Genomic DNA, 57,671 nt, shown 5'->3' on the forward strand with positions numbered 1-57,671 from the left:
GAGCTGCGGGATGCGCGCGACCATGCGCATCGAGGTGGTCAGCTCTTCCATCTGCAGCCACGGGCGGAGGTAGGCGACGGCATTGTAGGAGCCGGGCTTGCCGGCGATTTCCGCCACCTTCACCGTCGCTTCGCGCAAGGGGAAGCGGGCCTTCGCCTCCGGCGTCGCACCTTCCGACGAGTTGGTGTACTGGTTGATCCAGCGGTTCAGCCAGGACTCGACGTCGCTCGCTTCCATGAAGGAACCGATCTTGTCGCGCGCCATCACCTTCAGGAAGTGGGCGAAGCGGCAGGTCGCCATCGTGTAGGGCAGGCGGGCCATGATCGCCGCATTGGCGGTGCCGTCCGGCTTGTCGTATTTCTTCGGGCGCTGGGTCGACTGGGCGCCGAAGAACACGGCGTAGTCCGTGCCCTTGTAATGGCTGAGGGGCAGGAAGCCGCACTTCGACAGTTCCGCTTCGCGGCGGTCGTGGATGGCGATTTCGGTCGGGCACTTGGTGTCCGGATCGCCGTCGTCCGAGATGACGTTGTGGGTCGGCAGGCCTTCGACCTTGCCGCCGCCTTCGGCACCGCGGATCATGGTGCAGAAGCCGTATTGCGCGAAGGCATTGGTCATGCGCGCGGCCATGGTATAGGCCGCGTTCATCCAGCAGTATTTCTCGTGGTCCATCGCCTTGGCGTTGCCGCGGGCGTCGAACGGCGCTTCCTCATACGAGAATTCGTCGATCGTCTTGGTGGTCGCGCCGTAAGGCAGGCGGGCGAGCACGCGGGGCAGCACGAGCGAGACGAAGCGGCTGTCCTCGGAGTCGCGGAAGGAACGCCACTTGGCGTATTCCGTGGTATCGAAGATCTTCTCGAGGTCGCGGGGCTTCGACAGTTCCTGGTAGCTTTCGAAGCCGAACATCTTCGGGCTGGCCGCGGAGACGAAGGGCGCGAAGGCGGCCGCCGAGACGTTGGAGACGAGCGACAGCAGCTCGATATCCTCGGGGTGGCTGCTGAATTCGTAGTCGCCCATAAGGAGGCCGTAGGGCTCGCCGCCGGGGGTGCCGAATTCGTTCTCGTAGATCTTCTTGAAGAGACCGGACTGGTCGAATTCGACCGCCTTGGTCAGGTCCTTGTAGAGTTCCCGCTTGGTCGCATTGAGCATGCGGATCTTCAGCGAGGTCCCGGTCTCGGAATTGTTGATCAGGTAGTGCAGCCCGCGCCACGAGCCTTCCAGCTTCAGGAAGTCCGGGTTGTGCATGATCTCGGCCAATTGGGCCGAAAGCTGCTCGTCGAGGCGGCGGATGGCCTCGTTGAAGGTGATCGTCAGGTTCTTCGAGAAGGTGACGGTGCCCTTCAGCGCCTGTTCGGTCAGGTTCCGGATCAGTTCCTGGGCCTCGGAGCGCTCGGTCTGCTTGGTGGCGTTGATCGCCTGATCGAGGATGTTGAATTCCTCGGTCGTCGCGCCCTGGGCGGCACCTTGTGTCTGAACGTCAGCCATCGCTCATTCCCCTTTTTCGGTGCCGAGCTGCTGCGACAGGGCGCCCAGTTCGGCTTCGTTCTGGAGCACGCGTTCGAGCAGGCCTTCCAGCTCTTCCGAACGGTCGACCTTGGCCATCAGGTCGCGCAGCTTGTTGCGGGTCTCGAGCAGGGCCTTGAGGGCCGGAACCTGATCGACGATCGAGCCGGGCTCGAAGCTCTCCATCGAGTTGAACTTCAGCTGGACCGACATCTGGCTGCCGTCGTCGGCCAGCTTGTTGTCGACCTTCAGGGTCAGGGCGGGCGCGACGCGCGACATCACCTGGCTGAAGTTGTCGCGGTCGATCGTGACGAACTTCCGCTCCGACAGGGGGGCGAGGGGCTTTTCCGGGTTGCCGGAGAAATCGCCCATGACGCCGACCACGAAGGGCAGCTCGCGCTCCACCTGGGCGCCGCCGGTTTCGACTTCGTACTTAATGTGGACGCGCGGCTTGCGCACCCTTTCGAGCTTGTCATTGATGCTTGCCATCGTGGCCTCCCAATCTCCTGCATGATACCGAAACGTGGAACATGACGAACGTGTAACATGATGAACATGTAACATGGCGAACATGTAACATAACGCGCCCGGCCGCCCGCCCGGTGCCTCCACCCCGGGGCGGGCCGTCCTTTCGTGCACAGGACCTTAATGGGCTCCCGATCCCGTGCAGTGACGGCCGTCACTCAAATGCGCCGCCGCCGGGGGCGGCGCCGACCTTCAGTAGCCGCTGCTGTCCGCCGCCGGCGGCAGCTTGTAACCGGCATTGGCGAAGAACTGCTGGCGCACCGCGTCGTCGCCGATCAGTTCGGCCATCAGTTCGGGCAGGCTCATGCGCGCCCGGCGCACCGCATCCTCGAGCGTATAGGACAGCAGCGAATGCGGCTCGGTCCGGCGGAAGAAATCGGCGATCTGCTGGAGGGCGCGGAGCGCCGCCTCGCGGTTCTCGGCCGCATTGCCCGACGACAGCGAGAAGCTGCCGCCGCCCCCGCCGGCCGCCGGGCCGCCGCCGCCGCCCTCGACCAGGCCGAGATCGACGGCGCCTTCGCCGGCCGCGCCGCCCTCGACCGTTTCGGCCGGCATCACTCTGCGGCCGAGACGCTTCACCGTCGACAGGAATTCATCGAGGAATTCGCGGATGCGGCCGACCGACGGCGCGTAGGAGCCGCATTTCTCTGTCGCGATCCGGTCGAGATCGGCAAGGGCCGCGAGGCATTCCGTCAGCTGGTCGCGCAATTGCACATAGAACCAGCCGGGCGAGGCGTTGGCGCTTTCCTCGATCGTCTCGACGGTCAGCGCGCCTTCGGCGATGCGGCGCTCGCGCTGCTCGGCGGGGCGCTGCGCCAGGGCGAACGCATTTTCATATTGCCACAGCGCATAGCTCTCGCCCGCGCCCGAACGGGTCACCATCAGGCGGCGCAGGGGCGCGAACAGGGTGCCTTCGGCCGATTCACCGCTCAGTTGCGCGATGGCGCGGACCTTTTCGTATTCGTCGCCGTCCTCGGGCGGCGGGAAGGTCTCCGGCCAGAAATTCTCGATCAGCCCCGCCATCAGGCGGAAGCCGAAGGCGAGGCCGGCCAGCGGCGCCTCCTTGTGGGCGCGGAGCAGGGCCTCGGTCAGCCAGGCGGCGAGTTCGAGGTCCTTGGAGCGGGAGGCGATCAGGTCCGGGGCCTGATTCGCGATCAGCGCCCATTGCGCATCGGCGCTTTCCTCGCTAGACGGGTCCTCGGACGAGTCGCGTCGTCGTTCCGTCTGCGTGGCGGTCTTGCGCGCATCGCGCAGGTTGCGAATGGCAGCGGTCGGCGACTCGTCGAGTCGCAGATCGACACCGGACGGCAAATCCCCCTCGATTGCCGCAAGCAGGGCTGCCAGATCGGGCAAGCCTTCCATGACTGACGTCCCCCATCGTCATACGAACGCGGAACGAACCTACCATAGCAGAAAATTTGGGAGTAGCGTGTTTCCGGCGGCGCGCTTAGTCTTCGCGGCGGCGGTTTCAGCAGGCTCGCCGTCGAATGGGACTTCCCGTCGAACGCCAGGCCGTCGTCGTCGATCAGGTGATCGGCGGCGTGCCGGCAGGGCTTGGCGTTTGGGGGCCGGGCCCAGGCTGGCCTGCGTATCAGCTTGCCGATGCAGTCATGTCGCGCCGCAGCATGTGGCGCGGCCGGAATGCAACGCAACATGTTTTGCCACGCCGGCAGTTCGGGGGGACAGAATGGCGGGGATAGATCTTCGCGCATTGATCGCGAAATTGAATGAAACCACGCGGCGCGCCCTCGAGGCGGCAGCCGGCCTCGCGATGTCGCGCAGTCATTACGACGTCGAGATCGAGCATTGGCTGATCAAGCTGCTGGAAGTGCCGGACAGTGACCTCAGCCTTCTCGTCGCCCGCTTCGAGATCGATCCGGCGCGCCTGACCCAGGCGCTGAACCGGGTGCTGGACAAGCTGAAGACGGGCAACAGCCGGGCCCCGGCCCTGTCCGCCCATGTCGCGACCCTGGCCCGGGAAGCCTGGACCACCGCCTCGCTGAACCTCGGCGCGCATCAGGTCCGTTCGGGCCATCTGCTGATCGCCCTGCTGTCGAACGAGTCGCTGATCGGCTTCGCCCGCGACGTTTCGGAAGCGCTGGCCAAGATCCCGGTCGAAGTGCTGCGCAAGGAACTCGACGTGCTGACCGCGGGCGGCGCGGAAAGCAAGGCGAGCGCCGCTGCGGGCGGCGGTGGCGGCGGCAGCGGCGCGGCCGAGGGCGGCGCCCCGGTCGGCAGCGGCAAGACCCCGGCCCTCGACCAGTTCACCATCAACCTGACCGAGCGGGCGAAGGCCGGCAAGATCGACCCGGTGCTGGGCCGTGACGCCGAGATTCGCCAGGTCGTCGACATTCTCACCCGCCGGCGCCAGAACAACCCGATCCTGACCGGCGAGGCCGGCGTCGGCAAGACCGCGGTGGTCGAGGGCTTCGCCCTGAAGATCGCCGCCGGCGACGTGCCGCCCGCCATCCAGGGCGTCGAGGTCCGCACCCTCGACCTCGGCCTGCTGCAGGCCGGCGCCGGGGTGAAGGGCGAGTTCGAGAACCGCCTGAAGCAGGTGATCGAGGAAGTGAAATCCTCGGCCACCCCGATCATCATCTTCATCGACGAGGCGCATACGCTGATCGGCGCCGGCGGCCAGGCGGGCCAGGGCGATGCCGCCAACCTGCTGAAGCCGGCGCTCGCCCGCGGCGAATTGCGCACGATCGCGGCGACGACCTGGGCCGAATACAAGAAGTATTTCGAGAAGGACGCGGCGCTCGCCCGCCGCTTCCAGGTGGTGAAGGTGGAGGAACCGTCGGAGCCGGTGGCGAACGCCATGATCCGCGGCCTCGTCGGCACCCTCGAGAAGCATCACAAGGTCCGCATCCTGGACGAGGCGGTGGTCGATGCCGTGCGCCTGTCCAGCCGCTACATCAGCGGGCGGCAGCTGCCGGACAAGGCGGTCAGCCTGATCGACACCGCCTGCGCCCGCGTTGCCATGAGCCAGAACGCGATCCCGCCGGCGATCGAGGACCGCCGCCGGCTGATCGAGCTTTCCAACACGGAAATCGCGATCCTGGAACGCGAGGCGCTGTCGGGCGGCGATCACGCCGACAAGATCGCGAGCCTGAAGACGAAGCGCGACCAGGCGGCCGAGGAACTGAAGACCCTGGAAGCCCAGTGGGACGAGGAGCGCAAGCTGGTCCCCGAGATCCGCCGCCTGCGCGAGGAGATCGAGAAGCTGGGCGCCGCCGGCGCCGAGACCGCCGCCGGCCTCCGCGACGAATTGAAGGCCGCCGAGGACAAGCTGACGGCGCTTCAGGGCGAGCGTCCCCTGCTGAAGCCGGTGGTCGATGGCGCGGCCATCGCCGAGGTGGTGGCGGCCTGGACCGGCATTCCGGTGGGCCGCATGGTCGCGAATGAAATCCAGGCGGTGATGAAGCTCGAAGACCGCCTGCGCGAGCGCGTGATCGGCCAGGACCATGCCCTGAAGGCGATCGCCCAGGCGATCCAGACCAGCCGGGCCAAGCTGACCGACCCGCGGAAGCCCATCGGCGTCTTCCTGATGGCGGGCACTTCCGGCGTCGGCAAGACCGAAACCGCCCTGACCCTGGCGGAAGTCCTCTATGGCGGCGAACAGAATGTCACCGTCATCAACATGTCCGAGTTCAAGGAGGAGCATAAGGTCTCGCTCCTCATGGGCTCCCCGCCCGGCTATGTCGGCTATGGCGAGGGCGGCGTGCTGACCGAGGCGGTGCGGCGCAAGCCCTATTCGGTGGTGCTGCTCGACGAGATGGAAAAGGCCCACCCGGGCGTGCAGGACGTCTTCTACCAGGTCTTCGACAAGGGCCAGCTGAAGGACGGCGAGGGCCGCGACATCGACTTCAAGAACACGGTCGTGATCATGACGTCGAACGCGGGCACCGAAACCATCACCAAGCTCTGCGCCGACCCGGACACCATGCCGGACCCGGAAGGGCTGGCGGACGCGGTGAAGCCCGAACTGCTGAAATCGTTCAAGCCCGCCTTCCTCGGGCGCTGCAATGTCGTCACTTATTATCCGCTGGCGGACGACATCCTGCGCCAGATCATCCAGCTCCAGATCGGCCGCATCAAGCGCCGGGTGGTGGACAATTACGGTGCCGACTTCAGCTACGCGCCCGAACTCGTCGAGTTCATCGCCGAACGCTGCAAGGATCCGGCATCGGGCGCCCGCAACATCGAGAATATTCTTTCTCGCGGGCTGCTGCCGGATCTGTCGGCCCGCCTGCTGGCGCGCATGGCGGATGGTGCGCCGGTCGAGTCGGTTCACGTCGGGCTCGACGGCAAGGGGGGCTTCGATTTCCGGATCGGGTGATCCCGTGACTGGCGTCACAGCCGCCGGAGGCGAGCCGTACTAAATAAGAATGGCGAGACGGGGAGCGGTAGCGGGCACAGGGCCCGGCCCTCCCCAAGGTTCGCGGCGGCGCCGTCCTGGTTCCGCCGGTTTACCAAGAGGCAATCGGCCAAGTTACAGGGACGACGGAGGATATCATGGCTCTCTATATGAAATTCGGTGCGGTGAAGGGCGACGTTACGGAGAAGGGTCACGAGCAGTGGCTGCTGATCGAGTCGATCTCGCTCGGCTTCAGCCGCTACCTGACCTCGGCGGTCGGCGCCGGCCAGAACCGTGAAGGTTCGACCCCCGACTTCCAGGACATCCACATCACCCGCATGACCGACCGTTCGACGCCGGAACTGATGAAGGAAGCCCTTCACGGCGGCAAGGGCGTTGAAGTCACCTTCGACTTCACGACCTCGGACAAGGACCCGTTCGTGTACTACCAGGTGAAGCTGTTCGACGTGCTGATCGGTTCTTACCAGCAGTCGGGTTCGGGCGGCGGCGCGGGCAACCGTCCGGTCGACTCGATCTCGCTGAACTTCCGCAAGTTCGAAGCGAAGTATGTCCAGAAGAAGGTCGACGGCACCCCGGGCGAATCCAAGCTCGCCGGCTACGACCTCTCGAAGGCGGTCGCGCACCTCTGATCCAAGGCGCAGAAGTCCGGCCGCCCGTGCTGCGGGCGGTCGGCGATGGTTGCGGGGGCGGCCTGGCCGCCCCTGTCTTCTCCGGGGGCAGCGCGCGGCCCTTTGGCCGCCGCCCCGCCTCCGGTGGGTTTTCCGGAGGCGATCATGTTGAACCCGAAGCATATCCTTAAAACCGGCGCGGCGCTGGTGCCGCTCTGCCTGATGGTTTCCGGGGGCCTGGTCGCCCAGACGTCCACCGACCTCAGGGGGGTCGAGAATCCCTCCCAATGCGAGATTTACGAGGCGATCGGCCGGGCCCTGCCGCCCGAATGCGCGACGGCGCCGCTGACCCGCGGCCTCGGCCTTGAAGACGAGGAACCGGGCGGCAGCCCGACCCCTTCGACCACCCCGGCGCCGAGCGGCGGCCCCGGCGTCGCCGTCGGCGAGCCCAGCCCGCAGCGCCCGCGTCCCCGCCCGCCCGCCGAAGGTCCAGCGCCGCAGGTGAAGGAAGGCGTCTTCACCCTCCAGTTCAAGTTGAATTCGGCGGAACTGACCGCCCAGGCGCGCGATGTCCTCGACAAGGTCGCGGTGGTCATGAACGACCCGGCCAGCCGCGGCGCCAAATTCATCATCAAGGGCTTCACCGATGCCTCGGGCGCGGCCGAGACCAACCTGGCGCTGTCCCGCGCCCGGGCCGAGGCCGCGCGCAGCTACCTGATCACGGTGCGCGGCGTGCCGGCCCCGATGGTCTTCGCCGAAGGCCATGGCGAGACCGGCCTGCTGCGCGGCCTGCCGCCGAATTCGCCCTGGCACCGCCGGGTCGAGATCCTGGCCGATTTCCGCGGCTGATCCGGACGCAAGGGAGGGCTTGAGAGATGTCGACCGCCCGCGATGCCGCCAAGGAGGCGGAGCGCCCGTTCCGCCTGACCACGCCGCTCGGCAAGGACACGCTGATCGCGACCGGCATTTCGGGGACCGAATGGATCTCGCGGCCCTACCAGCTGCGGATCGAGGTGGTCTCGAAAAACCTCGACGTGAAGCCGGCGGACCTGCTCGGCAAGCCCGTCGGTTTCGAATCGGTGATGAATGCCGGCCGTCATTTCCACGGCCGGGTGAAGAGCGTCGCCCCCGGCACCATGGCCGACCGCCAGTTCCGCCGCTACACGATCGAGATCGTGCCGTGGTTCTGGTTCCTGCGCCTGACCTCGGACTGCCGCATCTTCCAGAAGAAGAGCGTGAAGGACATCGTCCAGACCGTGCTGTCGGAATCCGGCTTTTCCGATTATGACCTCGGCGGTCTCAAGGGCCAGCTGGCGACCAAGCCGCGCGAATATTGCGTGCAGTACCGCGAAAGCGACTTCGCCTTCGTCTCCCGCCTGCTCGAGGAGGTGGGCGCGCATTACCACTTCGAGCACAAGGCGGGCAGCCACAAGATGGTGGTGGGCGACAGCAACGATTGTTTCGCCGACGTCGCCGACCCCAACAAGACCCTGACCGGCTCGGCCCGGGAATTCCTGGGGTTGCAGAGCTTTTCTTCCGTCGGCGCCTATGCCCCGACCAAATGGGTGCATACGGATTACAACTACGAGACGCCGTCGCAATCGCTGGAGGCGAATGCGGCGACGGTCGCCGACCTGCCGGCCTCGCCGGTCTATGAAATCTTCGACTATCCCGGCCTCTATCCCCAGAAGGGCGACGGCACGGCCTATGCCAAGCTGCGCATCGAGCAGGAGGAAGCGGCGCAGGGCTCGGCCTACGGCAGCGGTTCGGCTCCCGATCTCTATGCCGGCGGCGCCTTCTCGATCGACGGCGACATGGCGGGGGCCAAGGGCCGCAAATGGGTGGTCAACTCGATCGAGCACATGGGCCAGGACCTGAGCCTGTTCGCCAAGTCGGGCGGGGGCTCGAGCACGACCTATTCCAACAATTTTACGGCGGTCTCGAAGGCCGTGCCTTTCCGCCCGCCGCGGGTGACGCCGCGCCCCGTGATCTCGGGCGTGCAGACCGCGGTCGTGGTCGGCCCCGCGGGCGAGGAAATCCATACCGACAAGATGGGCCGGGTCTACGTCCAGTTCCATTGGGACCGCTATGGCGACCGCAAGGGCTCGACCTCGTGCTGGGTGCGGGTGGCGCAGCCCTGGGCGGGCAAGAACTGGGGCACGGTCTATATTCCGCGCATCGGCGACGAGGTGGTGGTCAGCTTCATCGAGGGCAACCCCGACCGCCCGATCGTCACCGGCAGCGTCTATAATGCCGAACGCATGCCGCCCTATAATCTGCCGGGCGAAAAGACCAAGACCGGCATCCGCAGCCGCTCCAGCCTGGGCGGCGGCGGTTCGGACTTCAACGAGCTGACTTTCGACGACAAGAAGGGCAGCGAGCAGGTCTATTTCCATGCCCAGAAGGACATGGAGCGCAAGGTCGAGAACAACGAGAAGATCGACGTCGACAACGACCAGACGATCACCATCGGCAACAACCAGTCGCTGGAAGTCGAGAAGGGCAACCGCAAGATCAAGGTCTCGAAGGGCAACCAGTCGACCGAGATCTCGATGGGCAACCACGATACCGAGATCAAGATGGGCAATATGTCCATCAAGCTCGGCATGGGCAACATGACGACCAAGCTCGATCTCGGCAAGCAGGAGACCGAGGCGATGCAGTCGATCGAAATGAAGGTCGGCGCCAACAGCATCAAGATCGACCAGACCGGCGTGACCATCAAGGGCATCATGATCAAGATCGAAGGCACCGCCATGGTCCAGACCAAGGGCCCGATGGTGGAGAGCAAGGCGGATGCCCTGCACATCGTCAAGGGCGGCATCGTGATGATCAACTGATGGGGCGGCGGGCTTGGCGACGGAATGAAGGTTTGGTGATGGAATACGGGGCAGAGACATGACCGCGACACCGGCAGCCGGCGCCGCCTTGGCGGGCGCCAACCTGGCGAAGCTCGCGGGCGTGCGCAGCGGCGACCTCGCCCGGCGCTACCAGCCGGGGCCGGCGGTGATCAATGCCCTGCGCCATGCGCCGACGGCGGATGCGGCCCTGCGCCTGCTGGTCGAGGGCGGCGCCGTCGAGGCGGCGATCGAACTTCTGTCCCAGGCCCTGCCCCGGCGTGAGGCCGTGTGGTGGGCCGCGACCTGCGTCCGCGACACGCTGCCCGAACCGCCGCCGGCCGGCGAGGCCCGGCTGCTGGATGTGTCCGAAGCCTGGGTCCGCCGCCCGGGCGACGAGGCGCGCCGCGCCGCCTATGCGCTGGCCAATGCCGAGGGCGTGGATTCGCCGGGCGGCCTCGTCGCCATGGCGACTTTCTTTTCCGGCGACAGCTTGGCGCCGGCGGGCCAGCAGGCGGTGCCGCCGCCCGCCCATGTCGCGGGCGCCATGGTCGGCAATGCGATCCGCCTGGCCGCCGTCCGCGTCGCGCCGGAAAAGGCGGCGGAACGGTTCGCCCGCTATCTGGAGATCGGCATCGATATCGCGTCCGGCGGCTCCGGCCGCAAACGCCAGAGCGAGGAGGAGACGGCCCCATGACCATGCCCGCATCCCGCGTCGGCGATATGCATGTCTGCCCGATGGTGACCCCCGGCACGCCGCCGATCCCCCATGTCGGCGGGCCGATCCTGCCGCCCTGCGCCGTCACCGTGATCACGGTGGCCATGCCCCAGGCCCGGGTGACCGACATGTGCCTCTGCGTCGGCCCGCCCGACGTGATCGTGAAGGGCAGCATGACCGTGCTGGTGAACAATCTGCCGGCGGCACGCATTGGCGACATGACCGTTCATGGTGGTACGATCGTCGTCGGCGCGCCGACGGTGCTGATCGGCGGCTGACGGGAAGGGAAGAATGCCGCTCGTCCTGACCTTCTCCGGGCCGCCGCCGGACGGATTGCCCGCCCGCTTCGTCCTTCCGCCCGCCGGCGCCGTGCTCGGCCGCGGGCAGGCGAATGACCTCGTCCTGCCCGATCCCGGCCAGAAACTGTCGCGCCGCCATTGCGAAATCCGGCCGGAGAGCGGCGGCTGGCTGCTGTTCGATCTCTCGACCAACGGCACTTTCCTGAACGATCACCCGGAACGGCTGGACCCCCGGGTGCCGGTGCAATTGCAGAACGGCGATTCGATCCTGCTCGGCGACTATGCGCTGGTGGTGGTGATCGAGGCCGAGATGCCGGCCCTGCCGGAAATCGACTACGAGCCGATCCCGACCCCGCCGCCGACCGATATCCACGACGGCCGCTTCGACGATTTCAACCGCGAGCGGAACGAGGCCGGCCTCGGCCGCGCAGCGGATTTCGCCTTCGGCCAGGTGCCCGGCGGCCGGCCCCAGGCCGGCGGCCTGCCCGAGGATTGGGACGATGAGCCGATCGGCGGCAATCAATCGGTCCACCGCGACCGGCTCTATGAGGTCGGCCGGGTCGAGCCGGCGGCCGGCTTCGACCAGAGCGGCGACGACGATCCCTTCAAGGGTTTCGATCTCGAAGCGCCGCCGGCAGGCATGGGGGCGCAGCACGATCACGCCGGGCATGGCGCCATCGCCTTCGAGGCGCCGACCCCGCGCCGCGACGTCCTGCCCGAAAACTGGATGGACGACGAGCCGCGGGTCCCGCCGCCCCCGCCCCCGCCGCTCCCACCCCCACCGCCGGAGCGGCCGCAGCCCGGCGCCGGCATGGCGCCGGTGTCCGTGCCCGGGGCGGGGCGCGACGACGACGGCTTCGATGCGACCGAGCCGCCGCCCATGGCGCCGGTCTCGCCGCCCCCGCCGCCCTTCATCCCCGCGCCCGCGCTGGCGCCGGGGGAGGGGGGCGAGGCCCTGGCCGCCTTCCTGGCCGGGGCCGGGATCGACCTGCGGCCGGGCGGCGATCCGGCGGCGGTGCTGCATCTCGCCGGGCGGATCTTCCGGGTGATGGTCGAGGGGGCGCGCAGCCTGGTCCAGGCCCGGGCCCGGCTGAAGAACGAATTCCGCATCGAGCAGACGATGATCGGCTCGGCCAACAACAACCCGATGAAATTCGCGGTGACGGCGGAGGAGGCGCTGGCCGCCCTGCTGCAACCGCCGCGCGCCGGCTACCTGCCGCCGCAGGAGGCCGCCCGGGAAGTCTTCGCCGATCTCGAAGCCCATGAGCTCGCGGTCATGGTCGCGGTCCAGGCGGCGATGAAATCGGTGCTGAAGCGCCTGGACCCGGCGACCATCCGGGCCAAGGTGGATGCGGAGGGCGGCGGCTTTTCCCTGGCCGGCAAGAAGCCGCGCTACTGGGAACTCTATGAGATCATCTTCGGCGAGGTGCTTGGCGGCCTCGACGAGGATTTCGACAAATTGTTCGGGCGGGTCTTCGCATCCGCCTATGAGGATCAGGTGCGGCGCTTCTGACCATCGGTCACGGCGTCACTGGCGGAGTTGGGCACATGGGGTGGAGCGACAAGGTCATCTGGTCCGAAGGCATGTTCCTTCGCACGCAGCACTTCCAGCAGTTCGACCGCTATGTCGAACGGCTGGTGCGCGGCCGCGTCGGCGGGCTCCGGCCCCATGCCTGGGGCCTGACCGAATATGCCCTGAACCGCGAGATGCTGAAGACCGGGCGCTTCGCGCTCTCCGATGCGGCGGGGGTGTTCGAGGACGGCACGCCCTTCGCCCTGCCGGGGGACGCGGATCATCCGACCCCGCTCGAAGTCTCGGAAACGGTGCGCAACCAGATCGTCTATCTGGCGGTGCCGCTGCACCAGCACGGCGCCCCCGAATTCACCCTGGAGGCGCAGGCGGACTCGCCCGCCCGCTACGGCGCCCAGGAATTCGAGGCGACGGATGCGATCCAGGGCGCCCCTGGTCTCGCCCGGCTGACCGTCGGGCGCCTGCGGCTGCGCTACCTGCTCGAATCCGACGACCGGGCGGGCTATGCCTGCATCGGCCTCGCCCGCATCGTCGAGGTCGCGGCGGACAAGCGCATCCTGCTGGACGAGCGCTTCATTCCGCCCGTCCTCGCCTGTTCCGCCTCGTCGCAATTGGTCGGCTTCGTGACCGAGATCATCGGCATGCTGCACACCAGGGGCGAGACCCTGGCCGCCCGCGCCGCCGCCTCGGGCACCAGGGCCGGGGTCGGGCAATTGTCGGATTTCCTGCTGCTGCAGGTCGTCAACCGTTACGAGCCGCTGTTCGCCCACCTGAACGCCGGTAACCTGATGCATCCCGAAACCTTCTACATGCAGGGGCTGGAGCTGGCCGGCGAACTGGCGACCTTCACCGCCGCCAGCAAGCGCCCGCCCAGCTTCCCGCCCTATCGCCACGACGACCTGCAACGCACCTTCGGCGCCCTGATGGCGGAACTGCGCCAGTCGCTGTCGGCGGTCCTCGAACAGACCGCGATCAACATTCCGCTGCAGGAACGGAAATACGGCATGCGCGCCGGCATCATCGCCGACAAGAGCCTGCTGAAGACCGCGGCCTTCTACCTCAGCGTGAAGGCGGACATGCCGCCCGAAGTGCTGCGGCGGAATTTCCCGGCCCAGGTGAAGATCGGCCCGGTCGAACAGATCCGCGAACTGGTCAATGTCGCGCTGTCGGGGATCGCGGTGCGGCCCCTGCCGGTCGCCCCGCGCGAGGTGCCGTTCTACCCCGGCGCCAGCTATTTCGAACTCGATCGTTCCAGTCCCTATTTCACCCAGCTCGCCACGTCGGGCGGCATCGCGCTTCATCTCGCCGGCGATTTCCCGGCGGTGACGATGGAGTTGTGGGCCGTGAAGTCCTGACGGCGTAACCGGGGGGAGGCAAGCTCATGGCCGACAAGGACAATCCCTTCGCCGAACCGGGCGACGACGAACGGACGATGATCCAGCCGATGCCCGGCGGGCGCCGGCCGGAACCGCCGCGCCCGGCCGCGCCCCCCTATCCCCGGCAGCAGCCGCCGGCCCAGGGCGGCGCGGGCTATCCGGCCCAGGGCGTGCCCGGTTACGCCCCGCGCCCCGCCGCCCCGGTCGGGCCGGGCGGGGTGGCACCGCTGGCCGCCTTCGCCGCCGCGGCCCCGCCGCCGGCCGATCCGGATGCGCCGCGCCAGGTGATCGCCACCGGCATCAATCCCCTGGTCGCGGCGGCGGCGCCGGTGATCGCGCTCTGCACCCGGGTGCGGGGGACGCCGCGCCAGACCGATGTCGATGGCCTGCACGCCCGCACCATCGACGCCATCCGCCAGTTCGAGGCCGGCGCCCGCCAGACCGGCCTGCCGCCGGACGTGCTGTCCGCCGCCCATTACGCGCTTTGCGCCACGGTCGACGACATCGTGCTGTCGACACCCTGGGGCGGGCACGGCGCCTGGTCGCGCCGCTCGATGATCTCGATCTTCCACAACGAGGTGACGGGCGGCGAGCGTTTCTACGGCATCCTGCGCCGCTGCGAGGGCGATCCGGGGCGTTTCATCGACGCGCTCGAACTGATGTATGTCTGCCTCTCGCTCGGCTTCGAGGGCGAGATGCGGGTGCTGCCGCGCGGCGCCTCGGAACATGCCAAGATCCGCGAAGGCCTCTATGCCCTGATCCGCCGCCACCGGGGCGAGGTGGAGAAGGAAATCTCCCCCCATTGGCGCGGGCTGGAGGCGGCGGATCCCTCGATCCGCTCGGCCATCCCGCCCTGGGTGGTGGCGACGGCGGCCCTGATCCTGCTGGGCGCCGGCTTCTTCGGCCTGAACATCCTGCTCTCGACCGAGACGGACAAGGCCCTGGCGGCCATGGCCGAATTGCAGCCGGTGACCGCGACCCGGATCGTCCGCCCGGAACCGGTGCGTCCACCCCCGCCGCCGCCGCCGCCGCCGCCGGTGGCGGAGGAAAGCCGGGCCGAGATCATCGCCCGCTTCCTCGAAGCCGAGATCAAGGAAGGGCTGGTCGAAGTGTCGGAATCGGCCCAGGCCATCCGCATCACCCTGAAATCCCAATCGGCCAATGCGCGGGGCATGTTCGCCTCGGCCAAGGCCGACCTGCTGCCGGCCTATCTGCCCATCGTCGAGCGGGTGGCCAAGGCGCTGGCGGCGGAACCGGGCGACATCATCGTCGAAGGCCATACCGACAGCGACCGCCTGAACCGGCCGCCCTTCAACAACAATTACAACCTGGCCCGCGCCCGGGCCGAGGATGTCCGCGAAATCCTGCTGGAACAGGGCGTCGCGGCCGAGCGCATCACCGTCATCGGCAAGGGGCCCGACGTGCCCGTCGCCCCGAACGACACGCCGGCCAACAAGGAACGCAACCGGCGCATCGAAATCATCCTGAAGAAAGTCGGGCAGGAGTGAGCCTCCCATGCTGAAGCGCATCCTTCTCTCGACCTGGCTGTGGTCCCTGATCGGGATCCTCCTGCTGTCGCTCTTCGCCTGGTTCCTCGGGCCCTATATCGATATCGGCGGGGTCCGGCCGCTGGGCGACGAGGTGACCATCCTCATTACCTCCTTCGCCCTGACCATGATCTGGGGCGCCTATTACGGCGCCCAGTATTTCGCCTATCGCCAGGCGCAGAAGCGCCTGGAAGGCGGCCTGACCGAGGGCGAGGCCGCCGATCCCAAGGCCAAGGGCAAGGCCGGGGACAAGGCGGCCGGCGCCGAGGTCCAGATGCTGAAGGGCCGCTTCGAGGAAGCCCTCGGCCTCCTCAAGAAATCCGCCGGGGCGGAGGGGCGGGGCCGGCACTATCTCTACGACCTGCCCTGGTATGTCATCATCGGCCCGCCGGGCGCGGGCAAGACCACCGCCCTGGTCAATTCGGGCCTGCGTTTTCCCCTGGCCGACAAGCTGACCGACGGCAAGCCCGGCGCGGTCGCCGGCATCGGCGGCACCAGGGCCTGCGACTGGTGGTTCACCGACGACGCGGTGCTGATCGATACCGCCGGGCGCTATACCACCCAGGACAGCGACGCCAAGGCCGACGCCAAGGCCTGGACCGGTTTCCTGGACCTGCTGAAGAAGAACCGGCCGCGCCAGCCGCTGAACGGCATCATGGTGGCGATCGGCATTCCCGACCTCCTGTCGGCCTCGCGGGACGAGCGGGCGGGCCATGCCGCCGCCATCCGCGCCCGCCTGGCCGAGCTTTACGACTGCCTGGGCGTGCGCCTGCCGGTCTATGTCCTCTTCACCAAGACCGATCTCCTGGCCGGCTTCGTCGAATATTTCGACGATCTCGGCAAGACCGAGCGCGAACAGGTCCTCGGCTTCACCCTGCCCCTCGACGACGGGCGGGGCGAGGCGGCGGTGACCGGCTTCGAGCGCGAACTCGACATTCTGGTGGCCCGCCTGAACGAGCGTCTGGTCGACCGCCTGCAAGGCGAGCGCGACATCGAGCGCCGCACCCTGGTCTACGGCTTCCCGACCCAATTGGCATCCCTGCGCGAAACCTGCCGGGAATTCCTGGACGGCATCTTCCTGCCCACCCGCTTCGAGGAGCGGCCGCAGCTGCGCGGGGTCTATTTCACCTCGGGCACCCAGTCGGGCACGCCCTTCGACCGGCTGGCCGCGGCCATGGCCAGCCAGTTCGGCGTCGATCGCCAGCGCCTGCCGGCCTTCAACGGGCCCGGGCGGTCCTATTTCCTCAGCCGCATGCTGCGCGCCGTCATGTTCAACGAGGCGGGCATGGTCGGCCAGGACGAGAAGGCGGAGCGGCGGCGCAAATGGTCGGCCCGCATCGTCTATGCCCTGACCGGCCTTGTCACCGTGGGCGCGGTCGGGCTCTGGGGCCTCGCCTATATGAATAACCGGAAACTGGTGACGGAATATAATGCCGCCATCGCCGCCTATAACGAGGCGGTGAAGGCGGTCGATCTGGCGCTGGTCGACGAGAAGACGGCCGAACAGAACATGAGCCGTCTCCTCGACCTCCTGAACCGGCTGCGGGCACTGGCCGGCATCGACCGGGCGAATGATCCGGTGCCGCTCACCTATCGTCTCGGCCTCTATCAGGGCGACGACCTGCGCGCCCAGGCCAACGAAGCCTATCACCGCGCCCTCGAAGCCGCCTTCCGGCCCCGCCTGCTGCTGATCCTGGAACGGCGGATCAAGGACAGCATCAACGATCCGGAAGCGCTCTACCTCAACCTCAAGACCTATCGGGTGCTGGCGGGCGCCGGCCCTTCCGACGCCAAGCTGGTGCGCGAGACCTTCGACGCCTATTGGAAGCAGGTCTACAACAAGCCGGAATTCCAGGATTCGGTCACGCGCCTCGTCGCCCATGCCGGGGCCCTGATGGAACGGCCGCTGGCGGAATTGCCGCAGAACACGGATGTCACCCAGCAGGCGTCCGACATCCTGACCCGCGAGCCGCTGGCGAAGCGCGTCTATTTCCGCATCAAGCAGGTCAATGCCATCACCCAGCTGCCGTTCTGGCGCCTGGGCGACAAGGGCGGCCGCCTGCTGGACGACGTCTACGATACGTTCGCCGGCAACCCGCCGTCGAAGGTGACCATGCCCGGCCTCTTCACCCATGAAGGCTTCTACAAGGGTTTCCTGCCCCAGGTGCAGCGCGCGGTGCGCGAGGCGACGGCGGATTCCTGGGTCATCGGCCTGCCGGTCGAACAATCCCAGTCGCCGGATGCGCTCGCGCGCCTCGAAGGCGAGGTGGTCGCCCAATATGAGGATGAATTCATCCAGCGCTGGGACGAAGTGCTGCGCAGCCTGCGCCTGAAGCCGCTGGACGGCGGCACCGAGGCGGTGCTGCCCGTGCTGGCCAAAATGTCGGCGCCGGACAGCCCGATGAAGCTGGTCACCGCGGCGCTTGCCCGGGAAACCGATCTCGGCACGCCGCCCCCGCCGCCGGCGGCCCCGGCGGGCGGGCTGGCGGTGCCGGACCCCGCGGCGGCGCTGCCGGCGGGCGGCATCGCCGATGCGGCGGCGGGCGCCCTCGGGCTTGGCCCCATCGGTCCCGCGGGCGGGCCGAAGCCGGGCGAGCGGGTCTCGGATCACTACGCCTTCCTGCGCCGCCAGGTGACGGCGGTCGAGGGCGGCAAGGCCCCGGTCGACGAGGCAGTGGCGGGCCTGAAGACCCTGTTCGACGAATTGAACCAGTTGCGTGCCGGCGGCGGCTCCGCCTCGGGCGGGGCGGCGGCGGCGCAGCAGGTGCAGATCCTGGCGGAACGGCTGGGTCCGCCCCTGTCCAACTGGCTGGCGGCGGCGGCGGCGGGCGGGCAGGCGGCCCAGGTCTCGACCACCCGGGCGCAGATCAACGAAGCCTGGACCGGCACGGTCGCGGCCCGCTGCGCCACGGCGGTCAAGAACCGCTACCCCTTCACCGCCGGCGCCAAGGACGATGTGCCGGTCAGCGACTTCCAGGCCCTGTTCGCGCCGAACGGTCTGGTCGACGGCTTCTTCAAGCAGAACCTGGCGCCCTTCGTCGATACTTCCGGCAACAGTTGGTCGCTGAAACCCGGGGCGGCGCAGAACCTCGGCATCGAGGCCTCCACCCTCGCGCAGTTGCGCACCGCCTCGCGCTTCCGCGATGCCTTCGCGCCTTCGGGCCAGGGCTTCGGCTTCCAGTATACGATCGAGCCGGTGGCGCTGGACCCGAGCGTGGCCGAGGCGAAGCTGGAGATCGACGGCGTCTCGATGACGTTCAACGGCGGCCCCGGCCGGCCCACCATCCTGTCCTGGCCGGCGCAGATGGGTGGCGGCTTCGCCCAATTGACCCTGACCCCCGGCGACCCGGCGGCGACCGCGGCCACCACCGAGGCCCAGGGCGCCTGGGCGGCCTTCCGCCTGTTCGACAAGGCCGCCATGAGCAACGGCACCAGCGAGGCCGAAAAGGTCCTGCGCTTCACCGTCGACGGGCGCTTCGTCACCTATCGGATCAAGGCGAGCGGCAGTCTCTACCCCTTCAAGATGCCCGAGTTCAGGAGCTTCAAGTGCCCGGCGACTCTCTGATCGGCACCACGGCGGCCCTGGCGGCCGTGCCGGTGCCGGGCATGGCGGCGGAGGCCGCCCCGCCCGGCGAGCGAAACCTGCCGCCGCCGCGGCTGGCCGGGTTCTACGGCAAGCTGCCGGCGCGCGGCGATTTCGTCGGGCGGCGCCTGTCCGAGGCGTTCGTCGAAACCTGGGACCGCTTCCTGACCGAGGGGCTGACCGCCGCCGCCGGCCGCCTGGGCGGCGGTTTCGCCGACCGCTATCTGGTCAGTCCGTTCTGGCGCTTCGCCCTGGGCCCGGGCATCGCCGGGCCGGAGACCGTGGTCGGCGTCTTCGCCCCCAGCGTCGACCGGGTGGGGCGCTATTTTCCCCTGACCGCCGCCCTGGAACTGCCGGGCGAGAGCGCGCCGGCGGCGCTGGCGGCGGCCGAAGCCTGGCTGCCCCTGGCCGAACAGGCGATCTACGACGCCCTGATGCCGGACGGCAGCCTGGAAACCCTGGACGATACGATCGCCGCCCTGCCTGTCGCACCGCCCCCGGCGGCCGCCCCCGCCCCCGAGGGCGGCCGCATGGTGCAGACATCCCTGCTGGCCCAGGGTCTTTTGGCCCTGGCGGCATTTCCGGCCCCGCCGGTTCTGTTCTGGACCCTCGGGTCCGTCGAGCTTCCCCCCCGACTGCTCAGCTTTGGCGCCTTGCCGTCGCCGACGGTATTCGCAGCCTTTCTCGATGGTGCCTGGGAGGGCGACAGACCATGACCCGCCTCGTTTCCTTGTCGATGGGGGCAACCCATGCCGGCAAAAAGCGCAGCTTGAACGAGGATGCGCTGCTGGTCCGGCCCGAGGCCGGCATCTGGGCCGTGTGCGACGGCGTCGGCGGCCATGATGCCGGCGAGGTCGCAAGCCAGGCCATCGTCGACGCCCTGGCCGCGATCGAGCCGCGGGAGAATGCCGGCACCCTGCTGGCCGAGGTCCGCGCCGCCATCGCCCGGGTGAACATGGACCTGCGCACCCAGGCCGGCCAGGGCCGCACCATCGCCTCGACCACCACCGTGCTGCTGGCCTTCGGCGAGCATTTCGCCTGCCTCTGGGCCGGCGATTCCCGCTGCTACCGCAAGCGCGATGGCGTGGTCAGCCAGATCAGCCGCGACCACAGCCTGGTCCAGGACATGCTGGAAAAGGGCATGATCCGCCCGGAAGAGGCGGAAAACCACCCACGCGGCAATGTCGTCACCCGGGCGGTCGGCGCCGACGAGCAATTGCAGCTCGACAAGGTGAACGACCGCATCCGGGCGGACGACATGTTCCTGCTCTGCTCCGACGGCCTGTCCAAGGTGGTGCCGCTGTCGGAAATCTCCTACATCCTCAATTCCTATGCGATCGACGTCGCGGTCGACCGGCTGATCGCCGCGGCGCTGGCCGCCGGCGCGCCGGACAATGTCACGGTCGTCCTCGTCGCCTTCCGCGACGCCGACACGCTGGACGGCTGAACGCACGAAGGGCCTTATCCGGGGGCGCCGCCTGCGTTACTGTCCGCGCCCCATGGACCGCCTGCCGATCGACGATAGTCTGCCCGACCTCATGCGCGCCCTCGACGGCGCGCCCGCGGTCGTGCTCGAAGCGCCGACCGGGGCGGGGAAGACCACGCGGGTGCCGCTTGCCCTGCTGGGCCGGCCGTGGGCGGCGGGTGGGCGGATCGTCATGCTGGAGCCCCGGCGCCTTGCCGCCCGCGCCGCCGCGCGCCGCATGGCCGAGCAATCGGGCGAGACGGTGGGCGAAACCGTCGGCTATCGCGTGCGCTTCGATACCAAGGTCGGCCCGAAGACCAGGATCGAAGTGGTCACCGACGGTCTCTTCACCCGCATGATCGCGGACGATCCGTCGCTCGACGGCATCGCCGCCGTCGTCTTCGACGAATTCCACGAGCGCAGCCTCGATGCCGACCTCGGCCTCGCCCTGGCCCTCGAAGCGCAGGAAGCCTTGCGCCCGGACCTCAAGCTGGTGGTGATGTCGGCGACCCTGGACGGCGCCCGGGTGGCCGAACTGCTGGGCGGGGCGCCGGTGGTGCGGTCCGAGGGGCGGGCCTTCCCGGTCGCGCTGCGCTGGGCGGAGCGGCGCGACGAAGCCCCGCTGGAGGTCCGCACCGCCCGCACCGTCCGCCAGGCGCTGGCGGACCTTGGCGGCGATATCCTCGTCTTCCTGCCCGGCAAGACCGAGATCGAGCGCACGGCCGCCCTTTTGGCCGATCTGCCGGCCGCCGTCGTCCTGCACCGGCTGCACGGCGATCTCGACCTCGCCCGCCAGGACCAGGCGATCGCGCCGGCGCCGGCGGGCACGCGCAAGATCGTGCTCGCCACCAATATCGCCGAAACCAGCCTGACCATCGAGGGGGTGGCGGTCGTGATCGACAGCGGCCTCGCCCGGGCCAGCGCCTTCGATCCCGGCACCGGCATGGGCCGGCTGGTCACCGGGCCGGTCTCGCAGGCCGCGGCCGAACAGCGCCGGGGCCGCGCCGGCCGCCTGGGGCCCGGGACCTGCATCCGCCTCTGGACCGAGGCGGAGCACCGCGCCCTGCTGCCCCATGCCCCGCCCGAGATGCTGCGCGCCGACATGGCGCCGGTCGCCCTCGATCTGGCCCTGTGGGGCGTGGCCGATCCGGCGCAATTGCGCCTGCTGGACCCGCCCAATGCCGGCGCCTTCGCACAAGGCCAGGGGTTGCTGCGGGACCTTGGCGCGCTGGATGCGGCGAATCGGATCACCGGCCACGGCCGCACCCTGGCCCGCCTCGGCGCCCATCCCCGCCTCGGGCATCTGATGGTCGCTGGGCGCGAACGGGGATTGGGCGCCATGGCGGCCCGGGTCGCCGCCCTGATCGAGGGGCGCGACCCGGTGAAGCGCCGGCCGGATGCCCGGGATTGCGACCTGCTGCTGCGCCTGGACGCCCTGGCGGGTGGGGGCGGCGGCGATATCGACCGCGGCGGCCTGCGCCAGATCGATCAGGCGGCGCGGCAATGGGCGCGGCGGCTCGGCATCGATTACCGGGCGGCGGACGATCGCGCCCGGCTCGGCGTCCTGGTCGCGCTGGCCTATCCGGAACGGGTGGCGCGGCGGCGCAGCGGGGGCGGCGGGCTTTACCTCATGGCGTCGGGGCAGGGGGCGCGGCTCGATCCGGCGGAACCCCTGGCGGGGCGGGAATGGCTGGCCATCGCCAGTCTCGACGGCAGCCGGCGGGACGGCCGGGCCTATCTCGCCGCCGCCCTCGACCTGGCCGAGGTCGAGGATTGTTTCGCTGCCAGCATCGAGGCCGAGGCGACGGTCGCCTTCGACGAGGCGACGGGGCAGGTGCGGGCCCGGCGCCGGCGCCGGCTGGGCGCCATCGTGGTCGACGACGCGGTCTGGCCCGATCCCCCGCGCGCGGCGGTGACGGCAGCCCTGCTTGCCGCGATCCGCGTCCGCGGGCTCGATGCGCTGGACTGGAGCCCGGCGGCGGCCTCGCTGCGGGCGCGGGTGAATTTTCTCCACGACCTGCCGGATGGGGCCGGGACCTGGCCCGACTGGTCGGACCGGGCGCTGCTCGACGGGCTGGAGGACTGGCTCGGCCCCTATCTCGACGGTGTAACCCGGCTCGAAGCCCTGCGCCGCCTCGACCTGCACGAAGTGCTGGCCGCCGGCCTCGACTGGGCCCTGCGCCAGCGCCTGGAGGCGGAGGCGCCCGGCCATCTGGAAGTTCCGTCCGGCAATCGCCACGCGCTCGATTACGGCTTGGGCGCGGCGCCGGTGCTGGCGGTCAAATTGCAGGAAATGTTCGGGGCCCGCGAAACCCCCACGGTCGCACGCGGGCAGGTGGCGGTGGTGCTGCATCTCCTGTCGCCGGCGGGGCGCCCGGTCCAGGTGACGCAGGATCTGGTCAGCTTCTGGGCGCGCGGCTATCAGGATGTCAGGGCCGACCTGCGCGGCCGCTACCCGAAACATCCCTGGCCGGAAGACCCGCTGACCGCGCTGCCGACGGCGAAGACCAAGCGTCATCTGCCGCCGGGCAGCGGTTAGAGGGATCGTCCCGGCCCGGGACGACCGGTCAATTGTCGGTCAGGTTGGTCGTGTAGGACTTGGCTTCCTGGCCGGTGTCGACCTCGGTGAAGTTCTTGGCATAGAAGCCGCGCTTCTCGCAGTTGGTGTTGCCGCGGATGGTGAAGCTGGCGTCCTTGGCGCAGAAGGGCGATTCGCCCGGCCAGCTGCTGCCGTCCGGATGTTCGGCATAGACATAGACGTAGCGCACCTTCAGGGGCCCGCTGATCGGCGTCGCGCATTTGCCGGGCTCGACGTTCCACCAGCCTTCCGAGACCCAGACGCCGTTCTCGACGCCGTCATTGGTCTTGTCCTCGTAATAGCCGACGGCGACCGAGGTGGTCTGCCCGGTCTTGTTGCAGACGGTATATTCGGCAAAGGCCGGCGATGCGGCGACCAGCAGCCCCGCAGCCATGGCCGCGGCACCCGCAACGGCAGAACGGATCTTCATCCCGTTCACTCCCCCATAAGAAAAACCTCGCATGGCACGAATATGCCATGCCTCGACCGCCCCCGCTGTGACCTGCGACACTCCATCCGTCGGACGTCACGGCCGATACGGTCCCCGCCTTAGTTATCGGGCGGAAAAGAGCGGCGTCAAGCGCCAGCACGGCCAGGGGGCCAGCCCAGGATGCCGGCATGGTCCGGGAAGACGCTGGCGCCGCCGCCTGCTATCATGCCGGCACCCGTCCACGACAAGGTTCCATCGAGAAGGGGAGAGGCTAAGGTGCAGCGGTCGATGTTTAAGGCGATGGGATTGACGCTTGGCCTGGCGCTGGCGGCTTCCGGATCCGCGCTTGCCCAGGGCAGCTTTCTTGGCGGCATGAGCGGCCGGACCAGCCCCGCCCCGGCGGATCCGGCGCCTGCGCCCACCCCCGCGCCGGCCCCGACGCCGGCTCCTGCACCGGCCCCGACACCTGCACCGGCCCCGACTCCGGCCCGGCCGGCCCCGGCCCCGGTTCCCGATCCGGCCCCGATCCCGCCGCCGGCCAAGGCCACGGCGCCGACCACCGGTTTCACCGGGGTCTGGGAAGGAACCTATACCTGCGCCCAGGGCCTGACCGGGGTAAGCATGTCCTTCGACGCGCCGGAGAAGGGCGAAGTGTCGGCGGTGGTTTCCTTCTATGCCGTGCCGTCCAACCCGGGCGTGCCGTCGGGGCGCTTCCGCGTCGTCGCCACGGCGCCGGACCAGGGGGTGCGCTTCATCACCACGTTCCCGGACGCCTGGATCGAGCGGCCCCAGGGCTATGTCATGATCGGCTTCGACATCGAATTGTCGGACGACGACATGGCCATGCGCGCCACGCTGAACGGGGCGGCGGGCTGCACCACCGCCCTGCTTGCCCGTCAGAACTGAGCGGGGCAGGGCGGCATCAGGGCGGGGCCGATATCGCCGGCCCGGCCCTGGATGCGCCCGGCATAGCGGTTGACATAGGCCGACGGCTTCGAGGCCGAGAAGCGGATCGGATTGGGCAGGACGGCGGCCAGCAGGGCCGCCTCCCGCGCCGACAGCTGCGCCGCCGGCTTCTTGAAATGGTGTCGCGCCGCCGCCTCCACCCCGTAGACCCCGGGGCCGAATTCGACCGAATTCAGGTAGACTTCCAAGATCCGCCGCTTCGGCCACAGCGCCTCGATCAGGACGGTGAAGCCGGCCTCCAGCCCCTTCCGCACCCAGGAGCGGCCGGGCCAGAGGAAGACGTTCTTCGCCGTCTGCTGGCTGATGGTGGAACCGCCGCGCAGGCGGCCGCCGCCCTCCGCCGCGTCGAGGGCGTCGTTGATCGCTTCCCAGTCGAAGCCGTGGTGCTGGCAGAACTTGGCGTCTTCCGCGGCGATGACAGAGCGGATCATGACCGGCGCGATCTCGTCGTAGGAAACCCAGTCATGGGACAGGCCATAGCCCTCGGCGAGGCGCAGCAGCATGAGCGGCGTCGCCGGCACCGGCACCACCCGGTAGAACAGGACCAGGGACAAGGGCACGAGCACAGCCGCCGCGAACAGCGACAGCAGGAAGCGCCGCCAGATCCTGCCCCGCACCGGAACCGCCGTCAGGGGCTCAGCGGTCGCGGCCGAGGGCCGCCGACAGCAGCCGGGCCAGCTTGCCGATGTCGGACGACTTCAGGGCCGCGGCCAGCACGTCCTCGTCGTCGATCTCGGACGACAGGCGCATCAATTCGTCGAACTGGCGCAGGAAACGGTCGACATAGGTGCGGAATTCGCCGTCGCCGCGGTATTTCGCGGTGATGCCCTCGTGGCCGTCGCGCGGGCGCTGGCCCAGCAGGCGGCGGGTGAAGACCCCCTTCTCCCCGCCCAGGTAGCGGCGCCACAGATCGTCCGGGATATCGTCGTCGAGGGTGCGGGAAAGGTCGACGGCAAGGCCGTTCAGCCCCTCGACCACGGCGGCGGAAGCCTTGATCGCGGTCGCGCGGCGCTGGCCGCGGTCGGTCTCTTCCAGGGTCTTGCGGCGCAGTTCGATTTCGGCGGCGGTCTCGCCCAGGTGGTCGACCTCGCGCGCCATGGCCTTGACCAATTCGCCCATCAGGTGGCGGGCTTCGTCGGCACGGCCGGTCAGGGACTGGGTCTCGACCGACAGGTTGCGCGCGATCTGGCCGAGCGAACTGGCGGTCTCGTCCGCCAGGGTCTTCAGTTCGGCGCCGCGCCGGGTCGCCATCAGGATCGCGGTTTCCAGCTCGTCGCGGCTGCGGGCCGAGGATTCGACCAGGGCCTGGCGCTCGCTCGCCATGGTGCTGCCCATCTCGCGCAGCTTGGCGATGGCGTCGTTGGCCTGGGCGGCCAGCATCGTATCCTCGCGCTGGAGGGTTTCGATCAGCAGGTTCAGGTTGCCGACCGCGGTCTGGGTCGCGGCATCGAGGCGGGCGGCGAACTGGCCGAGCTGGCGTTCCGCCTCCGCCACCTGGCCCCGGGCCTGGGCGATCCGCTCGTCCACCGCCTCGCCGATGGCGTTGAGCGCCTGGCCGGCCTTGCCCGCCTCGTTGCCCGCCCGTTCGGCCACGCCCTGGATGGCGTCGCCCTGGCGCTGCATGGCGCCGACCGCAAGGTCGATGCGGGCGGTGGCGCGTTCGGCCGCGGCTTCGAGGTCGCGGCCCCGGCGCTCGATCGTGTCGGCCGCCTGTTCCACCCGGCTGCCGGCATGATCGGCGGTGTTCGACAATTCGCGCGCCCGGCCGTCCAGGGCGCTGCTGCTTTCGTGCAGGCGGCGCTCGGCGGCGGCGGCGCTTTCGGCGAGGGCGTCGGCGCGCTGGCGGAAGCCGGTGACCACGGTGGTCAGGCGCTGCACCGCATTGTCGGCGGTGGCGATCACTTCGCTGCCCTGGCGGGCCAGGGTCTTCACGGCATTGTCGATGGTGGCGACGGCGCCCTGGGCCTCGTCGTCGAGATGGGCGGACTGGGAATCGAAGCGGCGCCCGGCCTCGTCGACCATGCCGGCGGCGCGGCTGGCGGCGGTTTCCAGCGTGCGGGCGTGGTCGTCCACGCTCGCCTCCATGGCGCGCAATTCGTCCTTCAGCTTCTCGCCGGCGCGGGCGACCTCGCGGGCGGTTTCGGCGGCGATGCGGCCGGCCTCGCTGCCGCGGGCCTGGGCATCGTCGACCGCGGCGCGCAGCCGGGCCGCCAGGGCGTCGAAGCCGTGGCCGACCTCGGCGATCCGGCTGATCGCATTGTCGGCATTGGTGGCCAGCGCGGTCGCGCTGCTGCGCAGGGCGTCGGTCGCGGCGTGGGAGCGCGAGGCGGCCTCGTTGCCGGCGGTGGCGATTTCCTCGGCCACCTTGCGCAGCTGGTCGCGGGCGGCGCCGGCCTTCTGGGTGGCGCCATGGGTGATTTCGGCGTGTTCGCTGGCGCTGCGGCGCAGGCTTTCGCCCAATTGGGCGAAATCGGTGACGGCGCGGCCCAATTCGCTCTGGGTCGCGGTGACGAGGCCGCGCAGGGTGCGCTCGGTCTGCTGCAATTTGGCCAGGGCGGTATCGGTCGCCTCGCTCACCGCCTGGCCGGCCCGGGTGGTCGAGCCGGCGGCGATGGTGATGGCGGCCTGGCTCGCCTCGGCAAGGTCCTTCAGGCGGGTGCTTTCGGTCGACAGGGCGTCGGTCGCCGTCGACAGGCGGCGGGCGATGCCGCCGGCCGAATCCTCGAGCGCCAGCATGCTGCCCCGGGTCGTCGCCAGGGTCTCGTCCAGGGTGGTGTTGACCTCGGTGATGCGGGCCAGCATGCGCTCGACCGCTTCCGAGCGGCGGTCCTGGGTTTCCAGCGCCTCGTCGGCGGCGGCCGAGACCCGGACGGCGGCATGGTCGATGTCGGCCCCGACCTGGCGCAGGCGGGCGGTGGCGCCATCGGCCTTTTCGGCCGCGGCATCGCCCGCCGCCAGCATGGCGTCGGCCTGGCGCTGCAGGTCGGCGGAGGCGGCGGCCGCGGCGGCGGCGGCCGAGCGGGCACTGTCGGTCAGCCGGCCCAGGCGCTGGTCGAGTTGCTGCTCGATGGCGCTGAGCGCACCGGTCAGCGCGTCCGAGGTCGAGCGGGTGGCGGACGACAGTGCATCCAGGGCGCCGCCGATGGCACTCCGGGTCTCGCGCGCTTCCTGCATCACCCGGCGCAGGTCTTCGGTGCGGGCGGTGATGATGGTGACGAGGTCGCGGGTCGCTTCCCGCGCTTCCAGGGTGGCGAGGCGGATATTGTCGACCTCGACCTTCAGGCGGGTGCTGACCTCGGGATGCAGGGCCGCGGTCTCGGCCGAGGCCGCGAGGTCGAAGGCCCGGGCGGCGGGGCCCGGGCGGCTGCCCAGGGCGCGCAGCACCGCGGCGCGCTGGTCGATCATCAGGGCGACCAGCCAGAGAATGGCGACCGGGCCGAGAACCCCGATCAGCACCGCCGCCAGTTCGTGGGGCGCCAGCGTGCCGAGGGCGGAGAAGCCGACGACATCGCCGAGATAGGTGCCCGCCGCCGCCAGCCAGCCGACCGACAGCGCCAGCACGAAAGCCCAGCCGATCAGGCCGGCCAGGGGCGCATCGGTCGCGACCGGCGCCGGTTCCCGCCCCGCGGGGATTTCGGTCGGCACGGGAAGCTGGGGGTCTGACGGGTTCGACATTGCACTCTCGTCGGGCGAATCAGCCGGAAATCGGATGGTGAAACCTTAGCATCACGAAAGGAATTCTGTGGCCGTGCCGTCACGCGGATCGATCGCCACCAGGCGGTGATGGGCGCGTTCCGCCATCAGGAAGCGCCCGTCGCCGATCGGGGCCAGGCCCCGGGGCTCGCCCGCGGGCAGGCACAGGGGATCGCGGCAGGTCAGATCCAGGGTCGCGAGCGTGCCGGCGGCAAGATCGGCCCGGCGCAAGCCGCCGTTATAGGTATCGGCGACGAGAAGGCGGTCCGCGGCCTCGAAGCAGACCGCTTCCGGGTGCTGCATCAGGCCCTCGGCCAGGGCGCCGTCGCGGTCCCCGAAGTCGAACAGGCCCTGGCCGGCCAAGGTGGTCACCCGGCCGCTCGCGCCGTCGAGCAGGCGCAGGGCGGAGGTTTCGGCATCGACGAAGGCGATCGTGCCGTCCGGCCCGCGGTCGAGGCCGCTCGGCTGCGCCAGCACCGCCTCGGCGCCGATCCCGTCGCGCAGGCCCTCGGCGCCATTGCCGGCGACCGGCCGGACCATGCCCCAGGCAAGGTCATAGGCGAGGATCTGATGGGTGCCGGCATTGGCGATGAAGACTTCCCGCCCGGTGCCGACGACATCCTGGGGCGAGGCGAGGGCGGCCAGCGGGCCGGGCAGGGGCTCGCGCAGCACGGGCCCCCGGCGCCCCAGGCCGGCGACCGTGGTCACGGTCAGCGACGCGATATCGATCCGGCGCAGCAGGTGATTGCCGCTGTCGGCGACCCAGAGCGCGGTCGCATCCGCCCCGACCCCCAGGGGCGTGTCGAAATTGGCGCCGCCCCAGGGCCCGTCGCCCGGGCCGGGCCGGCCGCTGCCGATGCGGGCGACCTCCGCCGCCGCGGCGGCATCGATCAGCACGATCTGGTGGTGGCCGCTGTCGGCGAGCACATGGGTCGCCCGGCCGATCGGCACGGGCAGGCGGCGCAGGCCGGCGGGAAAGCGGAAGCGCCCGCCCGGGGCGATCTCCGCCGGCGGCGCCGGGGGCAGGGGCGCCGGCTCCTGCCCGAGAAGGCCGGCGACCAGGGCGGCGAGGCGCTTCGGGTCCGGCTCGCCGGCGGTCGAATCGACCACCCGGCCCCGGGGATCGATCACCACCAGGGTCGGCCAGGCCTTGACCGCATAGTGATGCCACAGGCGGCGGTCGGCGTCCTGAAGCACCGGGTGGCGGATGTTCAGGCGGGCGATGGCGCTGTCCAGCGTGTCGCGGCGGCGCTCGGCGGGGAATTTCGGGCTGTGGATGCCGATCACCGCGAGGTCGGCGCCGAAACGCGCCTCGAGCGCCGCCAGGACCGGCTGGGTATGGTGGCAGTTGATGCAGCCCGCGGTCCAGAAATCGAGGATGACCACCTTGCCGCGCAGGGTGTCGAGGTCGAGGGGCGCCCCGGCGTTGACCCATGCCGCCCCGGGCACCGCCAGCGCGGGGGCCCGGGTGATGCCGAAGCGCCGCCCGGTCATCGCCGGAAGACCGGGCCCCCGGCGCCCAGGTGCCAATGGCTGAGGCTGCGGTCCATATGGCTCATGCGCCAGGACAGCATCCGGCCGGCATAGTGCAGCACCTCGCCGGCCCGCTCCGGCGCGGCGGCGAGATCGGTGAATTCGCCCGGGTCCGCCTCGCGATCGAAGAACAGCGGCGCAAGGCCGGCGAAATGGACGTATTTCCGCCGCGCGTCGGCGATGACGGCCAGGTTGCTGGTCTCGATCGTCAGGCCCAGGCGTTCCTCGGGGGCCGCCCCCCTTATGTCGCGGAAGTCGTATTCCCAATGGACCGCGTCGCGCCAGTTTGCGGGCGGGCGGCCGCGCAGGAAGGGGACGAGGCTGCGCCCGTCGCAGGCCAGCGGCACGGTCAGGCCCAGCCAGTCGAGGATGGTCGGGGTGATATCGACCGCTTCCGTGAAGTGCCCGACGATGGTGCCGCGGGCGGCATCCGCCGCCGGGGCGGGGTCGCGGACGATCAGGGGGATGTGGAAGCTCTGGTCGAAATAGCCGGATTTGCCCAGCAGCCAATGGTCGCCCAATTGTTCGCCATGGTCGCTGGTGAAGACGATCAGGGTGCGGTCGTACTGCCCGTTCGCCTTCAGCCAGGCGACGATGCGGCCGAACTGCTCGTCCACCTCGGTCATCAGGCCGTAGTAGGTCGCCTTGAACTGGCGCAGCGCCACATCGTCGGCCGGGGCCTGGAAGCCGCTGCGGCCGAGCTGGAAGGCCAGCCAGGGGTGCTGCGCGCCTTCCTGTTCGCGGTCGTCGCGGCGGATGAAGCCGGGCACGCTGTCAGCGTCGTATAGCGTGTTGTAGGGCTCGGGCGCCACCCAGGGCGGATGGGGCCGCAGCCACGACAGATGCACGAACCAGGGCCGCCCGCCCCGGGTTTCCAGATAGTCGAGGACTTCCCCCGCCAGGAAGGCGGTGTTCGACTGTTCGGCGCCATAGACCGGGGGCGGATAGCTGGGCCCCTTGTCGCCGGCGCCCGGATAGCCGGCGACGGGCAGGTAGATGTCCAATTCGTCCCGCGGCGTCGGGAGGCCTTGGGCGCGCAGCCATTTCAGCCAGGCCTGCGGGTCTTCCGGCAGGTAGCAGACGGGGTCGAAGCCCGGCAGGACATTCTCGTAGGTCGCGAGGGCGGGATCGCGCGGGTCGCGGCCCCGGGGATCGAGGCTGGTGTCGGTATAGCCGAACAGGGCGGGGGCATAGCCGAGCGCCCGGGTTTCCAGCGCGACATTGGTGAAGCGGGCGTCGAGCGGCGTGCCGTTGGTGCCCGAGCGGTGGTTCATCAGATACATGCCGGTCAGCAGGCAGGCCCGGCTGGGGCCGCAGGGCGCGGCGCTGGCGAAATGGCGGTGGAACAGCACGCCGTCCGCGGCCAGCCGGTCGAGATGGGGGGTGCGGACCCCATGGCCGAGCCGCCCCAGGCATTCGCCCCGCCACTGGTCGGCGGTGATCAGCAGGATATTGGGGCGGTCTGGGGTCATCGGGCGGGCCTCGCGGTGGCGATGCCCCTGTTCTAATCCAGGGGCGGCGCCGGGGAGAAGCCCGCCAGCATCACTTCTCGACGAAAGCCTTTTCGATGGCGAAATGGCCGGCCTTCGAGAAGCTGGCCTCGCTATAGCCGTTGTCGTTGAAGTATTTCACCATGTCGGCCAGCATTTCCGGGCTGCCGCACAGCATCAGCCGATCGTCTGCCGTCGACAGGGGCGGCAGGCCGATGTCGGCGAACAGCTTGCCCGAGCGGATCAGGTCGGTCAGGCGGCCCTGGTTGCGGAAGGCTTCGCGGGTCACGGTCGGGTAATAGACCAGCTTTTCGCGCACGAAATCGCCGAAGAATTCATTCTCGGCCAATTCCTTCTCGATCAGGTCCTGATAGGCGAGTTCGGCGACCTGGCGGACGCCGTGGACGAGAACGACCTTCTCGTATTTCTCATAGACTTCCGGATCGCGGATGATCGACATGAAGGGCGCGAGCCCGGTCCCGGTCGAGAGCAGGTAGAGCCGCTTGCCCGGCAGCAGGTTGTCCGAGATCAGGGTGCCCGTGGGCTTCCGCCCGACCAGGATGGTGTCGCCGACCTTGATGTGCTGAAGCCGCGAGGTGAGCGGGCCGTCCGGCACCTTGATCGAGAGGAATTCGAGATATTCCTCGTAGTTGGGCGAGACGACGCTATAGGCGCGCAGCAGCGGGCGGCCGTTCACCTCCAGCCCGATCATGGTGAACTGGCCGTTCAGGAAGCGCAGCGACGGATCGCGCGTCGTCGTGAAGGAGAACAGGCGGTCGGTCCAATGGTGGACGCTGAGGACACGCTCCTGGTTCAGATTGCTCATCGGACACTCGCCAATCGGAAAAAACCGCTCGCGCCCGGGGGCCTCGAACGGCGGTGACATGGCATAGCCAGATCCGGCCGCGCCCGCAACTGTCGACGGGGGCGACGAAAGCGCGCGTCGGCCCGGCGCCGGATGGGGATATCGCCGGGAAGGCAGGAAATTTTCCTGCATTCAAAACATCAATTGAAAAAAATTCACGCTCTGTCCAGATTGACGGGATGAAATCCATTTCCCGATGGATATGGCGGAAATCGAAAATTTTTCCGATCGAACGGTGATATATGCTTGATGCAATCGATTATGCGTTAATTGCGCATCTTCAGCGCGATGGCCGGATCGGCGTTGTGGAATTGGGCCAGGCGGTCGGCCTGTCCACCTCGGCGGTGAACGAAAGGGTGCGCAAGCTCCAGGCCCGGGGCGTGATCCGGGCGACGGTCGCGCTGGCCGATCCCCTGGCGCTCGGCCTCGGCATCGCCGCCCTGATCACCGTGACCCTGGCCCCGGGGGGCGACGAGGCGGGTTTCGTCGCCCATGTCGGCGGCGACGACGCGGTGCTGGAATGCCACCATGTCACCGGCGCCGCGAACTATCTGCTGAAGGTGCGGGTCGCCGACGTGGCGGCGCTGGAAGCCCTGCTCACCCGCCTGAAGCGGACGGGGACGGTGGCGCGCAGCGAGACCCAGCTGATCCTGTCGACGGTCAAGGAAACCACCGCCCTGCCGGTGCCGCGGGGGCGGCCATGAACGCTTTCCCCCTCGGCCTTTTCGCCAGCGCCTTCGCGCTCGGCTTTTTCATCGCCATGCCGGTCGGGCCGATCTCCCTGCTGATCCTGCGCCGCACCGTCGCGGGCGGGGTCGCGGTCGGCATCGCCACCGGGCTCGGCGCCGCGACGGCGGACACGCTCTATGCCCTGCTGGCCGCCTTCGGCCTGTCGGCGGTGACCGCCCTTCTGGTCGAACAGGCGGCGCTGCTCGGCCTTGCCGGCGGGCTGATGCTGGTCTGGCTCGGCATCGGCGGCTTTCGCGCCGCGGGCCGGCGGGCGGCCCTGCCCGCCGCCGCGGGCGACGGCGGGGCCCCGGTCCGGGGCATCCTGCCGGCCTTCGTCTCGGCGGTCGGGCTGACGCTGACCAACCCGCTCACCGTCGTCTCCTTCGCCGGGGCCTTTGCCGGGATCGGCCTTGCCGCCGCCGGCGGCATGGCGGCGGCGGCGGCGACCGTGGCCGGCCTCGGCCTTGGTTCCGCGACCTGGCAATTGACCATCGTCGCGGTCGCGGGCGGGGCCCGGCGCGTCCTGGCGCCCCCGGTGCTGGCGGCGATCGACCGGCTGTCGGGCCTCGTGCTCGTCGCTTTCGGCGGGCTCGCCCTGTGGAATGCCTGGGCGATGTTTGGCAGTCGTTAACCCTCGCCGGCTAGGGTGCCTTTGACCCCCACCGCAACGCACCGTGGCCAGTCCGGCGCCGGATGTGTTAAAGCGGGGCCACGAACAGACGGCGACCAAGCCGGCCATGGGGCATACGGGCATGCGTAGAGTGACGATGCTGCTGCTGCTTGTCTTCGTCGGCGCGCCCCTGGCCGCGCTTTTGGCGGCGGGGGTCGCATCCTCTCTTCTCGGGGCGGCGGTGCGGATCCCGGTCGCGGCCCCGCCGGCCGACCTGGCCCTGGCGCCCGTGCGTTTCACCACGCGGGACGGGGTGGAGATCGCCGCCTGGTCGGCGGAGGCGGAGGCACCCAAGGCGACCGTGATCATCGCCCCCGGCTTCGGTTCCAGCCGCGGCGATGCCGCCGGCGGCCTTTACGCCCTGATGCGCGACCTGCTGGGGCGCGACTATTCGGTTCTCGCCCTCGATCTCCGCAATCACGGCGAGTCGGGCGACGGGCCGCGGCTGCTGGCGGGCGGCATCGACGAGGCGGCGGATATCGTCGCCGCCCTCGACTGGATCAAGCGCCGCCACCCGAGCCGCCGCATCGCCGTCTACGGCATCGACCTCGGTGCCGCCGCCGCCCTGGTCGCGGTCGCCGGGGACCCGCGGATCGAAGCCGTGGTCAGCGCCGATCTCTTCGCCCGCGCGGAACCGTTCCTGTCCGGGGTGCTGGTCCGCCGCGCCGCCTGGCCGGCGCTTGCCGCCGATCTCGGCCTCTGGGGCCTGCGTCATCTCCGCGGCGAGCGGCGCGAGCCGACGGACATGGCCGTCCTCGCCGCCCATCTGCCCCCTATGCCCTGGCTGATCGTCCAATCCGCCGCCGATCCCCTGGTGCCGCTGGCCGAGGGGCAGGCCCTGGCCAAGGCGGCACCCTGGGCCGCCTTCTGGGTGGCGCCGGCCCCGGCCCTGGACCATCCGCTGCTCGCCGGCGGCGGCCTGCACGGCCGGGCCCATGAGTTTCACCGCGAGGACTGGATCGAGATCGTCGCATCCTTCCTCGACAGTACTTTCGCCACGATGTTCGGCTGAGATCATGAGTTTCGAGACCAAAAGCGCCGACAGCGTGCAGATCCGCCTGACCACCGGCTTCGACAGCCATATCACCGCCGTCGACGAGGGCTTCGCCGCCCTGACCGGCTGGCCGGCGGGCGAGGCGCTGAACCAGACCATCGCCATCCTGTTCGGGCCGTGGAGCGAGCGCGGCACGGTCGACCGCCTGACCCGCGCCGTCGAACGGGGCGAGACGGTCGAGCCGACGCCGGTCAAGCTCTATGCCTACAGCGGCCAGACCTTCGAGGCCGTGGCCTCGGTCGCCGGCGGCGGGCCGGGGGTCTCGGTCCTCACCTTGCACGGGCCGGCCGGGCTCGGCGCCCCTGTCCCCGCCGCCGCCCAGGGGCCGGCGGAAGTGGCCGAACTGGTGCCGCCGAGCGCGGACCGCCTGCTGCCCGCCCTGGTCGAGGCGATGCGCGATGCCTTCGCCGTCACCGATGAGGAGGGACGCCTGCTGCTCGGCAACGAGCCGCTCGGGCGCATGCTCGGCACCGCGCTCGCCGATCTGGCCGGGCGGCCCCTGGCCGAGGTCATGGACCTGCGCTTCCCGCCGGGCGAGAGCGAAGGGCTGGGGGCCGCGGTGATCCATGCCGCCGGCGCCGCCCACCGCTCCGCCGCGGTCAATACCGCCCGCGGCATCGACCAGCGTGGCCGGCCGTTCCGGGTGCTGACCTTCCGGGCCACGGCCTCGGGCGCCGGCCCGGCGAAGCCGGCCAATCCGCTGCAAACCCGGCTGGAAGTGCTGGAACAGACCCTGGTCCGCCGCATCAGCCAGGAAGGGCGGGCGCTGGCCGTCGGCCTGCTCGAAATCGTCGCCGACGACGAGATCGCGCGCGAACTCGGCTCGGTCTGGGGCGATACGCTGGAACGGGCGCGGCTGGCGGCCGGCGTCGCCGTCGCCGGCGAACTCCGGGCCGGCGAACTCTATGCCGTCCTTCGGGACGATGTGCTGATCGTCCTGCTCCAGGGTTCGGTCACGGTCGAGGAAGCCCAGGGCCGCATGCAGGCGATCGCCCAGGTCTGCCGCCATCGCCTGATCGCCGAGCGCGGCGCCCTGGCCGCGCTCGAAGTGCTGGGCGGGGCGACCATGATCGGCCTCGACCATCCCGCCCTGCGGGGCGGGGCGGGCGAGGGCGCCGTGGCAGAACGGATCGGCGCCGCCATCCGCAACGACCAGGGCAGCGGCTATCAGGTCGAGACCGTGATCGCCGATATCCTGGACGAAGGCCTGGTGGTCACCCATCCGGTGCGCGGCCGCGATCTCGGCCCGGCGCGCCAGACCATCGCCGCGTTCGACGAACGCTCGGGCCGCTGGCTGTCGTGGCTGCGCAAGCGCCACCGCCTCAGCCCCAATCTGGAACGGGAATTCGACGTCGCCCTGCTCGGCCGCGTGGTCGAGCGGCTGCATTCGGGCGAGGAAACCACCGGCGCCCTGCTCGTGCCGCTGAATTGCCAGAGCCTGCAGCACCAGTCGACCTTCGACCGGCTGGGCGCCCTCGTCAACGGCCTGCCCCTTGCCGCCAAGGTGCGCTTCCAGGCCCTGGTCACCGGCGTTCCCCCCGATCTCCAGGGCGAGCGCCTGCTGGTCTTCGTGCGCCGGGTCGCGGCCTTCGGACGCGGGATCTGGCTCGGCCTCGACGGGCTGGACAGCCAGGGCATAATCGGCCGGCAGGAAGGCCTGGCTGGCATCGCCCTCGACCACGCCCGCCTCGCGATCATGATCGAGCGCGAGCCGATGCAGGTGAAGCATTTCATCGAACGCCTGCGCGCCGGCAACCAGCCGGTGCTGGTCCACGGCGTCGAGCGGCCGGAACAGGCCCAGCTGCTGTTCAACACTTTCGGCGTCACCCTGGCGACCGGCCCCGGGGTCGAACGGCTGGCCAACGCGCCGCGCTTCGTGCCGATCGAAACCTGAATTCTCAGGGGTCAGGCGGGCAGGCGCACGGTCGCGACCGTGCCCTGGTCGATGCCGGCGCTGGCGAATTCGACCTTGCCCTTCAGTTGCAGGGCAAGGCCGCGGATCAGGCGCATGCCCAGGCTCTTCGCCTTGTCCGCCGGGTTGCGGCCGTCGGCGAGGCCGGCGCCGTCGTCGGCGATGACGAGGGTGAGGGCGCCGTCCCCGGCCTGCAACGAGATGCGGATGGTGCCGCTGCGCCCGTCGGCGAACCCGTGCTTCAGGGCATTGGTCAGCAATTCGTTGGCGATCAGGGCGAGAGGGACGGCCCGGTCCATCGGCAGGCTGACGCTGGACAGATCGAGTTCGAGGGCGACGCGGCCGCGCGTCGTGCCTTCGCCGGTCAGGCTTTCCCCGATCGAGCGGAGGAAGGCGCCGCAATCGACCGCGGCGAATTCGCCGCCCTGGTAAAGCTGTTCGTGCAGCTGCGCCATGGCGCGGATGCGGCTCACCGTGTCGGTGAAGCCCTGGCGCAGCACCGGATCGCCGTATTGCCCGGCTTGCAGGGACAGAAGGCTGGAGACGATCTGGAGATTGTTCTTGGTCCGGTGGTGCATCTCCTTGAACAGGAGCGTGCGGGAGGCCAGCGCCTCCTCGAGGTCCACGGTGCGGGCGGCCAGCTTGTCCTTGGCCGCGTCCTCGCGCCCGATGGCGCGCAGCCCGAAGGCGGTCAGGCCGCTGATCAAGGCGCCGGCGATCACCAGGAAGATGAAGCTGGAACCGGCATTGCCGCGCCAATCCTGCAAGGCCGCCTCGCGGTCGATGGTGGCGAGCGTGACCAGGGGCAGGCCGGCGATCCGCCGGTAGGCGATGATCGCCGGCGTGCCGTTCACGATCGCCGGCGCCTCGACCGCGCCATCGTCCTTGCCGCTCGACAGATAGGCGTGGAAGAAGGGGGTATAGAGGAAATCGCGCCCGACCATGCCGTCGTTGATCGGCCAGCGCACGACGAGGCGGCCGTCGGTGCGGAACAATTCGAGCGCGGTGGTCGAGGGCACGTGCAGCCCGCCGTGGAACTGGGCGAAATACCGCATGTCGATGGCGGCGAGGACGACGCCGGCGAAGCGCCCGTCGCGCACCAGCCGGCGGCTGACGCTGAAATAGACCGAATCGGTCAGCCGGCTGCGGTTGGCCGGGGTGATGAAGAAGTCGTCGCCGTTCTGATGGGCGACGAAAAAGTCGCGGTCGGCGAAATCGGCCGGCGGCGTCTTGCCCTGGCTGGTCGAATAGACCACCCGGCCCTTGTCGTCGAAGAACCAGATCGAGCCGATCTGCGGCAGCAGCCGGGCCATGCCGATCAGGCGCAGGCGCCGGGTCTCGGTGGCGAAAAGCGCGTTCAGGCCCTCGTCGGCGACCAGTTCGACCGCCTGGCGCAGCACGAGGTCCGAGCCCTTGATCGTCCATTGGAAATGCTCGTCGACGACGCGGGACAGCAGCCGCGCCTCGGCCTGGGCATTGGCCAGCGCGCGGTCGTGGGCGGTCCAGGTCAGCGCCGCCCAGGTGACGAAGCCCGAGACCATCAGCAGGGTGACGATGAACAGCAGGATGGTGCGGGGCTTGCGCCCCGCCTGTTCGAGGTCGTCGACCAGGGCCCGGCCGCGCCGGGCCACGGCGCCCAGGCGGTCGGTCTCCGCCTTTGCCGGTTTCGCGGCATTGCCGCCGACCTCTGGTGAAACGCTCACCCTGCCTGCCTTCCGAATGTCCGGGCGCTCAGCCGATCACGATGCGCGGTGCGGCCCGGCCATGATGGCCCGGCTGCTCCAATCCCGCCAGCACCCGCCGCGCGATCGCCAGATAGGCCCCGGCCTCGGCACTGTCCGGCGCGGCGGCGACGATGGGCCGGCCCGCGTCCGCATGCTCGCGGATCGCGATATGCAGCGGCACTTCGCCGAGGAAGGGCACGCCCAGCCGGTCCGCCGTCTCATGGGCGCCGCCATGGGCGAAGATGTCCGAGCGGCCGTGGCAATGGGGGCAGAGAAAATAGCTCATGTTCTCGACGATGCCGAGCACGGGCACCGCCACCTTCTCGAACATGGCCAGGCCCTTGCGGGCGTCGATCAGGGCGATGTCCTGCGGCGTCGAGACGATCACGGCGCCGGCCAGCGGCGCCCGCTGGCTCAGGGTCAGCTGGGCGTCGCCGGTGCCGGGCGGCAGGTCGATCACCAGGATGTCGAGGGGCGCCCAGGCGACGTCGTTCAGCAATTGGCTAAGCGCGCTCATGACCATGGGGCCGCGCCAGATCACCGCCTGGTCTTCCGGCACCATCAGGCCGATCGACATGGCCTTGAGGCCGAAAGCCTCGAGCGGGATCAGCTTCTTGTCCTGAGTGGTGCGCGGCCGCTCGGTCAGGCCCAGCATGCGCGGGATCGACGGGCCGTAGATATCGGCATCGAGCAGGCCGACCTTCAGCCCCAGGCGCTGAAGGCCGAGGGCGAGATTGACCGCCGTCGTCGATTTGCCGACCCCGCCCTTGCCGCTGGCGACCGCGATCACCTTGCCGACGCCGGGCAGGGCCAGCGGCTTGGCCGCCGTGTCGGGCCGGGGCGGGGCCGGGGGGGCTGCGCGATGCGCGGTCAGCACGGCGGTGACCGAGAGGACGCCGGGCAGCGCCATCACCGCGCGCTCGCAGGCGGCGCGGAGCGGCTCGCGCGCCGCGGCCTTGGCGGGGTCGATCTCGATCGAGAAGGCGACATGGCCGTCGCGTAGCACAAGGCCGCTGATCAGCCCCGCCGCGACCACATCCTTGCCGCTGTCCGGGTCCGAAATGCGGGCAAGGGTGGCTATAACCTCGTCGCGTGTTGCCGTCGTCATTGCCTTCGTCCTTGAAATACCCGGCTTTTCGCCCACATTGCGAAGGGCGAAGGATGGGGGGCGGCGGAATCGGCCGATCCGGCGACCCCCGCCGCATGTTCATTGGGATATAGCGCATCGCCGTCCGGTCCCCAACACCCCGGACGCCGCGCTGTGCAAGGTGGGAGATCCAGACAGCATGCCATGGCAGAACAATGGCGGCCCGTGGGGTGGCGGCGGCAACAATGGCGGCGGCGGCAATCGCGGCCCCTGGGGCCAGGGCCCGCGCGGGCCGGGCGGCGGCGGCCAGCCGCCGAATCTCGAGGATCTGCTGCGGCGGGGCCAGGATCGGTTCAAGGACATCATGCCGGGCGGCGGCTGGGGCAAGCGGGGCATCCTGCTCGGCGGCCTCGTGCTCGCCTTCGTCTGGGGCATCACCGGCTTCTACCGGGTGGAGCCGGACGAACTGGGCATGGTCACCCGCTTCGGCAAATGGGTCGAGACCACGCCGCCGGGCCTGCATTATCACCTGCCCGCCCCGATCGAGAGCGTGGCCACGCTGTCCGTCACCACCCAGCGCCGGGTCGACGTCGGCCTGACCACCAATGACGGCGTCCGCGGCCTGCGCCGCGAGAATCCGGACGAAAGCCTGATCCTGACCGGTGACGAGAATATCGCCGACGTCGCCTTCTCGGTCTTCTGGGTGATCGACGATGCGAGCCGCTATCTCTTCAACGTCCAGGATCCCGATACCACCGTCCGCGCCGTGGCCATTTCCGCCATGCGCGAGGTGATCGGCCGTTCCCGCCTCCAGGAGGCGCAGACCGAGGGCCGCGAGAAGATCGCCCGCGAGGCGCGCGACCTGATCCAGAGCGTGCTGACCGCCTATGGCGCCGGCGTCCAGGTGACCCAGCTCCAGCTGCACCGGGTCGACCCGCCGGGCGCCGTGATCGAAGCCTATCGCGACGTCCAGGCCGCCCGCGCCAACCAGGAACAGTACCGCAACGAGGCGGAAGCCTATTACAACGACAAGGTGCCCCAGGCCCGCGGCCTGGCGGAAAAGATCCTGCAGGAGGCCGAGGGCTATCGCCAGCAGGTGGTGGCCGACGCCCAGGGCCAGGCGGCCCGCTTCCTCTCGGTCCTGACCGCCTATAACGCGTCGAAGGACGTCACCATGCAGCGGATCTACATCGAGACGATGGAAGGCATCCTGCGCAACATGAACAAGATCCTGATCGACGGCGGCAGCGGCACCCAGGGCGTGCTGCCCTATCTGCCGCTGCCGGAACTCGGCCGCGCGCCCGGGACGGGAGGCCAGTAATGAACCGCCTTGCCATTGCCCTCGTCGCCGTCGTCGGCCTCGTCATCGTCGGCCTGTCGTCGGTCTTCACCGTATCGATGACCCAGCAGGCCATCGTCCTTCAGTTCGGCGACCCGAAGCGCGTGGTCGCGGAGCCCGGCCTGCACTTCAAGATCCCGTTCTTCCAGAACGTGATCTTCATCGACAAGCGCGTGCTGCTGGTCGATGCCCCGGCCGAGGAACTGATCGCCGCCGACCAGAAGCGCGTCGTCATCGACGCCTTCGCCCGCTGGCGCATTATCGATCCCCTGCGCTACTACCAGCGCCTGCGGACCGAGGATCTGGCCCGCCGGCAGCTTTCGACCTTCATCTCCTCGACGCTGCGCGACGTCGTCGGCCGCGAGCCGCTGACCGCCCTGCTGATCGACCCGCGCGAGACCGCGGGCGGCGGCCGGCGGGCCGAACTGATGCGCCGCATCAGCCAGCTGGTGAACGAAAAGGCCAAGGAGAACGGCATCGAGATCGTCGACGTCCGCATCCGCCGCGCCGACCTGCCGGACGCCAACAGCCAGGCCATCTTCCAGCGCATGCGCACCGAGCGCGACCAGGAAGCCAAGCTGATCCGCGCCACCGGCCAGGAGGCGGCGCAGAAGCGCCGCGCCGAAGCCGACCGCGAGGCGACCGTCATCCTGGCCAACGCCAAGCGCGACAGCGAAATCAAGCGCGGCGAAGGCGACGGCGAGGCGATCAAGATCTTCGCCGACGCCTTCGGCAAGGATCCGGTCTTCTTCGCCTTCTACCGCTCGATGCAGGCCTATCGCGAGGCCCTGAGCGACAAGAGCACCACCATGGTGCTGTCGCCGGACAGCGATTTCTTCCGCTTCCTCGACAATGTTGCGGGCGCGGCGGGCACGCCGGCGAAGTAAAGCGGCACGCGGCCGGCGGCGGAGATTTTCTCCGCCGCTGTGCCCCGGCAGCCACAATGCCTCCACAATCACTGCCTAAACCGCGAATGGCGGATGATCCCCCGGGGTGCCACCGGGCGCGGCCGTCCTCGAATCGATTGCGGGATTTGTCGCGGCATCCAATCCTTGCTGCCGCACTTCATGGAGCCGTCAGGTGATGGATCTCAATCAGCATGGGGACCGCTCGGTCCGGGCCCCGTATCAAGCCCGGGCCTCCTATCGGGCCGTCGCCCGCGCCGGGCACGAGGCGGCCCTGCCCCGCCGCCTGTTCGTCGTCTTCACCGCCTTGCTGCTGCTCGCGGTCATGCTGGGCAGCCGGATCGCCGAAGCGCGGGGCGCGCCCGATTCCTTCGCCGACCTGGCCGAGAAACTGTCGCCGGCGGTGGTCAATATCTCGACCACCCAGACGGTGACCGGCGGCGGCGACGAGGAGGGCGAGGTCCCGATGCCGCAGTTCCCGCCCGGCTCTCCCTTCGAGGAATTCTTCAAGGACTTCCTGGAACGCCAGGGCCGCGGCAATGCCGAACCGCGCAAGGTCACCTCGCTCGGCTCGGGCTTCGTCATCGATCCTTCGGGCGTCATCGTCACCAACAACCATGTGATCCAGGACGCCGAGGAAATCACCGTGACGCTTTCGGACGGCACCAAGCTGCCGGCGGAACTGCGCGGCAAGGATCCGAAGACCGATGTCGCCGTCCTGGTGGTGAAGCCGTCGAAGCCTCTGCCCTTCGTCAATTTCGGCGACAGCGACAAGGCCCGCGTCGGCGACTGGGTGCTGGCGATCGGCAATCCCTTCGGCCTCGGCGGCTCGGTTTCGGCCGGCATCATCTCGGCCCGCAACCGCGACATCAACGCCGGCCCCTATGACGATTTCATCCAGACCGACGCCGCCATCAACCGCGGCAATTCGGGCGGCCCGCTGTTCAACATGGACGGCGAGGTGATCGGCATCAACACGGCCATCTATTCGCCCTCGGGCGGCTCGGTCGGCATCGGCTTCTCGGTGCCGTCGGCGCTGGCCCGCCAGGTCGTCGCCCAGCTCCGCGAATTCGGCGAGACCCGCCGCGGCTGGCTCGGCGTCCGGATCCAGACCGTGACCGACGAGATCGCCGAAAGCCTGACCCTCGACAAGGCGCGCGGCGCCCTCGTCGCCGGTGTCGACGAGAAGGGCCCGGCGGCCGAGGCCGGCATCCAGGCCGGCGACGTCATCCTCACCTTCGACGGCAAGCCGGTCACCGACATGCGCAGCCTGCCCCGCGTCGTCGCCGAAACCCGGATCGGTGCGACGGTGCCGGTCACGGTCTGGCGCGACGGCAAGGAAAAGGGCCTTCAGGTCAAGGTCGGCCAGCTCGACGAGAAGGTCGCCGACGCCTCGGCGAATTCGGGCAACCGCGGCGGCAGCAATCCCGGCCGGGTCCAGGTCGTGCTCGGCATGAGCCTGTCGCCCGTGACCGCCGACCTGCGAACCCGCCATTCGATCCCGGAAGACGTCAAGGGTGTCGTCGTCACCGAAGTGGCGGGCAGCAGCTTCGCCGCCGAGAAGGGCGTGCGCCCGGGCGACGTGATCCTTGAAGTGGCGCAGTCGAAGGTCGAGAGCCCGGCCCAGATCGCCGATAAGGTGAAGGCGGAAAAGGAGGCCGGCAAGAAATCCGTGCTGTTCCTGATTTCGCGCGCCGGCGATCTCAGCTTCGTCGCGCTTCGCGTCGACAAGTAAGGGCAAGCCCCGGACCAGGAACCCGGCCGCGGCGACGCGGCCGGGTTTTTTCTTATCGGCTCAGGCGCTTTTCTTCTTCTTCGGGCCGGCCAGGGCGGCTTCGAGTTCGGCCAGGGCCGCCGGCATTTCCGCCATCAGCCTCTCGATGTCGGGCACCGCCTCGCGGTCGGCGGTCAGGCCGATGGCGACATCGTTCCGATAGGACATGATGGTGATGTTGAGGCCGATCCCCTCGATCGGCAGGGAGATCGGGTAGGAATGCACCAGTTCCGCCCCGGCGAGATAGAGCGCGAAGGGCGGCCCCGGCACATTCGAGATGATGACGTTATAGGGCGGCCGGTGCAGGTCCGCGACCTTGTAGCGGGAATAGAGCCGGGCGGCCTGGGCCGCGACCAGGGGGGCGGCGAAGGCCGACCAGTCCTGAAGCGCATGGGCCGGGATCGCCTTCAGGGCTTCCTTGGCGTGGACGGTGGCGGCGCGGATCGCCGCCAGCCGGGCTAGGGGCTCGGCGATATCGGTCGCCAGGCTCACGAACATGGCCGAGACGGCGTTGTTGGCTACCGCCTTGGTGTTTTCCTGCCGCACCGAGACCGGGCAGACCGCGAGCAGCGATTCGGCCGGCAGTTCGCCGTGGGCGTCGAGATAGCGCCGCAGGGCGCCGGCGCAGATCGCCAGCACCACGTCGTTGACCGTGGCGCCCACCGCATTCTTCACCGCCTTCACCCGGTCGAGCGACACTTCGCCCACCGCATAGCGCCGGTGCGGGGTCAGCGCCCGGTTGAAGGGTGTCTTCGGCGCCTGGAAGGGGGCGGCGGGCATGGGCTCGGTCCGGCCCAGCGCGCGGCGGCCCAGGGCCACCCCGGCGCCGATCACCTTGGGCAGGCGGCGCAGGCTGCGCAGCGGCGAGGCGACGCTGTGGACCGAGGCCCGGACCAGGATTTCGAGGTCGGTCGGCGCCCGTTCCGGCACCCAGGGCTTGTCGGGCGGCGGCACCTCCCGCGGCTCGGGCGCGAAATCGAGCAGGGAGACCATGAGTTCGGTTCCCGCCATGCCGTCGATGCAGCAATGGTGGATCTTGATGTAGACCGCGACCTGATCGTCGGCCAGCCCTTCGATCACATACATTTCCCACAGCGGCCGGCTGCGGTCGAGGGCGCGGGAATGCAGCCGCGCCACCTGTTCCAGCAGTTTCGCCCGGTCCCCCGGCGGCGGCACGGCGATATGGCGGAGGTGAAAGTCGAGGTCGAAATCCGGGTCCTCGATCCAGAGCGGATGATCGATGTCGAAAGGCACCGGAACCAGGCGCCGGCGATAGGTCTTCGACAGGTGCAGCCGGCTTTCGAGCAGGCGGCGCACGGCGGCGAAATAGCCGCCCGCCGCGTCCCCGGCCGGCCGCTTCAGGATCCACAGCATGCCGACATGCATGTGGTTGCTGGGCGTTTCGAGATAGAGAAACGAGGCGTCGATGCCCTTCATGCGTTCCATCGGCGGGGGTCCTTCAGGAGGGGTTGCACCATGCTCGGCAACACCACACGCCGATGATGCGGCGCACCTTAAATCCTGCGGGCGGCCCGGGGATCGACCGAATGGACTAGCCGCGGCGCCTTGCGATGCTATCCTCGGCAACACGCTGTTCGGGAGATGGTGGATGCGCGGGTTTCTGTCGGTCGGGGTGCTCGGGGTGCTGGCGGGCGCGGTGCTTGGGGCCGTGGCCGCGGTCGGCGTCGCGGCGCGGGCCGATTTCGACTATTATTCCTCGACCTTCCGGGCCAGCGGTTCCGACATGGCGGCGCTCGGCGTCGGCTATGGCCCCGAATTTACCGGCGCGGACAGCAGCGTGGTGGCCCCCGCCGCCTATCTGCACACCAGCCTCGGCGACGGGCGTTTCGTCGAACTGGTGGGGACCATGCTCACCGCCAATTTCCTTGCCGATCCCCAATGGCAGATCGGCCCGGCCCTGAACTTCCGCCAGGGCCGGAAATCCGCCGACGATGCGGTGGTCGAGCGCCTGCACGAGGTCGACGACAGCTGGGAGGTGGGGCTGTCCATCGGCTGGCAGTTGCAGGACCCGAACAATGCGCGCAACCGGCTGCGCCTCGGCGTCGACCTGTTGCAGGATGTCTCGGGCGGCCACAAGGGCCTGGTCGCCGATTTCACCGCCCTCTACCGGCAGGAAGTGGTGGCGCGGGTCGACCTCGGCGTCCTGGCCGGGGTGACGGTCGCGACCGGCGACTATATGAACGATGCCCTCGGCGTCACCGCTGCGGACGCTGCCGCCAGCGGTCTTGCCGCCTATAAGCCGGGCGGCGGTTTCCGCGATATCCGCATCGCGCCGCTGGCCGTGCTGCACCTCAGCGAAAACTGGCAGCTGGGCGCCACGGTCGGCTGGGCCCGGCTGATCGGGAATGCCGCCGACAGCCCCATCGTGCGCGATCGCGGCAGCGAGAATCAGATCTTCGCCTCGGTTTCGCTCGGCTACGCCTGGTAGCGGCATGGCGGACCGGCTCTACGACTGGGGCCCCCGGGCCTATCGGCCAGGGGAATTGCTGGCCGACCGCTGGCTGCATCTGGTCGGCATCGGCTTTGCCCTGATCGGCAGCGCCGCCTTGCTGGTCCTGGTCGCCCTTTACGGCGATGCCGGCGCGGTCGCGGCGGTCCTGCCCTATATGGTCGGGCTGAACGCCATGTTCATCTGTTCCGCCGCCTACAACATGACCAAGCCTTCGGCCCGGCGCGAATTCCTGCGCCGCTTCGATCACGCGGCGATCTTCCTCATGATCGCCGGCACCTATACGCCCTTCACCACCCGCTATCTCGAAGGCGCCTGGGCGATCGCCATCACGGCGGTGGTCTGGGGCATCGCGGTCATCGGCGTTGCCGTGAAACTGGCCTTTCCGCGCCGGTTCGAGCGCCTGTCGATCGGCGTCTACCTGGGGCTAGGCTGGATTCTGGTCATCCCGCTCGGGCAATGGTTCGACACGGTCGAACCGTCGACCGCGATCCTGATCGGCATCGGCGGCCTGCTGTTCTCGGTCGGTACCGTGTTCCACCTTTGGCACCGGCTCGCCTATCAGAATGCCATCTGGCACGGTTTCGTGCTCGCGGCCGCCCTCTGTCACTATGCGGCGGTGGTGCGGGCCATGGCGTTCGGTCTCGGTTCGGGCGTGGTTTGACGCGATATCACCAAAATGGTGGAAATGGATCGCGGCGCAGGCGGGCGTTAGGGGAAATGTTTACCAATGCCGGGTCAGATTGAACCGGATGCGGTGTGAACTCCGGGCCGGACCGGCTTAACCTCCGCACCAGGGTCAGTCGGGGTCGCGTGATGCAAGACGAAAGCACCAGAGCCAACGCCGAAGTGCGGCGCGAACGCGGGGAGAGAGGGGCCTCGGCGATCATTTTCGCCATCGCCCTGCCCTTGCTGATCATGATGATCGCCTTCGTCGTCGACTTCGGCTACGCCTATTATTCGCGCCAGCGCCTTCAGGACAGCCTGGATCTGGCAGCGCTTGCCGCCGTCCGGGAACTGGACGGCGCGAGCTCGCAGCGCGAGCGGGCGCAGGCCGCCGCCATCAACGTGCTGAGCCGCAACGGCCTGAGCGCCGACAGCCTGGGCTCGATCCAATACGGCCGCTATGACCGCACCCGCGCGGTGCAGAGCCGCTTCGTGCCCGAAAGCCTGGGCAGCGGCGATGCACCGACCGCGGTGCAACTCAAGGGCCGCGCGGACTCGCCGCGCTTCTTCTCGCGCATTCTGGCCCGGAACGACCTGAACGTCGCCGCCCGTTCGACCGCGATCAACAGCGGCACCTATGCGACGGTCCGCATCGGCAGCGGCCTTGCCGGCCTGAACGAAGGCTTGCTGAACGGTATCCTCGGCCTCGTCCTCGGCAGCAGCGTCAACCTGACCGCGCTGGACTACAAGGGCCTGCTCGGGGCCAATATCGATCTTCTCGGCCTGCTCGACGCCTATGCGGTCAAGGTCGGGCTCAATGTCGGCGACTACAACCAATTGCTCGGCACCGATGTCTCGGTGCTCGGCGTGCTCGGGGTCGCCGCCGATGTCGCCCAGAACGCCGCCAGCGGTATGCAGGAGGCGGTCGACCTCGGCATCGGTCTCGGCGATGCCTTCCCCGGCCTCAGCAAGCTGCCGCTGGCGCAATTGCGCGATGTCAACGTCAAGCTGGGCGACCTTCTCGGCGTCGCCCTCGGCACGGCCGAGGCCGGCCTTGCCGTGCCGGTGAACCTGTTCGACCTCGTGACCGCCGGGATCTTCGCCGCCTCCACCGCCGCCAATGAGACCGGCCCCCATGCCCTCGGCGTCAGCCTCGGCACTTTCCTCGGCGCCAGCCTCGACGTCTCCGTGGTCGAGCCGCCCCAGCCGCCGAGCGGCATGCGCCTGATCACCGAGAACGATATCCGCACCGGCAACAACCTGCTGCGCACGGCCCAGATCCGCCTCCTGCTGCAGGTCAACCTCGAAGGCCCGCTCGGCAGCGCGATCTCGGGCGTCAACGGCCTCCTCGGCCTGCTGCAACTGGTCGGGGTCCAGATCCAGCTGCTGCCCGGGACCAAGAACCTCAGCGTCGGCATCAATGTCGCGCCGGCCCAGGCGGTGGTCACCGAACTCGGCTGTTCGCCGCCGAACGCTGCCGACCGCTATGTGGCGATGAATATCGATACCGGTCTCCTGACGGCCCATATCGGCCAGATCGACCGCGCGGCCTTTCTCTCGAACAGCGCGCCGGCGACGGCATCGCCGCTGTCGGTGCTCTCGCTTTCCCTGCTGTGGGGCGCGCTGCCGCTGCTCGACGTCGGGCTGGGGGTCAACCTGCCGGTGGTCGGGCCGACGGCGCAGCGCGATGTCCATGCCCGGGAAAGCACGGACGGCGACGCCTTCCCCGATCTTGCCGCCGTTTTCGACCAGCCGGGCGCGCCTGCCGATGCCCAGGCCTTCCCCAGCACCGTCCGCGTCGGCACGGTTCAGATCATTTCGACCCTGGGGGCGAACCTCAAGCAGGCGCTCGGCTTGCAACTCGGCGGTTTTCTCGGCACCTATGTGCTCGCCCCGCTGATCGACCTCGTCACCTTCATCGTCGGGGATGTGCTGATCGCGGGCATCCTCGGGCCGCTGCTCGACGCGATCGTCGACCTGCTCCTCGATACGCTGGGGATCCGGGTTGGCGTGGCGGATGTGGCGGTGATCGACCTGGAGTGCGGCAATGCCAAACTTGTTCCGTAACCTGCCGCTGGCCGAACGCGGCGTGGCGATGATCGAATTCGCCTTCGCCAGCGGGATCATGGTGGTCATGGTCCTCGGCATCCTTGCCTATGGCGAGGTGCTGGCGACCTATGTACAGCTGAAATACGCGGTCGGCGAATTGTCGCGCCAGGTGGCCATGGGCGACGACCTGACCGACCGCCAGGCCCGCTATGCGGCGGCGATCACCCAGGTGAACTCGAGCTATGGCTTCAGCAGCGGCTGCGCGGTCTTCGCGCCGTCGCCGTTCCAGGGCGAAGTCACGATCACCGGCCGCTACTACCTCGACCGCGAGGGCTGCCGGACCATGCCGTCGCTGATGCTGCCGATGCCGTCGGAACTGGTGGCGCACAACAAATTCTCGGTTCCCTGAGCGGTTCGGGCCAGATCATGACACGCCGCGGCGGGATCGGGAGCGAGACGGAGAGAGGGGCGGCGGCGATCCTGTTCGCCGTCTTCCTCATCGCCCTCGTCGGCATGACGGCGATGGTGGTCGACCTCGGCTATGCCTATTACTCGAAGCAGCGCCTGCAGGATGCGCTCGACCTCGCCACCATCGCCGCCGCCCGCGAGCTCGACGGCGCGTCCGGCTACCAGGAAGCGGCGCGGCTGGCCGCGGCCCAGGTGATGAACCAGGAATACAGCACCGAAGGCGGCTTTACCGTCGGCATCGGCTGCGGCAGCCCGTCGTCGCCGCGGACCGCCAATCTCTGCATCGGCGGCTACAACACCACGCGCGACAACCAGGGCCAGCTGCCGCCCCTCGGCCAGCGCTTCCGCGCCAATGATGCGGCCCAGGATGCCGCCCGCATGCTGGGCGAAGCCGAATCGCCCAGTTTCTTCGCCCGCATCTTCGAGGTCGACGTCATCGACGTCGGCGCGACCTCGACCGCGGTGAAGGCGGGCCCGCCCCAGGCCCAGCTGACCATCCGCAGCACGGTCGCGACCCTGAGCGGCGGGGCGCTGAACCAGCTTCTCGGGCTGCTCGGCGGCGGGGTGAACCTGTCGCTGGTCGGCTGGAACAATCTGGCCAACGTCAACCTCAACCTGCTCGGCTATCTCGATACGCTGATCCTGCGCAACGGCGCCTCGCTCAATCTCCAGGCCGGCGCCTATACCCAGGTCCTGAACAGCTATCTGACCGTCGGCGAGATCCTGGGGGCGGGGGTGGAGGCGCTGGGCGCCAACACGACCGCCGGTCTCGCGCTCAATGCGGTGCGCACGGCGACCTCGGCGACGGTCGGCACGGCGGTGATCCGCTTGGGCGACCTGATCGGCGTGCAGACCGGGACCCCGGCCTCGGGCCTCGACGTCAATCTCGGCGTGCTCGATTTCCTCGAGGGCGTGCTGGTCGCGGCCAATGGCACCAGCGCGCTTTCGGGCGACATCACCCTCTCGACCGCCGGCATCACCACCCTGCTGAGTTCGCTCGGCGGCGGTGCCGCCAGTTCGCCCCTGACCTCGGCCCTGAATGCGCTGGCCCCGGTGACCAACCTGCTCGGCGGCATCGCCACGGTGAAATTGAAATTCGCCGTGATCGAAAAGCCCCGCCTGTCGGCGATCGGCAATCCGGAACTTGCCAAGCATGAGGTGAACCAGAAGACGGGGGCCAATGCGATCTATGTCCGCACGGCGCAGATCCGCCTCTATCTCTCGATCGACCTGCCGGTATTGAACGTCTTCAACAGCCTGCTGAACGCGGTGGCGGCCCTGATCGCGCCCGTGGTGCCGGTGCTGAATTCCGTGCTCAGCCTCAATGTCGTTGCCGCAGTGTCCGATCTGCTCAATCTGGTCGGCGCCCTGCTCGAAGGGGTGATCTGTCTGCTGGCCTGCGATATCACCAAATCCGAGACCAAGAATATCGTCGACATCAAGATTCTGGACCGGGGCGGCGGTAAGGGACCGGGCATCGATATCGTGCTCGACGTCGGCGGCGGCGAGGCCTATGTCACCGACTACGACTGCAACACCCCGAACGGCGGCAAGCGGCTCTATACGCAGGTCAATACCAGCGTTGCCAAGCTGAATGTCGGCGCTCTCACCAATCCGGCCTCGGTCTTCAGTTCGTCCAGCTTTCCGGTGATGAATCCGCTCGCCCTGATCGACATCGGCACGATCCTGACCACGGCCACGCAGCGCAAGGTCTGCGGCCTGCTGCTCCTCAAGCTGACCTGCAACATCACCTCGACCACGACCCAGCAGCCCCGGGTCGCCTTCTCGGGCGGGGGCATCGCGCTGAAGCTGGAAACGCCGCTGCTCGGCAACGGGCAGACGACGCTCAGCCCCTCGGGGCCGTCCGGCCTCTGCTCCAGCGCCTTCACCGATCCGCCGGTGGTGGGCGAGGCGCCGGGCTATTGCACCTATAACACCAACAATTATATCGCCAGCCTGCGCGACAGTCTGGCGTCGACCAAGATCCAGGCCATGAAGCCGGCGCCGACCGCGGGCGTGCTTTCCAATCTATTGTTCTCCGAGGTCGGGGTGTTGCAGGCGGCGCTGAACATCACCAATACCGTGCTTGCCCCGATCGTCACGCTGCTGTCCAAGGTGCTGGACCCCTTGCTCAATTTCCTGACCGATTTTCTCGGGCTGAAACTCAATCAGGTTGACGTCGGGGCCAACCTGACCTGCAGTTCGGGGGCCCGTCTTGTCAATTGAACCCGATCCGTGCCGCCGCAAGGCGAGGAGGCTTTTGATGAAATGGCGACGCGCTGAAACTGGCGGCGGCGAACGGGGCGCGACCATCATCGAATTCGCGCTGCTGTCCAGCGTCATGTTCGTGATGCTGTTCGGCATCCTCTCCTATGGCGAAGTCCTGGCCGACTATGTCCAATTGCGCCACCGGGTCGGCGAGATCTCGCGCCTCGTTGCACTCGGCGAGGATGGCCCCGATCGTCAGGCGATCTTCGTCGAGGAGAGAAACAAGATCATGGGGGGCTTCTTCGTGAACAAGCCGAATTGTCTCCGTTTTACTACGCCGGCATTCACCGGGCCCAATATAATTATCGAGATGGTCTACGATTACGGCGAGAACGGGGAATGCCGGATCATGCCGGAAGTGCCCTTCCTGTTTCCACCTCAGACGATCACGGTCCGCAACGCCTTCACGGTCCGGAACTGACCGGCAGCCGGTCCAGGCCGCCCAGGGCGGGGGCGAGCGCCTGCCAGCAGGCGGCCAGCCGGCCGGCCCATTCGGCTTGGCCCGCTTCGTCGCGCAGGCCGTCGTTCCGCATCTCGATCAGGGCATGCAGGTTGCCGCGGCGCTCGCCATAGATGGGCATGGCGTAGTCGCCTGAATCGGTGACCGCATAGGGCTGGTTGTCGCCGACCGTCAGCGCCGGCCAATCCCGCCGCAAGACGTCGATCAGGGCCCCCGCCAGGCGCCGGTCGCGGCCATAGGTGATGCCGATCTGCCAGGGCCGGGGCGCGCCCAGGTTCGGGGTGAAGGAATGGATCGCCAGCACCACGGCGCGCCGCCCCGCCGCCCGGCGCCGGTCCAGAAGGTCGGCGATGGCGCGGTGATAGGGGTGGAACAGGGCATCTTCCCGCTGCTGCCGTGCCGCCGCCGTCAGGGCCTGATTCCCGGGCACGGCGATGCCGCCGGTCAGGGCCGGGATCGAGGTCGGCACGCCGGCCGGGCGGTTGCAGTCGATCGCGAGGCGCGAATAGCCGGTCAGCACCAGGGGCGCGTCGATCAGGGCCGACAGGCGCCGGGCCACTGCCGCGGCGCCGATATCCCAGCCGATATGATCCAGCCGCGCCGCCTCGGAAAGGCCGAGATCGCCCAGGCGCCGGGGCAGGCGCGGGCTGGCGTGGTCGCACAGGAGAACGGCATCGGCGCTGCCGCCGGGATTGACGATATCGACGGGTGCCGGTTCGTCCGCATCAAGCCAAGACATGTTTTCTGCCCAGATCGGGCCCTTCGCGGCCCCGGAATTTTCCACCTTTACCAATCCTTTGGGGCCGGGAGCAACGGCCCCGCCCGATTCTCGCCCATATCTTGTGGTCGCGGTGGCCGGGGGCCCGGCCGGCGGGGGCGGGCACGGGCGGATTTGCGGGTGGACATGATTATTTCGGTTTGTTACACGGGTTGGGCAGGGCAGTCGGCAATCCATCGGGGGCAGGATGACGCAGCGTTCAAGGCTTATCGTGCGGGTAGCGCTTGCCTCTTTCGTCCTTGCCTTCTGCGTTTCGGTCACCACGCCCGCCCGTGCCATTGAATGCGTGCCCTATGCCCGGCAGGTTTCGGGCGTCGCCATCATGGGCGATGCCTGGACGTGGTGGGGGCAGGCGCGCGGCGCCGGCTATCGCACCGGCGGCAAGCCGCAGGCCGGCTCGGTCATGGTCTTCAAGCGCGCCAACGGCATGCGCCGCGGCCATGTCGCCGTGGTGCGCGAAGTGGTGAATGCGCGCGAGGTCGTGATCGACCATGCCAATTGGGCGACGCGGCGCAGCGGCCGCAAGGGCAAGATCGACCGCGGCGTTTCCGTGATCGACGTCTCCCCGCGCAACGACTGGTCGATGGTCCGGGTCTGGTACCCGCTGATCGACGATTACGGCACCAGCGCCTATCCGCTTTACGGCTTCATCTACGGCGGGCGCGGCGACGCCGATATCGAAATGGCCGCGGCGGCGATGACCGTGCCGGCCGAACGTCCCGAGGTCGGCACCCGTCCGGCCGCCGCCAGCCCGCGCCTGGTCGAGGCTTCGGTTCCCGCCCGCACCGAGGGGGCCGCCGCCGGCACGCTGGATGCCCAAGTGGCCGGGGCGACCGTGCATATCCGCGCCGGCAAGCCGGTGGTCATGGGCCGCCCGGTCTATTCCGCCGGTGATCCCGGTCATGTCGCGGTCGAACCCGCCCGCCGCCCGACCGAACGGGCGGACGAGCCGCGCCGTCCCTCGGCCAAGCCATCGCGCGCCGATATCGCCAGCCCGGTCCGCCATGTGGCGATGAAGCCGGGCGCCGGCCGCGCCGACGGCGACGCGCAGCCGCCGGTCCTGCCCAGCCTGAAGCCTGCGCCATAACCGCACGCCCCGCTTCGCGAATCGCCCTGGAGCGAATGCCGGTTCATTGAACCGGCATTCGCTCCAGCGTCCTTGAATGGAGCGGTTTCTGACGACAAACCGGTCTCCACTTTGTCGGAAACCGCTCTAGCCGCTGACCGGCCGGGGTGGTTACTCTATGTTTCCGTCCGTTGCCTATCGCGTCCTTGCAACCGGGGGAAGGAACGGTGCCATGCAGCAGTTGTCGGGCCTGGACCAGGGGTTCCTGACCCTTGAGACGGCGAATTCGCCCATGCATATCGCGGGCCTGTGCTTCTACGACCCGGCGACCGCCAGCCAGCCGTTCAGCTTCGACCTGATCCGCCAGGGCATCGAGAAGCGCCTGCACCTGGCGCGCACCTTCCGCCAGCGCCTGGTCGAGGTGCCCTTGCATCTCGACCGCGCCTATTGGGCCGAGGATCCGGAGTTCGACCTCGACTATCACCTGCGCCATGTTGCGGTGCCGTCGCCGGGGGATTGGAAGTCCCTGGTGACCATGGTCTCGCGCATCCTGTCCCATCCCCTGGATCGGACCCGGCCCTTGTGGGAATTCTACGTCATCGAGGGGCTGGACAAGGTCGACTGGCTGCCCCCGGGCAGTTTCGCCACCCTGGTCAAGATCCATCACGCGGCGATCGACGGGGTTTCTTCCAACGACATCCTCTTCGCCCTGACCGACCTGACGCCCGAGGGCCGCAACATCGAGCCGCCGCGCAAGCGCTGGGTGCCGGACCGCATCCCCTCGACCCGGCAATTGCTGCTGCGCACGGCGCTGACCAATGTGGTCGCGCCCTTCAAGCTGATCGAGGGCGGGGCGCGCCTCGCCTCGACCGTGATCGGCACGGTCGCCCGCCTGCCGCAATATCGGGAAGACCCGCCGCCGGCGCCCTTCCAGGCGCCGAAGACGCCGCTGAACGTGCCGATCTCGGCCCAGCGCGTGTGGGACGGGGCGATTTTCTCCCTCGATACGGTGAAGCGCATCCGCAAGGCGGTGCCGGGGGCCACGGTGAACGACGTGGTGCTGACGGTCTGCGCCGGGGCGCTGCGCCGCTGGCTGGAAAAGCATCAGGCCCTGCCCGACAAGCCGCTGGTCGCCTTCGCGCCGATATCGGTCCGCAACGAGGCGGAGAAGGGCACCCAAGGCAATCAGGTCTCGGGCATGCTGGTGTCGATCGCCACCGATATCGCCGAGCCCCTGCAACGCCTGGCCGCGGTAAAGCACAATACGGAAAAGTCGAAGGGCATGACCCATGCCATCGGCGCCCGCACCCTGACCGACTATACCCGCTTCGTGCCCTCGGCGACCGCGGCGCTGGCCGCCCGGCTCTATACCCGGATGAAGGTGGCGGACGCCCATAATCCGCTGTTCAACTGCGTGATCACCAATGTGCCGGGGCCGCAGATCCCGCTCTACACCCTGGGCAGCCAGCTGACCGCCCAGATCGGCTACGGCCCGATCTTCGACGGCATGGGGCTGCTGATCGCGATCTTCAGCTATAACGGCACGCTGTCGATCGGCGTTTCGTCGTGCCGGCGGATCATGCCGGACATCGGCGATTTCGTCGATTTCCTGCGCCGGTCGCTGGATGAGCTGGAGGCGGCGGCCAAGGCCGTGCCGCTGGCCCCGGAACCGCCGCCCGCCGCCGCCCCGAAAAGCAAGGCGAAATCCCGCGCCCGCCCGGGCGAGATCCCCCCGGTCGAAACCGTCGCTTAACGTTTGTCGGCTTCCGGCCGAACCGCCGGAGCCTGCCCCTCACCCCGGCCCTCTCCCCGGAGGGGCGAGGGAGAGGCGGCATCGACTCCCTCGCCCCCTTGGGGGAGAGGGCCGGGGTGAGGGGGGCTGCGGAACACCAGCCGGCTGGCCGCCATATAGTTGAAGGCAAGGCCGGCGATCGAGCCGAAGGCGACGGCGATCGCCGGAATGTCGCGCGCCAGGCCCCACCAGGTCACCATCGCGGCATAGACCGCGTAATTGGCCGACAGCCCGCCCAATTGGCTGGTGGCGAAGATGAGCCAGTGCCGCAGCAGGGGGACTTTAGCGCTGTCGCGGAAGGTGATCGCGCGATTGGCGAAAAAGGTGAAGGTGACGGCGCAGAGGAAGGAAAACACCCGCCCGCCGTAAAGCCCGAGGCCGAGCAGGTGCAGCGCCAGGTAAAGGGCGGCGACGTCGACGAGGGCGCCGCCGGTACCGATCAGGGCGAAGCGAAAGAAACGGCCGCGCAGAAACGCTTCGATGCGCGGCCGGAGAGATGAAAGCACCTGTTGCCGATCCCTGTCCCGTCGGCCGGCCTCAGTGGCCGGCCCCCGGGGTCTGGACCTGGCCGGCGGCGGGCAGCTGGCCCCGGGCCGAGGTCCGGCCGAAGGGCAGCCAGCGCAGGCCCGGCACTGCCGAGATCATGGACAGCACCAGCGCCGCCAGATAGGGCAGGGACTGCACCAGCATGACCGCGACCCAGACCCAGGCTTCCCGGTCCCGCTCGCCGTAGACGACCGCGACCGCCGCCGCCGCCGCCCACAGCATCATCATCAGGGTGGTTTCCTCGCGGGCATTCAGCACGCCCTGGATCGCCGCCGGCTTGTCCTCGCATTTCGGCGTGCGCAGGAAGGGCTTGTCCTTCTTGAACAGGCCGATCGCGAAGGCCTTGCCCACCGTATAGGTCAGCGCCAGGCCGGAAATCGCCGCGCCCAGGGCCTGCATCGGCGTGCAGGGCACGCGCTTGGCGTAGAGCGAGAAGGTATAGGCCAGCTTGAAGCCGAAGACGGCCAGGGTCGGCACCAGGAACAGGGTGACCGGGAAGGCGAAATATTCGGGCAGGACCAGCAGGCCGACGGTCCACAGCAGGCCGGCGACCGTGAACATCAGGTTCATGGCATCGGCGAACCACGGCGCCCAGCCCATGATGAAGTGATACTTCTGGGCGAGCGTCAGGCCGGTGTCCTTGAACGGGTTCAGCCAGGACTTGCGGCCGCGCAGGATCTGCATGGCGCCGAAGGCCCAGCGGAAACGCTGGCTGCGGTAGGCGGCGAAACTGTCCGGGGTCACGCCGCGGCCGAAGCGGTGGTTGATGTAGACGGACTTCCAGCCCTCGTGCATCAGCTTCAGGCCCATTTCCGCGTCTTCGCAGATGGTCCAGGTCGACCAATTGTCGACCCCTTCCATCGCCTTGCGGCGGATCAGGGTCATGGTGCCGTGCTGGATGATCGCGTCGCGCTCGTTGCGGATCTGCATGCCGATGTGGAAGAAGCCGGCATATTCCCAGTTGATCATTTCCTTGAAGGCGTTGCCGGCCCAGTCGTAATGGTCCTGCGGCGCCTGCACGAAGCCGACCTTGTCCTCGTCGAAATAGGGGATGGTGGACTTCAGCCAGTCGGGTTCGACCAGATAGTCGCTGTCGATGACGCCGACCACTTCGGCGTCGGGCGCGGTCTGGCTCATGGCGAAGTTCAGCGCGCCCGCCTTGAAGCCCTTGCAGACTTCGAGGTGGAAGAAGCGGAAGCGCTCGCCCAGCCGCTCGCAATAGGCCTCGACCGGCTGCCAGATCGCGGGGTCCTTGGTGTTGTTGTCGATCACCAGGACTTCGAGGTTCGGGTAGTCGAGCTTGGCCAGGCTGTCCAGGGTCCGGCGCACCATGTCGGCCGGCTCGTTGCAGATCGGCAGGTGCAGCGAGACCTTGGGCCAATGGCGGTCGCGCTCGATGTGGGCGGGCAGGCGCATGGGGGTGAAGTGGCGCTTCATCCGCCGGGCGAACAGGCCCTCGGCCATCTCGAAGCCTTCGGCCAGGATCAGCGACAGGAGGAACAGCATGCCGAAGGAGAGCAGGCCCCAGACCGCGATCATGGGCGCGTTCAGATATTGGGTGGTGCCGTAGTGCACGGTCCAGACCATGAGGTTGGCCGCGACCAGGATCAGGCCGGCGAACATCAGCTGGCCCTGGGGCTTCAGATTGTCCGACTTGCGCAGGAAATAGAGCAGGGGCAGGAGGGCGATGGCGGCGGCGATGGCGGCCAGCGTCTGCCAGTTCTGCACCGCGACCACTTCGCCCGCGAGGGGGAACTTGGCCGCGCGCTGGGCGTCGAAGATGCCCCAATAGGCGCCGACCGCCCCTTCGATCCCCCGCTTCCACGGCTGGTCGAAGGCTTCCATGATCGAATAGTCCCAGCCCTTGGCCCGCGCCATCACCAGGAAGTCGCGGATGAACTTGGCTTCATTGTCGAGGGTCGGGGTGGCGCCGTCGCGCATGCGGCCGTCCGACGGCCAGCCGATTTCCGAGATCAGGATCTTCTTGCCCGG

The 57,671-nt window shown here is 69.0% G+C and carries 44 protein-coding genes (2 of these 44 only partly in view); 29 read left to right on the forward strand and 15 right to left on the reverse strand.

What is annotated here, in order from left to right:
• From tssC to tssA, 3 genes are all read right to left on the reverse strand, one after another.
• Nucleotides 1–1,482: the 5' portion of a type VI secretion system contractile sheath large subunit gene (gene tssC / locus DKG75_RS10280; RefSeq protein ID WP_109920974.1), read on the reverse strand. It extends 9 nt beyond the left edge of the window; 1,482 of the gene's 1,491 nt are visible here — the first part of the coding sequence; it begins with the start codon at nucleotides 1,480–1,482; its stop codon lies off the left edge, out of view.
• A 3-nt stretch (nucleotides 1,483–1,485) separates the two neighbouring features.
• The gene (gene tssB, locus DKG75_RS10285) at nucleotides 1,486–1,989 is read right to left on the reverse strand and encodes a type VI secretion system contractile sheath small subunit (RefSeq protein ID WP_109920975.1); all 504 of its coding nucleotides are present in this window, start codon (nucleotides 1,987–1,989) and stop codon (nucleotides 1,486–1,488) included.
• Nucleotides 1,990–2,217: 228 nt separating this feature from the next.
• Nucleotides 2,218–3,387, reverse strand: coding sequence for a type VI secretion system protein TssA (gene tssA / locus DKG75_RS10290; RefSeq protein WP_109920976.1), 1,170 nt, complete (start codon nucleotides 3,385–3,387; stop codon nucleotides 2,218–2,220).
• A gap of 325 nt (nucleotides 3,388–3,712) precedes the next feature.
• On the opposite strand from tssA, the gene tssH reads away from it, so the two are divergent.
• The 13 genes from tssH to hrpB all read left to right on the forward strand — a co-directional run bounded on the left by tssH (nucleotide 3,713) and on the right by hrpB (nucleotide 22,906).
• Complete coding sequence (gene tssH, locus DKG75_RS10295) at nucleotides 3,713–6,364, forward strand: type VI secretion system ATPase TssH (protein ID WP_109920977.1); 2,652 nt, start codon at nucleotides 3,713–3,715, stop codon at nucleotides 6,362–6,364.
• Nucleotides 6,365–6,540: 176 nt separating this feature from the next.
• Entirely contained in the window at nucleotides 6,541–7,032 is a 492-nt protein-coding gene (locus DKG75_RS10300; protein WP_109920978.1) for an Hcp family type VI secretion system effector, read from the forward strand.
• 144 nt (nucleotides 7,033–7,176) lie between these two features.
• Nucleotides 7,177–7,860, forward strand: coding sequence for an OmpA family protein (locus DKG75_RS10305; RefSeq protein ID WP_166646367.1), 684 nt, complete (start codon nucleotides 7,177–7,179; stop codon nucleotides 7,858–7,860).
• Nucleotides 7,861–7,886: 26 nt separating this feature from the next.
• The gene (locus tag DKG75_RS10310; RefSeq protein ID WP_109920980.1) at nucleotides 7,887–9,851 is read left to right on the forward strand and encodes a type VI secretion system Vgr family protein; all 1,965 of its coding nucleotides are present in this window, start codon (nucleotides 7,887–7,889) and stop codon (nucleotides 9,849–9,851) included.
• Nucleotides 9,852–9,909: 58 nt separating this feature from the next.
• The gene (locus tag DKG75_RS10315) at nucleotides 9,910–10,545 is read left to right on the forward strand and encodes a DUF6931 family protein (RefSeq protein ID WP_109920981.1); all 636 of its coding nucleotides are present in this window, start codon (nucleotides 9,910–9,912) and stop codon (nucleotides 10,543–10,545) included.
• Entirely contained in the window at nucleotides 10,542–10,844 is a 303-nt protein-coding gene (locus DKG75_RS10320; protein ID WP_109920982.1) for a PAAR domain-containing protein, read from the forward strand. The genes DKG75_RS10315 and DKG75_RS10320 overlap by 4 nt, the downstream gene beginning before the upstream one ends.
• Before the next feature lie 13 nt (nucleotides 10,845–10,857).
• Nucleotides 10,858–12,378: a type VI secretion system-associated FHA domain protein TagH gene (gene tagH, locus DKG75_RS10325; protein ID WP_109920983.1), complete on the forward strand. Its 1,521-nt coding sequence runs from the start codon at nucleotides 10,858–10,860 to the stop codon at nucleotides 12,376–12,378.
• A 35-nt stretch (nucleotides 12,379–12,413) separates the two neighbouring features.
• Entirely contained in the window at nucleotides 12,414–13,751 is a 1,338-nt protein-coding gene (gene tssK / locus DKG75_RS10330; protein ID WP_109920984.1) for a type VI secretion system baseplate subunit TssK, read from the forward strand.
• A 26-nt stretch (nucleotides 13,752–13,777) separates the two neighbouring features.
• On the forward strand, nucleotides 13,778–15,280 hold the full coding sequence (icmH, locus tag DKG75_RS10340; protein ID WP_133636807.1) for a type IVB secretion system protein IcmH/DotU: 1,503 nt from the start codon (nucleotides 13,778–13,780) through the stop codon (nucleotides 15,278–15,280).
• A gap of 7 nt (nucleotides 15,281–15,287) precedes the next feature.
• A complete protein-coding gene (gene tssM / locus DKG75_RS10345; RefSeq protein ID WP_109920986.1) occupies nucleotides 15,288–18,884 on the forward strand; it encodes a type VI secretion system membrane subunit TssM in 3,597 nt (1,198 codons plus the stop codon).
• The gene (gene tagF / locus DKG75_RS10350; protein WP_109920987.1) at nucleotides 18,866–19,618 is read left to right on the forward strand and encodes a type VI secretion system-associated protein TagF; all 753 of its coding nucleotides are present in this window, start codon (nucleotides 18,866–18,868) and stop codon (nucleotides 19,616–19,618) included. Before tssM ends, tagF begins: the two co-directional genes overlap by 19 nt.
• On the forward strand, nucleotides 19,615–20,349 hold the full coding sequence (locus DKG75_RS10355) for a PP2C family protein-serine/threonine phosphatase (RefSeq protein ID WP_243746462.1): 735 nt from the start codon (nucleotides 19,615–19,617) through the stop codon (nucleotides 20,347–20,349). Before tagF ends, DKG75_RS10355 begins: the two co-directional genes overlap by 4 nt.
• A 52-nt stretch (nucleotides 20,350–20,401) precedes the next feature.
• Nucleotides 20,402–22,906: an ATP-dependent helicase HrpB gene (gene hrpB / locus DKG75_RS10360; protein WP_109920988.1), complete on the forward strand. Its 2,505-nt coding sequence runs from the start codon at nucleotides 20,402–20,404 to the stop codon at nucleotides 22,904–22,906.
• A 28-nt stretch (nucleotides 22,907–22,934) separates the two neighbouring features.
• Here hrpB and DKG75_RS10365 read toward each other — a convergent pair whose 3' ends face one another.
• Nucleotides 22,935–23,375 carry a DUF1036 domain-containing protein gene (locus DKG75_RS10365; RefSeq protein WP_166646366.1) on the reverse strand — a complete coding sequence of 147 codons (441 nt, stop codon included), beginning with the start codon at nucleotides 23,373–23,375 and terminating at the stop codon, nucleotides 22,935–22,937.
• Between the two features lie 300 nt (nucleotides 23,376–23,675).
• On the opposite strand from DKG75_RS10365, the gene DKG75_RS23245 reads away from it, so the two are divergent.
• Entirely contained in the window at nucleotides 23,676–24,281 is a 606-nt protein-coding gene (locus tag DKG75_RS23245; protein ID WP_133636805.1) for a hypothetical protein, read from the forward strand.
• On the opposite strand, the gene mtgA is transcribed toward DKG75_RS23245, so the two are convergent.
• The 5 genes from mtgA to DKG75_RS10395 form a co-directional block, all read right to left on the reverse strand.
• Entirely contained in the window at nucleotides 24,272–24,958 is a 687-nt protein-coding gene (gene mtgA, locus DKG75_RS10375) for a monofunctional biosynthetic peptidoglycan transglycosylase (RefSeq protein ID WP_109920991.1), read from the reverse strand. The two genes, DKG75_RS23245 and mtgA, sit on opposite strands and share 10 nt — an antisense overlap.
• A 19-nt stretch (nucleotides 24,959–24,977) precedes the next feature.
• Nucleotides 24,978–28,016 (reverse strand): coiled-coil domain-containing protein, encoded by a 3,039-nt coding sequence (locus DKG75_RS23000; RefSeq protein ID WP_166646365.1) that lies wholly within the window; start codon nucleotides 28,014–28,016, stop codon nucleotides 24,978–24,980.
• 51 nt (nucleotides 28,017–28,067) lie between these two features.
• A complete protein-coding gene (locus tag DKG75_RS10385; RefSeq protein WP_109920992.1) occupies nucleotides 28,068–29,528 on the reverse strand; it encodes a thioredoxin-like domain-containing protein in 1,461 nt (486 codons plus the stop codon).
• Nucleotides 29,525–31,039: an alkaline phosphatase family protein gene (locus DKG75_RS10390; protein ID WP_109920993.1), complete on the reverse strand. Its 1,515-nt coding sequence runs from the start codon at nucleotides 31,037–31,039 to the stop codon at nucleotides 29,525–29,527. Before DKG75_RS10390 ends, DKG75_RS10385 begins: the two co-directional genes overlap by 4 nt.
• A 70-nt stretch (nucleotides 31,040–31,109) precedes the next feature.
• Entirely contained in the window at nucleotides 31,110–31,883 is a 774-nt protein-coding gene (locus DKG75_RS10395) for a ferredoxin--NADP reductase (protein WP_109920994.1), read from the reverse strand.
• 281 nt (nucleotides 31,884–32,164) lie between these two features.
• Here DKG75_RS10395 and DKG75_RS10400 point away from each other — a divergent pair, with 281 nt between their 5' ends.
• The 4 genes from DKG75_RS10400 to DKG75_RS10415 all read left to right on the forward strand — a co-directional run bounded on the left by DKG75_RS10400 (nucleotide 32,165) and on the right by DKG75_RS10415 (nucleotide 36,269).
• Nucleotides 32,165–32,626, forward strand: a complete 462-nt coding sequence (locus DKG75_RS10400; RefSeq protein WP_109920995.1) for an Lrp/AsnC family transcriptional regulator — start codon at nucleotides 32,165–32,167, stop codon at nucleotides 32,624–32,626.
• The gene (locus DKG75_RS10405; RefSeq protein ID WP_109920996.1) at nucleotides 32,623–33,282 is read left to right on the forward strand and encodes a LysE family translocator; all 660 of its coding nucleotides are present in this window, start codon (nucleotides 32,623–32,625) and stop codon (nucleotides 33,280–33,282) included. Before DKG75_RS10400 ends, DKG75_RS10405 begins: the two co-directional genes overlap by 4 nt.
• 121 nt (nucleotides 33,283–33,403) lie before the next feature.
• Nucleotides 33,404–34,333, forward strand: a complete 930-nt coding sequence (locus tag DKG75_RS10410) for an alpha/beta fold hydrolase (RefSeq protein ID WP_170131903.1) — start codon at nucleotides 33,404–33,406, stop codon at nucleotides 34,331–34,333.
• 4 nt (nucleotides 34,334–34,337) lie between these two features.
• Nucleotides 34,338–36,269: a PAS domain-containing protein gene (locus DKG75_RS10415; protein WP_109920998.1), complete on the forward strand. Its 1,932-nt coding sequence runs from the start codon at nucleotides 34,338–34,340 to the stop codon at nucleotides 36,267–36,269.
• Nucleotides 36,270–36,280: 11 nt separating this feature from the next.
• Here the strand turns inward: DKG75_RS10415 and DKG75_RS10420 are convergent, their stop codons facing one another.
• Together DKG75_RS10420 and apbC are read right to left on the reverse strand one after the other, a co-directional pair.
• Complete coding sequence (locus DKG75_RS10420; protein ID WP_109920999.1) at nucleotides 36,281–37,990, reverse strand: sensor histidine kinase; 1,710 nt, start codon at nucleotides 37,988–37,990, stop codon at nucleotides 36,281–36,283.
• A 28-nt stretch (nucleotides 37,991–38,018) separates the two neighbouring features.
• Complete coding sequence (gene apbC / locus DKG75_RS10425; RefSeq protein ID WP_109921000.1) at nucleotides 38,019–39,119, reverse strand: iron-sulfur cluster carrier protein ApbC; 1,101 nt, start codon at nucleotides 39,117–39,119, stop codon at nucleotides 38,019–38,021.
• 178 nt (nucleotides 39,120–39,297) lie between these two features.
• Between apbC and hflK the strand changes: the two genes are divergently transcribed.
• The 3 genes from hflK (at nucleotide 39,298) to DKG75_RS10440 (ending at nucleotide 43,077) form a co-directional block, all read left to right on the forward strand.
• Complete coding sequence (hflK, locus tag DKG75_RS10430) at nucleotides 39,298–40,419, forward strand: FtsH protease activity modulator HflK (protein ID WP_109921001.1); 1,122 nt, start codon at nucleotides 39,298–39,300, stop codon at nucleotides 40,417–40,419.
• Complete coding sequence (gene hflC, locus DKG75_RS10435) at nucleotides 40,419–41,324, forward strand: protease modulator HflC (RefSeq protein ID WP_109921002.1); 906 nt, start codon at nucleotides 40,419–40,421, stop codon at nucleotides 41,322–41,324. The genes hflK and hflC overlap by 1 nt, the downstream gene beginning before the upstream one ends.
• A 196-nt stretch (nucleotides 41,325–41,520) precedes the next feature.
• Nucleotides 41,521–43,077: a DegQ family serine endoprotease gene (locus tag DKG75_RS10440; RefSeq protein ID WP_109921003.1), complete on the forward strand. Its 1,557-nt coding sequence runs from the start codon at nucleotides 41,521–41,523 to the stop codon at nucleotides 43,075–43,077.
• Between the two features lie 60 nt (nucleotides 43,078–43,137).
• Here the strand turns inward: DKG75_RS10440 and DKG75_RS10445 are convergent, their stop codons facing one another.
• The gene (locus tag DKG75_RS10445; protein ID WP_109921004.1) at nucleotides 43,138–44,562 is read right to left on the reverse strand and encodes a WS/DGAT/MGAT family O-acyltransferase; all 1,425 of its coding nucleotides are present in this window, start codon (nucleotides 44,560–44,562) and stop codon (nucleotides 43,138–43,140) included.
• Between the two features lie 163 nt (nucleotides 44,563–44,725).
• Between DKG75_RS10445 and DKG75_RS10450 the strand changes: the two genes are divergently transcribed.
• The 6 genes from DKG75_RS10450 to DKG75_RS10475 all read left to right on the forward strand — a co-directional run bounded on the left by DKG75_RS10450 (nucleotide 44,726) and on the right by DKG75_RS10475 (nucleotide 51,458).
• Nucleotides 44,726–45,565 carry a MipA/OmpV family protein gene (locus DKG75_RS10450; RefSeq protein ID WP_166646363.1) on the forward strand — a complete coding sequence of 280 codons (840 nt, stop codon included), beginning with the start codon at nucleotides 44,726–44,728 and terminating at the stop codon, nucleotides 45,563–45,565.
• Nucleotides 45,566–45,569: 4 nt separating this feature from the next.
• Nucleotides 45,570–46,250, forward strand: a complete 681-nt coding sequence (gene trhA, locus DKG75_RS10455) for a PAQR family membrane homeostasis protein TrhA (protein ID WP_109921006.1) — start codon at nucleotides 45,570–45,572, stop codon at nucleotides 46,248–46,250.
• A gap of 152 nt (nucleotides 46,251–46,402) precedes the next feature.
• On the forward strand, nucleotides 46,403–48,319 hold the full coding sequence (locus DKG75_RS10460) for a pilus assembly protein TadG-related protein (protein WP_109921007.1): 1,917 nt from the start codon (nucleotides 46,403–46,405) through the stop codon (nucleotides 48,317–48,319).
• Nucleotides 48,300–48,710: a TadE/TadG family type IV pilus assembly protein gene (locus tag DKG75_RS10465; RefSeq protein ID WP_133636803.1), complete on the forward strand. Its 411-nt coding sequence runs from the start codon at nucleotides 48,300–48,302 to the stop codon at nucleotides 48,708–48,710. Before DKG75_RS10460 ends, DKG75_RS10465 begins: the two co-directional genes overlap by 20 nt.
• A 17-nt stretch (nucleotides 48,711–48,727) precedes the next feature.
• Nucleotides 48,728–50,995, forward strand: a complete 2,268-nt coding sequence (locus DKG75_RS10470) for a pilus assembly protein TadG-related protein (protein ID WP_109921009.1) — start codon at nucleotides 48,728–48,730, stop codon at nucleotides 50,993–50,995.
• A gap of 37 nt (nucleotides 50,996–51,032) precedes the next feature.
• A complete protein-coding gene (locus DKG75_RS10475; RefSeq protein ID WP_109921010.1) occupies nucleotides 51,033–51,458 on the forward strand; it encodes a TadE/TadG family type IV pilus assembly protein in 426 nt (141 codons plus the stop codon).
• On the opposite strand, the gene DKG75_RS10480 is transcribed toward DKG75_RS10475, so the two are convergent.
• Nucleotides 51,442–52,236 carry an N-formylglutamate amidohydrolase gene (locus DKG75_RS10480; protein WP_109921097.1) on the reverse strand — a complete coding sequence of 265 codons (795 nt, stop codon included), beginning with the start codon at nucleotides 52,234–52,236 and terminating at the stop codon, nucleotides 51,442–51,444. The two genes, DKG75_RS10475 and DKG75_RS10480, sit on opposite strands and share 17 nt — an antisense overlap.
• Before the next feature lie 250 nt (nucleotides 52,237–52,486).
• Between DKG75_RS10480 and DKG75_RS10485 the strand changes: the two genes are divergently transcribed.
• The gene (locus DKG75_RS10485; protein WP_208111970.1) at nucleotides 52,487–53,362 is read left to right on the forward strand and encodes a CHAP domain-containing protein; all 876 of its coding nucleotides are present in this window, start codon (nucleotides 52,487–52,489) and stop codon (nucleotides 53,360–53,362) included.
• 211 nt (nucleotides 53,363–53,573) lie between these two features.
• Nucleotides 53,574–55,094 carry a WS/DGAT/MGAT family O-acyltransferase gene (locus tag DKG75_RS10490; protein WP_166646362.1) on the forward strand — a complete coding sequence of 507 codons (1,521 nt, stop codon included), beginning with the start codon at nucleotides 53,574–53,576 and terminating at the stop codon, nucleotides 55,092–55,094.
• Here the strand turns inward: DKG75_RS10490 and DKG75_RS10495 are convergent.
• Together DKG75_RS10495 and DKG75_RS10500 are read right to left on the reverse strand one after the other, a co-directional pair.
• The gene (locus tag DKG75_RS10495; protein WP_109921013.1) at nucleotides 55,091–55,639 is read right to left on the reverse strand and encodes a GtrA family protein; all 549 of its coding nucleotides are present in this window, start codon (nucleotides 55,637–55,639) and stop codon (nucleotides 55,091–55,093) included. The two genes, DKG75_RS10490 and DKG75_RS10495, sit on opposite strands and share 4 nt — an antisense overlap.
• Before the next feature lie 31 nt (nucleotides 55,640–55,670).
• Nucleotides 55,671–57,671, reverse strand: the 3' portion of a protein-coding gene (locus DKG75_RS10500; protein WP_109921014.1) for a glycosyltransferase. 654 nt of this gene lie beyond the right edge of the window; 2,001 of the gene's 2,655 nt are visible here — the last part of the coding sequence; the start codon falls outside the window, past its right edge; its stop codon occupies nucleotides 55,671–55,673.

Origin of the sequence: Zavarzinia compransoris, from assembly GCF_003173055.1 — a bacterium.
Lineage (GTDB): Bacteria > Pseudomonadota > Alphaproteobacteria > Zavarziniales > Zavarziniaceae > Zavarzinia > Zavarzinia compransoris.

Bases quoted from the DNA above. Each gene is read 5' to 3' on its own strand.
- tssB (WP_109920975.1), bottom strand. From the start codon at position 1,989: ATGGCAAGCATCAATGACAAGCTCGAAAGGGTGCGCAAGCCGCGCGTC.
- tssA (WP_109920976.1), bottom strand. From the start codon at position 3,387: ATGGAAGGCTTGCCCGATCTGGCAGCCCTGCTTGCGGCAATCGAGGGG.
- tssH (WP_109920977.1), top strand. From the start codon at position 3,713: ATGGCGGGGATAGATCTTCGCGCATTGATCGCGAAATTGAATGAAACC.
- DKG75_RS10300 (WP_109920978.1), top strand. From the start codon at position 6,541: ATGGCTCTCTATATGAAATTCGGTGCGGTGAAGGGCGACGTTACGGAG.
- DKG75_RS10305 (WP_166646367.1), top strand. From the start codon at position 7,177: ATGTTGAACCCGAAGCATATCCTTAAAACCGGCGCGGCGCTGGTGCCG.
- DKG75_RS10310 (WP_109920980.1), top strand. From the start codon at position 7,887: ATGTCGACCGCCCGCGATGCCGCCAAGGAGGCGGAGCGCCCGTTCCGC.
- DKG75_RS10315 (WP_109920981.1), top strand. From the start codon at position 9,910: ATGACCGCGACACCGGCAGCCGGCGCCGCCTTGGCGGGCGCCAACCTG.
- DKG75_RS10320 (WP_109920982.1), top strand. From the start codon at position 10,542: ATGACCATGCCCGCATCCCGCGTCGGCGATATGCATGTCTGCCCGATG.
- tagH (WP_109920983.1), top strand. From the start codon at position 10,858: ATGCCGCTCGTCCTGACCTTCTCCGGGCCGCCGCCGGACGGATTGCCC.
- tssK (WP_109920984.1), top strand. From the start codon at position 12,414: ATGGGGTGGAGCGACAAGGTCATCTGGTCCGAAGGCATGTTCCTTCGC.
- icmH (WP_133636807.1), top strand. From the start codon at position 13,778: ATGGCCGACAAGGACAATCCCTTCGCCGAACCGGGCGACGACGAACGG.
- tssM (WP_109920986.1), top strand. From the start codon at position 15,288: ATGCTGAAGCGCATCCTTCTCTCGACCTGGCTGTGGTCCCTGATCGGG.
- DKG75_RS10355 (WP_243746462.1), top strand. From the start codon at position 19,615: ATGACCCGCCTCGTTTCCTTGTCGATGGGGGCAACCCATGCCGGCAAA.
- hrpB (WP_109920988.1), top strand. From the start codon at position 20,402: ATGGACCGCCTGCCGATCGACGATAGTCTGCCCGACCTCATGCGCGCC.
- DKG75_RS10365 (WP_166646366.1), bottom strand. From the start codon at position 23,375: ATGAAGATCCGTTCTGCCGTTGCGGGTGCCGCGGCCATGGCTGCGGGG.
- DKG75_RS23245 (WP_133636805.1), top strand. From the start codon at position 23,676: ATGGGATTGACGCTTGGCCTGGCGCTGGCGGCTTCCGGATCCGCGCTT.
- DKG75_RS23000 (WP_166646365.1), bottom strand. From the start codon at position 28,016: ATGTCGAACCCGTCAGACCCCCAGCTTCCCGTGCCGACCGAAATCCCC.
- DKG75_RS10385 (WP_109920992.1), bottom strand. From the start codon at position 29,528: ATGACCGGGCGGCGCTTCGGCATCACCCGGGCCCCCGCGCTGGCGGTG.
- DKG75_RS10390 (WP_109920993.1), bottom strand. From the start codon at position 31,039: ATGACCCCAGACCGCCCCAATATCCTGCTGATCACCGCCGACCAGTGG.
- DKG75_RS10395 (WP_109920994.1), bottom strand. From the start codon at position 31,883: ATGAGCAATCTGAACCAGGAGCGTGTCCTCAGCGTCCACCATTGGACC.
- DKG75_RS10400 (WP_109920995.1), top strand. From the start codon at position 32,165: ATGCTTGATGCAATCGATTATGCGTTAATTGCGCATCTTCAGCGCGAT.
- DKG75_RS10405 (WP_109920996.1), top strand. From the start codon at position 32,623: ATGAACGCTTTCCCCCTCGGCCTTTTCGCCAGCGCCTTCGCGCTCGGC.
- DKG75_RS10410 (WP_170131903.1), top strand. From the start codon at position 33,404: ATGCGTAGAGTGACGATGCTGCTGCTGCTTGTCTTCGTCGGCGCGCCC.
- DKG75_RS10415 (WP_109920998.1), top strand. From the start codon at position 34,338: ATGAGTTTCGAGACCAAAAGCGCCGACAGCGTGCAGATCCGCCTGACC.
- apbC (WP_109921000.1), bottom strand. From the start codon at position 39,119: ATGACGACGGCAACACGCGACGAGGTTATAGCCACCCTTGCCCGCATT.
- hflK (WP_109921001.1), top strand. From the start codon at position 39,298: ATGCCATGGCAGAACAATGGCGGCCCGTGGGGTGGCGGCGGCAACAAT.
- hflC (WP_109921002.1), top strand. From the start codon at position 40,419: ATGAACCGCCTTGCCATTGCCCTCGTCGCCGTCGTCGGCCTCGTCATC.
- DKG75_RS10440 (WP_109921003.1), top strand. From the start codon at position 41,521: ATGGATCTCAATCAGCATGGGGACCGCTCGGTCCGGGCCCCGTATCAA.
- DKG75_RS10445 (WP_109921004.1), bottom strand. From the start codon at position 44,562: ATGGAACGCATGAAGGGCATCGACGCCTCGTTTCTCTATCTCGAAACG.
- DKG75_RS10450 (WP_166646363.1), top strand. From the start codon at position 44,726: ATGCGCGGGTTTCTGTCGGTCGGGGTGCTCGGGGTGCTGGCGGGCGCG.
- trhA (WP_109921006.1), top strand. From the start codon at position 45,570: ATGGCGGACCGGCTCTACGACTGGGGCCCCCGGGCCTATCGGCCAGGG.
- DKG75_RS10460 (WP_109921007.1), top strand. From the start codon at position 46,403: ATGCAAGACGAAAGCACCAGAGCCAACGCCGAAGTGCGGCGCGAACGC.
- DKG75_RS10465 (WP_133636803.1), top strand. From the start codon at position 48,300: ATGCCAAACTTGTTCCGTAACCTGCCGCTGGCCGAACGCGGCGTGGCG.
- DKG75_RS10470 (WP_109921009.1), top strand. From the start codon at position 48,728: ATGACACGCCGCGGCGGGATCGGGAGCGAGACGGAGAGAGGGGCGGCG.
- DKG75_RS10475 (WP_109921010.1), top strand. From the start codon at position 51,033: ATGAAATGGCGACGCGCTGAAACTGGCGGCGGCGAACGGGGCGCGACC.
- DKG75_RS10480 (WP_109921097.1), bottom strand. From the start codon at position 52,236: ATGTCTTGGCTTGATGCGGACGAACCGGCACCCGTCGATATCGTCAAT.
- DKG75_RS10490 (WP_166646362.1), top strand. From the start codon at position 53,574: ATGCAGCAGTTGTCGGGCCTGGACCAGGGGTTCCTGACCCTTGAGACG.